This is a genomic window from uncultured Piscinibacter sp., assembly GCF_937952055.1.
GTDB lineage: Bacteria > Pseudomonadota > Gammaproteobacteria > Burkholderiales > Burkholderiaceae_C > Piscinibacter.
This window is the reverse complement of the sequence record NZ_CALFYO010000010.1, coordinates 166,315-210,369: the sequence shown is the minus strand read 5'-3', so window position 1 is coordinate 210,369 and position 44,055 is coordinate 166,315. Positions and strand designations below refer to the sequence as shown.

At 69.8% G+C, this 44,055-nt stretch carries 43 protein-coding genes and 3 tRNA genes (1 of these 46 only partly in view); 27 read left to right on the top strand and 19 right to left on the bottom strand.

All coding sequences use genetic code 11. The features are described 5' to 3' along the window. Nucleotides 1-92: 92 nt before the first annotated feature. From Q0599_RS03835 to trpE, 9 genes are all read right to left on the bottom strand, one after another. Nucleotides 93-167, bottom strand: a tRNA-Thr gene (locus Q0599_RS03835). A 61-nt stretch (nt 168-228) separates the two neighbouring features. After that, a tRNA-Gly gene (locus Q0599_RS03830) sits at nt 229-302 on the bottom strand. Between the two features lie 29 nt (nt 303-331). Continuing rightward, nucleotides 332-417 (bottom strand) — tRNA-Tyr (locus Q0599_RS03825). A gap of 15 nt (nt 418-432) precedes the next feature. Next, on the bottom strand, nt 433-1,110 hold the full coding sequence (locus tag Q0599_RS03820) for a uracil-DNA glycosylase (RefSeq protein WP_298825943.1): 678 nt from the start codon (nt 1,108-1,110) through the stop codon (nt 433-435). Further along, nucleotides 1,107-1,895, bottom strand: coding sequence for an indole-3-glycerol phosphate synthase TrpC (gene trpC, locus Q0599_RS03815; RefSeq protein ID WP_298825940.1), 789 nt, complete (start codon nt 1,893-1,895; stop codon nt 1,107-1,109). Before trpC ends, Q0599_RS03820 begins: the two co-directional genes overlap by 4 nt. After that, nucleotides 1,892-2,926, bottom strand: a complete 1,035-nt coding sequence (gene trpD, locus Q0599_RS03810) for an anthranilate phosphoribosyltransferase (protein WP_298825938.1) — start codon at nt 2,924-2,926, stop codon at nt 1,892-1,894. Before trpD ends, trpC begins: the two co-directional genes overlap by 4 nt. Before the next feature lie 26 nt (nt 2,927-2,952). Then, a complete protein-coding gene (gene ltaE / locus Q0599_RS03805; protein ID WP_298825936.1) occupies nt 2,953-3,969 on the bottom strand; it encodes a low-specificity L-threonine aldolase in 1,017 nt (338 codons plus the stop codon). Next, entirely contained in the window at nt 3,966-4,550 is a 585-nt protein-coding gene (locus Q0599_RS03800; protein ID WP_298825933.1) for an aminodeoxychorismate/anthranilate synthase component II, read from the bottom strand. Before Q0599_RS03800 ends, ltaE begins: the two co-directional genes overlap by 4 nt. Before the next feature lies 1 nt (nt 4,551). After that, complete coding sequence (gene trpE, locus Q0599_RS03795; RefSeq protein ID WP_298825930.1) at nt 4,552-6,036, bottom strand: anthranilate synthase component I; 1,485 nt, start codon at nt 6,034-6,036, stop codon at nt 4,552-4,554. 385 nt (nt 6,037-6,421) lie between these two features. On the opposite strand from trpE, the gene Q0599_RS03790 reads away from it, so the two are divergent. Further along, complete coding sequence (locus tag Q0599_RS03790) at nt 6,422-7,033, top strand: chalcone isomerase family protein (protein WP_298825966.1); 612 nt, start codon at nt 6,422-6,424, stop codon at nt 7,031-7,033. A 40-nt stretch (nt 7,034-7,073) separates the two neighbouring features. Here Q0599_RS03790 and argG read toward each other — a convergent pair whose 3' ends face one another. Further along, a complete protein-coding gene (gene argG, locus Q0599_RS03785; protein WP_298825927.1) occupies nt 7,074-8,411 on the bottom strand; it encodes an argininosuccinate synthase in 1,338 nt (445 codons plus the stop codon). Nucleotides 8,412-8,496: 85 nt separating this feature from the next. After that, the gene (locus Q0599_RS03780) at nt 8,497-10,314 is read right to left on the bottom strand and encodes a diguanylate cyclase (RefSeq protein WP_298825924.1); all 1,818 of its coding nucleotides are present in this window, start codon (nt 10,312-10,314) and stop codon (nt 8,497-8,499) included. Between the two features lie 134 nt (nt 10,315-10,448). Here Q0599_RS03780 and Q0599_RS03775 point away from each other — a divergent pair, with 134 nt between their 5' ends. The 21 genes from Q0599_RS03775 (at nt 10,449) to Q0599_RS03675 (ending at nt 32,505) form a co-directional block, all read left to right on the top strand. Further along, nucleotides 10,449-11,147 (top strand): GntR family transcriptional regulator, encoded by a 699-nt coding sequence (locus tag Q0599_RS03775; RefSeq protein WP_298825901.1) that lies wholly within the window; start codon nt 10,449-10,451, stop codon nt 11,145-11,147. Then, nucleotides 11,144-12,025, top strand: coding sequence for a phytanoyl-CoA dioxygenase family protein (locus Q0599_RS03770; protein WP_298825898.1), 882 nt, complete (start codon nt 11,144-11,146; stop codon nt 12,023-12,025). The genes Q0599_RS03775 and Q0599_RS03770 overlap by 4 nt, the downstream gene beginning before the upstream one ends. A gap of 1 nt (nt 12,026) precedes the next feature. Then, on the top strand, nt 12,027-13,385 hold the full coding sequence (locus Q0599_RS03765) for a Gfo/Idh/MocA family oxidoreductase (protein ID WP_298825895.1): 1,359 nt from the start codon (nt 12,027-12,029) through the stop codon (nt 13,383-13,385). A gap of 1 nt (nt 13,386) precedes the next feature. Next, nucleotides 13,387-15,084 (top strand): amidohydrolase family protein, encoded by a 1,698-nt coding sequence (locus tag Q0599_RS03760; RefSeq protein WP_298825892.1) that lies wholly within the window; start codon nt 13,387-13,389, stop codon nt 15,082-15,084. A 240-nt stretch (nt 15,085-15,324) separates the two neighbouring features. Beyond that, a complete protein-coding gene (locus Q0599_RS03755; RefSeq protein ID WP_298825889.1) occupies nt 15,325-16,344 on the top strand; it encodes an FAD:protein FMN transferase in 1,020 nt (339 codons plus the stop codon). A 26-nt stretch (nt 16,345-16,370) separates the two neighbouring features. Then, nucleotides 16,371-19,361, top strand: coding sequence for a hypothetical protein (locus tag Q0599_RS03750; RefSeq protein WP_298825886.1), 2,991 nt, complete (start codon nt 16,371-16,373; stop codon nt 19,359-19,361). After that, the gene (locus Q0599_RS03745) at nt 19,358-19,942 is read left to right on the top strand and encodes a hypothetical protein (RefSeq protein ID WP_298825884.1); all 585 of its coding nucleotides are present in this window, start codon (nt 19,358-19,360) and stop codon (nt 19,940-19,942) included. Before Q0599_RS03750 ends, Q0599_RS03745 begins: the two co-directional genes overlap by 4 nt. Nucleotides 19,943-19,977: 35 nt before the next feature. Continuing rightward, the gene (locus Q0599_RS03740) at nt 19,978-20,706 is read left to right on the top strand and encodes an SH3 domain-containing protein (protein WP_298825882.1); all 729 of its coding nucleotides are present in this window, start codon (nt 19,978-19,980) and stop codon (nt 20,704-20,706) included. Between the two features lie 24 nt (nt 20,707-20,730). Further along, on the top strand, nt 20,731-21,369 hold the full coding sequence (locus tag Q0599_RS03735; protein WP_298825867.1) for an outer membrane beta-barrel domain-containing protein: 639 nt from the start codon (nt 20,731-20,733) through the stop codon (nt 21,367-21,369). A gap of 8 nt (nt 21,370-21,377) precedes the next feature. Continuing rightward, nucleotides 21,378-21,908 (top strand): TlpA disulfide reductase family protein, encoded by a 531-nt coding sequence (locus Q0599_RS03730; RefSeq protein ID WP_298825864.1) that lies wholly within the window; start codon nt 21,378-21,380, stop codon nt 21,906-21,908. After that, nucleotides 21,905-22,156 carry a DUF4266 domain-containing protein gene (locus tag Q0599_RS03725; protein WP_298825861.1) on the top strand — a complete coding sequence of 84 codons (252 nt, stop codon included), beginning with the start codon at nt 21,905-21,907 and terminating at the stop codon, nt 22,154-22,156. Before Q0599_RS03730 ends, Q0599_RS03725 begins: the two co-directional genes overlap by 4 nt. Next, nucleotides 22,143-23,261, top strand: coding sequence for a DUF3570 domain-containing protein (locus Q0599_RS03720; protein ID WP_298825858.1), 1,119 nt, complete (start codon nt 22,143-22,145; stop codon nt 23,259-23,261). The genes Q0599_RS03725 and Q0599_RS03720 overlap by 14 nt, the downstream gene beginning before the upstream one ends. Before the next feature lie 20 nt (nt 23,262-23,281). Then, the gene (locus Q0599_RS03715; protein WP_298825855.1) at nt 23,282-23,842 is read left to right on the top strand and encodes an AraC family transcriptional regulator; all 561 of its coding nucleotides are present in this window, start codon (nt 23,282-23,284) and stop codon (nt 23,840-23,842) included. Nucleotides 23,843-23,850: 8 nt separating this feature from the next. Next, the gene (locus Q0599_RS03710; RefSeq protein ID WP_298825852.1) at nt 23,851-25,767 is read left to right on the top strand and encodes a tetratricopeptide repeat protein; all 1,917 of its coding nucleotides are present in this window, start codon (nt 23,851-23,853) and stop codon (nt 25,765-25,767) included. After that, nucleotides 25,751-28,588 (top strand): tetratricopeptide repeat protein, encoded by a 2,838-nt coding sequence (locus Q0599_RS03705; RefSeq protein ID WP_298825848.1) that lies wholly within the window; start codon nt 25,751-25,753, stop codon nt 28,586-28,588. Before Q0599_RS03710 ends, Q0599_RS03705 begins: the two co-directional genes overlap by 17 nt. Continuing rightward, nucleotides 28,575-29,303, top strand: coding sequence for a tetratricopeptide repeat protein (locus Q0599_RS03700; RefSeq protein WP_298825845.1), 729 nt, complete (start codon nt 28,575-28,577; stop codon nt 29,301-29,303). Before Q0599_RS03705 ends, Q0599_RS03700 begins: the two co-directional genes overlap by 14 nt. Further along, a complete protein-coding gene (locus tag Q0599_RS03695; RefSeq protein WP_298825840.1) occupies nt 29,300-29,626 on the top strand; it encodes a hypothetical protein in 327 nt (108 codons plus the stop codon). The genes Q0599_RS03700 and Q0599_RS03695 overlap by 4 nt, the downstream gene beginning before the upstream one ends. A 40-nt stretch (nt 29,627-29,666) precedes the next feature. Further along, complete coding sequence (locus Q0599_RS03690; RefSeq protein ID WP_298825837.1) at nt 29,667-30,326, top strand: MotA/TolQ/ExbB proton channel family protein; 660 nt, start codon at nt 29,667-29,669, stop codon at nt 30,324-30,326. Nucleotide 30,327: 1 nt separating this feature from the next. Next, entirely contained in the window at nt 30,328-30,858 is a 531-nt protein-coding gene (locus Q0599_RS03685; protein ID WP_298825834.1) for a biopolymer transporter ExbD, read from the top strand. Nucleotides 30,859-30,866: 8 nt separating this feature from the next. After that, nucleotides 30,867-31,361 (top strand): biopolymer transporter ExbD, encoded by a 495-nt coding sequence (locus tag Q0599_RS03680; protein WP_298825831.1) that lies wholly within the window; start codon nt 30,867-30,869, stop codon nt 31,359-31,361. A 58-nt stretch (nt 31,362-31,419) separates the two neighbouring features. Further along, entirely contained in the window at nt 31,420-32,505 is a 1,086-nt protein-coding gene (locus tag Q0599_RS03675) for a TonB family protein (protein WP_298825828.1), read from the top strand. A gap of 6 nt (nt 32,506-32,511) precedes the next feature. On the opposite strand, the gene Q0599_RS03670 is transcribed toward Q0599_RS03675, so the two are convergent. The 4 genes from Q0599_RS03670 to Q0599_RS03655 form a co-directional block, all read right to left on the bottom strand. Further along, complete coding sequence (locus tag Q0599_RS03670) at nt 32,512-32,712, bottom strand: hypothetical protein (RefSeq protein ID WP_298825825.1); 201 nt, start codon at nt 32,710-32,712, stop codon at nt 32,512-32,514. 93 nt (nt 32,713-32,805) lie between these two features. Then, a complete protein-coding gene (locus Q0599_RS03665) occupies nt 32,806-33,201 on the bottom strand; it encodes a YbaN family protein (protein WP_298825822.1) in 396 nt (131 codons plus the stop codon). Beyond that, nucleotides 33,198-33,749 (bottom strand): hemerythrin domain-containing protein, encoded by a 552-nt coding sequence (locus Q0599_RS03660; protein ID WP_298825819.1) that lies wholly within the window; start codon nt 33,747-33,749, stop codon nt 33,198-33,200. Before Q0599_RS03660 ends, Q0599_RS03665 begins: the two co-directional genes overlap by 4 nt. Further along, entirely contained in the window at nt 33,746-34,408 is a 663-nt protein-coding gene (locus Q0599_RS03655) for a CoA pyrophosphatase (protein WP_298825815.1), read from the bottom strand. Before Q0599_RS03655 ends, Q0599_RS03660 begins: the two co-directional genes overlap by 4 nt. 39 nt (nt 34,409-34,447) lie before the next feature. Here Q0599_RS03655 and Q0599_RS03650 point away from each other — a divergent pair, with 39 nt between their 5' ends. After that, entirely contained in the window at nt 34,448-34,795 is a 348-nt protein-coding gene (locus Q0599_RS03650; RefSeq protein ID WP_298825812.1) for a hypothetical protein, read from the top strand. A gap of 1 nt (nt 34,796) precedes the next feature. Here Q0599_RS03650 and Q0599_RS03645 read toward each other — a convergent pair whose 3' ends face one another. Next, nucleotides 34,797-35,597, bottom strand: a complete 801-nt coding sequence (locus Q0599_RS03645) for an alpha/beta fold hydrolase (protein ID WP_298825809.1) — start codon at nt 35,595-35,597, stop codon at nt 34,797-34,799. A 16-nt stretch (nt 35,598-35,613) separates the two neighbouring features. Then, nucleotides 35,614-36,624: a metal-dependent hydrolase gene (locus tag Q0599_RS03640; protein WP_298825806.1), complete on the bottom strand. Its 1,011-nt coding sequence runs from the start codon at nt 36,622-36,624 to the stop codon at nt 35,614-35,616. Between the two features lie 86 nt (nt 36,625-36,710). Between Q0599_RS03640 and Q0599_RS03635 the strand changes: the two genes are divergently transcribed. Further along, on the top strand, nt 36,711-37,751 hold the full coding sequence (locus Q0599_RS03635) for a phospholipase A (protein WP_298825803.1): 1,041 nt from the start codon (nt 36,711-36,713) through the stop codon (nt 37,749-37,751). Nucleotides 37,752-37,772: 21 nt separating this feature from the next. Here the strand turns inward: Q0599_RS03635 and Q0599_RS03630 are convergent, their stop codons facing one another. Further along, nucleotides 37,773-38,315 (bottom strand): phosphatase PAP2 family protein, encoded by a 543-nt coding sequence (locus Q0599_RS03630; protein ID WP_298825799.1) that lies wholly within the window; start codon nt 38,313-38,315, stop codon nt 37,773-37,775. Between the two features lie 43 nt (nt 38,316-38,358). Then, complete coding sequence (locus tag Q0599_RS03625; RefSeq protein WP_298825796.1) at nt 38,359-41,010, bottom strand: M1 family metallopeptidase; 2,652 nt, start codon at nt 41,008-41,010, stop codon at nt 38,359-38,361. A gap of 142 nt (nt 41,011-41,152) precedes the next feature. Here Q0599_RS03625 and Q0599_RS03620 point away from each other — a divergent pair, with 142 nt between their 5' ends. The 3 genes from Q0599_RS03620 to Q0599_RS03610 form a co-directional block, all read left to right on the top strand. Further along, complete coding sequence (locus Q0599_RS03620; protein WP_298825793.1) at nt 41,153-42,103, top strand: alpha/beta hydrolase; 951 nt, start codon at nt 41,153-41,155, stop codon at nt 42,101-42,103. Nucleotides 42,104-42,245: 142 nt separating this feature from the next. Beyond that, a complete protein-coding gene (locus Q0599_RS03615; RefSeq protein ID WP_298825790.1) occupies nt 42,246-43,163 on the top strand; it encodes a hypothetical protein in 918 nt (305 codons plus the stop codon). Nucleotides 43,164-43,254: 91 nt separating this feature from the next. After that, nucleotides 43,255-44,055 carry the 5' portion of a DUF3365 domain-containing protein gene (locus Q0599_RS03610; protein ID WP_298825787.1) on the top strand. The gene runs 72 nt beyond the window's last position, so 801 of the gene's 873 nt are visible here — the first part of the coding sequence; its start codon is at nt 43,255-43,257; its stop codon lies off the right edge, out of view.

The window sequence follows — 44,055 nt, the reverse complement described above, 5'->3', positions numbered from 1 at the left end:
AATCGTCCCCACGTTCACGTGCGGCTTGGTCCGCTCGAACTTGCCTTTTGCCATTGTTTCGCTCCTCGACAACGAGACTGGATATCAAGACTTGGTGCCCATGGCGCGGATCGAACGCGCGACCTCTCCCTTACCAAGGGAGTGCTCTACCACTGAGCCACATGGGCCGATCAACTGACCGTCGACACAGGCTTGAATCCGGGCAAGGACACCAAGCCTCTGGCGACGTGGAGCGGGAGACGGGAATCGAACCCGCGTCATCAGCTTGGAAGGCTGGGGTTCTACCATTGAACTACTCCCGCTCGGGAGACAACACGCCTTACTCAATCTTTGGTGGAGGAGGCTGGATTCGAACCAGCGTAGGCGTAAGCCAACAGATTTACAGTCTGCCCCCTTTAGCCACTCGGGCACCCCTCCACGCAGAGCCCGCGATCATAGCACAGGCGCTGGTGCCCACCAGTCGATCCGGTCGGCGGTCTGCAGGAAGTGACGTCCCTCCGCCATGAATCGGCGCTGGAAATCGTTGGAGGGGTGGCGCGTCACCAGGGTGCTGACCGAGGTTCCCGCTGGCTGCGCGTCGATGAAGAACTGACGCGCCTTGTCGCCCCACAGCATGAACACAGGAGGTTTTGGCAGCCTGCACAGAATCTTGACAATATCGGATGTGAGCGCCTGCCAACCGCAGTCGATGTGACTGCCGATGCGGCCCACCTCGATGGTCAGCGTCGGGTTGAGCAGCAGCGCGCCTTGGTGCGCCCAACCGTCGAGCTTCCACACCGGCGGCGGCCTGAAACCGGGTTTGTCCTCGGCCAGCACCTGAAAGATGCGGCGCAGCGAAGCCGGCTTGCCGTGGCCGGCGGAGAAGGCCAGCCCGTCGGCATGACCCGGTTTCGGGTAGGGGTCCTGCCCGAACACGACCACCTTGACGTCCTTGGGCGCCGCGAATCGCAGCGCCCGAAACGGATCGGCCGGGGCGATCTCGCGGGCATCCGACACCGCGCGCACGCGCTCGACGATCCCGGCGAAGCGTTCCGGCGTCCAGGCCGGCAACGCCGCTGCCCAGGGCGCCGGCAGGGTCGCGCAGGCTGCGGCCAGGTCGTCGGCAGTCATCCGAACAGGCTGGCCAGCGCCACGCCAGGGTCGGCGGCACGCATGAAGGCTTCGCCGACGAGGAAGGCGGGCACGCCCGCATCGCGCATGCGCTGCACGTCGTTCGGGGTCAGGATGCCGCTCTCGGTGACGAGCAGGCGGTCCCTGGGCACAAGCGGCAGCAGGCCCAACGTGGTGTCCAGCGTCACCTCGAAGGTGCGCAGGTTGCGGTTGTTGATGCCGACCAGCGGCGTCCTCAGGCGCAGTGCACGCTCAAGTTCCTCGCCGTCGTGCACCTCGACCAGCACCGCCATGCCCAGCGCCTGCGCCTGATCCTCGAGATCGGCCATCTGCGCGTCGTCCAGGCTGGCAGCGATCAGCAGGATGCAGTCCGCACCCATCGCCCGCGCCTCGAAGACCTGGTAGGCATCGACCATGAAGTCCTTGCGCAGCACCGGTAGTTCGCAGGCGGCGCGGGCCTGGCGCAGGTAATCGGCCGAGCCCTGGAAGAACTGACGGTCGGTCAGCACGCTCAGGCAGGCGGCGCCTGCACGCTCGTAGCTGGCGGCGATCTCGGCCGGCACGAAATGTTCGCGCAGCACGCCCTTGCTGGGACTCGCCTTCTTCACCTCGGCTATCACGCCGGCGCGGCCGGCAGTGATCTTCGCGCGCAAGGCACCGACGAAGTCGCGCTGGCCACCCCGCTCTTCCGCCTCGCGGCGCAGCGAGGCCTCGTCGCGCGCCTGCCTGGCCGCGGCGATCTCTTCGCGCTTGACTGCGACGATCTTGTCCAGGATGTCGCTCATGCCCCCGCCAATTCCTTGGTGCGTGCGACGAACTGATGCATCTTGGCCAGTGCCTTGCCCGAGGTCAGCGCCTCGCGCGCCATCGCCACGCCGTCGGCCATCGTGCCGACGGCGTTGGCCGCATACAGCGCCACGCCGGCATTGAGGATCACGATGTCGCGCGCCGGGCCCGCCTCGTCGTCGAGCACCGCGCGCAGCATCGCCTTGCTCTGCTCGGGCGTCTCGACCTTCAGCGTGCGGTTGCTCGCCATCGTGAGGCCGAAGTCCTCCGGGTGGATCTCGTACTCGCGGATGTCGCCGTCCTTGTACTCGCCGACCATGGTGGCGGCACCCAGCGACACCTCGTCCATGCCATCGCGTCCGTAGACCACCAGCGCATGCTCGGCACCGAGGCGCTGCAGCGCGCGCACCTGGATGCCGACCAGGTCGGGGTGGAACACGCCCATCAGGATGTTCGGCGCGCCGGCCGGGTTGGTCAGCGGCCCGAGGATGTTGAAGATGGTGCGCACGCCGAGTTCCTTGCGCACCGGTGCGACGTTCTTCATTGCCGGGTGGTGGTTGGGCGCGAACATGAAGCCGATGCCGGTGTCGGCGATGCACTTCGCAATGTCCGCCGGCTTGAGCGACAGGCTCACGCCGAGCGATTCCAGCACGTCCGCACTGCCCGACTTGCTCGACACGCTGCGGTTGCCGTGCTTGCTCACCCGCGCGCCGCAGGCCGCGGCGACGAACATGCTGCAGGTCGAGATGTTGAAGGTATGTGAGCCGTCGCCGCCGGTGCCGACGATGTCGACCAGGTGCGTGCGGTCGGTCACATCGACCTTGGTGGAGAACTCGCGCATCACCTGCGCGGCGGCCGTGATCTCGCCGATGGTCTCCTTCTTGACGCGCAGGCCGATCAGCAGCGCCGCCATCATGACGGGCGACATCTCGCCACCCATGATGCGGCGCATCAGCGCGAGCATCTCGTCGTGGAAGATCTCCCGGTGCTCGATGGTGCGGGTCAGCGCTTCGGTGTCGGTGATGGGCATGGCGGGCTCCTGGCGGGGGCGCGATTTCAGTGCAGCGCCTGGCGCAGCACGGCGATGGCCTGGTCGATGGCCTCGTCGTCGACGTCGAGGTGGGTGACCAGGCGAAGTTGGTACAGGCCGGTGGCGAGCACACCGTGCTCGCGCAGCGTGGCGACGACGGTGGCGGCGCGCTCTCGCGGCAGGTCGACGAAGACCATGTTGGTCAGCGGCACCTGCACGCTCACGCCGGGCAGACCGCGCAGGCCCTCGGCGAGGCGCCGGGCACGCGCATGGTCGTCGGCGAGGCGGTCGATGTGATGGTCCAGCGCGTGCAGCGCCGCCGCGGCCAGCACGCCGGCCTGGCGCATCGTGCCACCGGCCATCTTGCGCACGCGCTTCGCCTTCGCGATCAACTCGGCCGAGCCGACCAGGGCCGAGCCGACCGGCGCGCCCAGGCCCTTGCTGAAGCACACCGACACGCTGTCGAAGAGCTCGGCCATCGCGCGGGCGTTGGCGCGCGCATCGCCGCCCGTCGCCACCGCCGCGTTGAACAGCCGCGCGCCGTCGAGGTGGGTGGCCAGGCCGTGGCGGCGCGCCAGCTCGGTCGCCTCGCGCAGGTAGTCCGGCGGCATCGGCCTGCCGCCCAGCGTGTTCTCGAGGCACAGCAGACGCGTGCGCGCAAAGTGCGGGTCGTCGGGCTTGATGCTGGCTTCGATGTCGGAGAGCTGCAGCGTGCCGTCGGCCTGGTGCGCGATCGGCTGCGGCTGGATGCTGCCGAGCACGGCACCGCCGCCGGCCTCCCAGCGATAGGTGTGAGCCATCTGGCCGACGAGGTATTCGTCGCCGCGCTGGCAGTGACTCATCAACGCACAGAGGTTGCTCTGCGTGCCGCTGGGCATGAACAGCGCCGCTTCCTTGCCGAGCATGGCGGCGACGCGCTGCTGCAGCGCGTTGACGGTCGGATCGTCGCCGAACACGTCGTCGCCGACCTCGGCGCGCGCGATCGCCTCGCGCATCGCCGGCGTCGGGCGGGTGACCGTATCGCTTCGAAGGTCGACGATCACGGCCTGAGCTCCAGGAAGTTCTTCAACATCGCGTGTCCGTGCTCGGTGAGGATGGACTCCGGATGGAACTGCACGCCCTCCAGCGGCGTCTTCGTCCCGGCCAGCTCGCGGTGGCGCACGCCCATGATCTCGCCGTCCTGCGAAGTGGCGGTCACCAGAAGCAACTCCGGTTTCGTGGCCTGCTCGATCACCAGGGAGTGGTAGCGGATCACCGTGAACTGCTTGGGCAGCCCGGTGTAGACGCCGCGGCCATCGTGGGTGATGACGTCGGTCTTGCCGTGCATCTGCGTCTTTGCACGCACGATGCGGCCGCCCATGGCCGCGCCGATGGCCTGGTGTCCGAGGCAGACGCCGAGGATGGGCAATTTGCCGCTGAAGGCCTGGATCGCCTCGACGCAGATGCCGGCCTCGGCCGGCGAGCAGGGGCCGGGCGAGAGCACGAGGTGGTCGGGCTTCAGCGCGGCGATGCCGGCGACGTCGATCTCGTCGTTGCGGAAGACGCGCACCTCCTCGCCCAGCTCGCCGAAGTACTGCACCAGGTTGAAGGTGAACGAGTCGTAGTTGTCGATCATGAGCAGCATGTCAGAAGCCCTCCTCGACGAGTTCGGCCGCTCTGATCAGCGCTCGGGCCTTCGCCTCCGTCTCCCGCCACTCCATCTCCGGCACCGAATCCGCCACCACGCCCGCCGCCGCCTGCACGTACAGCGTCTGGTCCTTGACGATACCGGTGCGGATGGCGATGGCCACGTCCATGTCGCCGGCAAAGCTGAGGTAGCCACAGGCGCCGCCGTAGATGCCTCGCTTGCTCGGCTCGAGCTCGTCGATGATCTCCATCGCCCGGATCTTCGGCGCTCCGGTCAGCGTGCCGGCCGGGAAGGTGGCCTTGAGCACGTCGATGTTGGTCATGCCGTCCTTCAGCAGCCCCTCGACGTTGCTGACGATGTGCATCACGTGCGAGTAGCGCTCGACGACGAAGGCCTCGGTGACCTTCACGCTGCCGGTGCGCGCGATGCGCCCGATGTCGTTGCGCGCCAGGTCGATCAGCATGACGTGCTCGGCGCGCTCCTTCGGGTCGGCGAGCAGCTCGGCCTCCAGTGCCTTGTCCTGCTCGGGCGAGGCGCCGCGCGGCCGCGTTCCGGCCAGCGGCCGGATCGTCACCTTCTCGCCTTCGGGCACATGCTCGTGGCGCACCAGGATCTCGGGGCTGGCGCTGACGATCTGGAAGTCGCCCATGTCGTAGAAGAACATGTAGGGCGAGGGGTTCAGCGAGCGCAGCGCCCGGTACAGCGACAGCGGGCTCTCGGTGTAGCGCTTGCGCAGCCGCTGGCCGATCTGCACCTGCATCATGTCGCCGGCGGCGATGTATTCCTTGCTTTTCATCACCGCGGCAAGGTAGTCGTCCTTGGCGAACTCTCGCTCCACGCCGTGCGCCGCAACCCGCTTGACCTGTGGCGCGGTGACGCTGTAGCGGAGCTTGTCGCCCAGCTCGGCCAGGCGCCGCTTGGCCTTGAAATAGGCCTCGGGTTCGGCGGGGTTGGCATAGACGATCAGGTACAGCCGCCCGGAGAGGTTGTCGATGACGGCCAGTTCCTCGCATTGCAGCAGCAGGATGTCGGGCGTGTCGATGCCGCCTTCCTTCCACGTCTTCGCCAGCCTGGGCTCGATGTAGCGCACGGCGTCGTAGCCGAAGTAGCCGGCCAGCCCGCCGCAGAAACGCGGCAGCCCGGGGCGCAGTGCGACCTTGAAACGCGACTGGTACGCGGCGACGAAGTCCAGCGGGTTGCCCTCGTGCGTCTCGACCACCACGCCGTCGGTGACGACCTCGGTCTTGAAGCCGCGGGCGCGCAGCAGCGTGCGCGCCGGCAGGCCGATGAAGGAGTAGCGGCCGAAGCGCTCGCCGCCGACCACCGACTCCAGCAGGAAGCTGTGCCTTCCCCCGCCGTTGCCGTAGGCGAGCTTGAGGTACAGCGACAAGGGCGTCTCGAGGTCGGCGAAAGCCTCGGTCAACAGCGGGATGCGGTTGTAGCCCTGCGCGGCCAGGCTCTTGAATTCGAGTTCGGTGATCACGGGTCAGGGCCCTCCACGGCCCGGCGGACGGGTTGCTCGTCCGCATGACGGTTCGATTCGGTGGTGCCGGCGGGACGGACCAGCCGATGGAGCCGAAGGGCGCGCTTCATGGGGGAACGCGGCGCTCCGCGGCAGGCAAACGCGCCGGGTCAGCGCCCGGCGTGGCAGCAGGAGCGGCGCCAGGGCCAGGCTCCCCGGTCGTGCGACCTCTTGGTTTGCGTGCGCGTCGAAAACATGGGCGCCGAGTGTAGCAGCGGCCACGAAGTACCTGGGGAGCGCTCTCCACTCGTGCAATACGCCATGGACAAGCCCCGGCCCGCTTTGCCAAACTCGCGGGCTTTGCGGGCCTACCCGGCTGCAGCCAACCACTTCGGAGAGCGTCGTGATCCGTCGCACCATCGTCCTGGTCGCCACCTTGCTGGCGTGCCTGACCACCCCGATCGCGCAAGCGCAGGCCGTCGAGCTCGCCGGCGTCAAGTACGAACCGTCGCTGCAGATCGGCAGCAGCACGGTGCAGCTCAACGGGGCGGGCATCCGCTACAAGGCCGTGTTCAAGGTCTACACCGCCGGCCTGTACCTCGCCGCCAAGGCCGCCACCCCCGAGGCGGTGCTCGCCGCGCCGGGCGCCAAGCGCATTCACATCGTCATGCTGCGCGACATCGACGGCAACGAGCTCGGCAAGCTCTTCACCCGCGGCATGCAGGACAACGCATCGAGAGAGGACTTCTCCAAGTCGATCGCCGGCACGATCCGCATGAGCGAGATCTTCTCGCTGCGCAAGAAGCTGAACGCCGGCGAGAACTTCTCGGTCGACTGGGTGCCGGGCACCGGCACCGTCGTGATGCTCAACGGCAAGCCGGCGGGCGAGCCGATCAAGGAACCGGAGTTCTTCTCGTCGATGATGAAGATCTGGCTCGGCAAGTCACCGGCCGACGCGCAACTGAAGGACGCGCTGCTCGGCAAGGTGCCGCCGACGCGCGACCCCTTCGCCAACTAGGACCGCGCCAGTTCGTCGCGCCGGGCGTCGCGCCGGCGCATCACCGGGCGCGATCGTCCTTCAGCAGCGGCAGGAGTTCCGAGCCGCCCGAGGGCAGCAGCCCGACCTGCGAATAGGTCGCCAGCTTGTCGCGGGTGTCGACGATGTCGAGGTTGCGCATGGTCAGCTGGCCGATGCGGTCCTGCGGCGAGAACATCGACTCGCCCTTCTCCATCGTCAGCCGCTCCGGCTTGTAGGTCAGGTTGGGCGAGTCGGTGTTCAGCAGCGAGTAGTCGTTGCCGCGGCGCAGTTCCAGCGTGACCTCGCCGGTGATGGCGCGCGCCACCCAGCGCTGCGCCGTCTCGCGCAACATCAGCGCCTGCGGGTCGAACCAGCGGCCCTGGTAGAGCAGGCGGCCCAGACGGCGGCCGTTGTCGCGGTACTGCTCGATGGTGTCCTCGTTGTGGATGCCGGTGACCAGGCGCTCGTAGGCGATGTGCAGCAGCGCCATGCCGGGCGCCTCGTAGATGCCGCGGCTCTTGGCCTCGATGATGCGGTTCTCGATCTGGTCGCTCATGCCCAGGCCGTGCCGGCCGCCGATGCGGTTGGCTTCCATCAGCAGTTCCACCGGGCTCGCGAAGCTCTTGCCGTTCAACGCGACCGGCTGGCCCTCCTCGAAGCGCACCGTCACTTCCTCGCGCCTGACCTCGATGTCGTCGCGCCAGAAGGCCACGCCCATGATCGGCTGCACGATCCTCACGCCGCTGTTCAGGTGCTCCAGGTCCTTCGCCTCGTGGGTGGCACCGAGCATGTTGGAATCGGTCGAATAGGCCTTCTCGGCAGACATCTTGTAGGCGAATCCGGCCTTCGTCATGAAGGCCGACATCTCGGCGCGGCCGCCCAGCTCGTCGATGAAGGTCTGGTCCAGCCAAGGCTTGTAGATCTTCAGCGACGGGTTGGCGAGCAGGCCGTAGCGGTAGAAGCGCTCGATGTCGTTGCCCTTGAAGGTGCTGCCGTCGCCCCAGATGTTGACGTCGTCCTCCTTCATCGCGGTGACCAGCATCGTGCCGGTGACGGCGCGGCCGATCGGCGTGGTGTTGAAGTAGGTCACGCCGGCGGTGGAGATGTGGAAGGCGCCGCACTGCAGCGCGGCGATGCCCTCGGCCACCAGCTGCGCGCGGCAGTCGATCAGGCGTGCCTTCTCGGCACCGTACTGCATCGCGCGGCGCGGAATGTCGTCGTAGTCCGGCTCGTCGGGCTGCCCCAGGTTGGCGGTGTAGGCGTAGGGCACGGCGCCCTTGAGCTTCATCCAGTGCAGCGCGGCGCTGGTGTCCAGGCCGCCGGAGAAGGCGATGCCGACCTTCTGGCCGGTGGGAAGGTGTTGGAGGATGGTTGCCATGGTCTGGGGAGGTGCGGGGCCGGCCGGTGAGCAGGCTTGCCGAGGGCGGTATTTTCGACCCTTTTTGCGCGCCCGCTGCAGCAGCCTACTCGGCCATCACCGCGCGCCGCCGGCCGGCACGCTTGGCCGCGTACACCGCGGCGTCGGCGGCGGCGACCAGCGGCGACGCCGCGGCCGCGTCGGTGGCCACCATGCTGGCCACGCCGATGCTCAGGGTGACGTGCGGCGCCATCGGGGAGTCGGGGTGCGGCAGGGCAGCCGCCTCCACCGCCTCGATGCAGGTCAGCGCCAGGGCCATCGCCTCGGCGGCGCCGGTGTGCGGCAGCAGCAGCGCGAACTCCTCGCCGCCGTATCGCGCCACGAGGTCGCCGGCACGGCGCACGCAGTCGCGCAGGACCTGGGCGATCGCGCGCAGGCAGTCGTCGCCCATCGGGTGCCCGAGGCTGTCGTTGTAGCGCTTGAAGTAGTCGACATCGACGAGCAGCAGGGCCAGGGGCTGGCCATGGCGGCCGCTGCGCTGCCACTCCTCCTGCAGCACGCGGTCGAAGCGACGGCGGTTGGCGATGGCCGTCAGCGCGTCGGTCTCCGACAGCAGGGCGAGTTGCGCGCTGGCGTCGCGAAGCGCCTGCGCATAGGCCTCGCGCTCCGACAGGTCGGTGAACAGCGCGACGAAGCGCGCCGCGCCGGAGGTCTCCAGCCGCGAGAGCGCGAGCTGCACCACCACGGCATGGCCGTCGCGGTGGCGGGCGCGGATGTCCTGCGGCGCGCCGCGTGCCGCGCGAACGTCGGTTGCGCGAGTCGACAGCAGCGCCAAGGGGTCGGTGCTGTGGCCGACCAGGTCCGCGGGCACGAGCACGCGCAGGTCGCGGCCGACCAGCTCCTCCTCCGTCCAGCCGAAGATGGTGGCCGCTGCCGGGTTGGCCGACAGCACCACGCCGCGCTCGTCGAGCATGAGGATGGCCGACAGCGCCGTGCCGATCACCGCGTGCAGTTGCGCACGGCTGTCCGCGAGGCGCGCGTTGAGCTGCTTGAGCTGCTGCTCGCGCTGCACCAGCTCGGTGACGTCGACGCGCACGCCTGCGACGCCGCCCAGCCGGGTCGCGCGCTCCTCGATGCGCAGCCAGCGATTGCCGGGCAGCTCCTGCAGGAGGGGCTGGTCGGCATGACGGTGACGGTAGAGGCGCTCCTCGAGCCAGGTCAGCTCCTGACTCTCGGCCGCAGGGTACTGGCCGCGCGCGAGGCCGTAGCGCAGGATGGCCTCGAACGTGGTGCCGGGACGGATTGCCGGCGCGGAAAGCTGATAGAGGTCGCGGTAACGCTGATTGCACACCACCAGGCGGTCGTCTTCGTCGAACAGCGCGAAACCGTCGGGCAGTGCCTCGATGGCGTCCTCCAGCCGTTCGTGCGCCTGCTGGGCCTGGCCGCGAGCCTCGTCGAGCGCACGCTCCTTCTCGACCAGTTCGCTCACGTCGATGCTGAAGGCGAGCACGCTGCCGTCGGCCAGGCGCTGTTCGCTGATACGGCGCCAGCGGCCGTCGGCCATCTGACGCAGCAGGGGCGGGCCCGGGTGGAGGTGCTGCTGCACGCGGGCAGCGACGAAGGCTTCGACATGGCCCCGCGCCTGCGGGATCAGCCCGAGCGCGATGGCCTCGCGCACCAGCGCCTCGAAGCGCTGACCCGGCACGAGCCGGTGCGCCAGCCCAGGATAGAGCGCGCGGAAGTTGCGGTTGCACAGCACCAACCGGTCCTGCGTGTCGTACAGCACGATGCCAGCCTCCATGGCATCGAGCACTTCCTGGTAGGGCGGACCGCGGCGGCCGGTCAGCCAACGAGGCAGCCACCGCAGCAGCCGGGCAGACAGCGACGGAGACCGTTTGGCGGACGTGGCGGGCATGGCGGTCATGAACGGATCCAGCGACGCGAGGCGACGGGCGGTGACGAAGGAGCGGATGCGAAGGATAAGGCTTCGCTGATTTGCTTGATCTTGGGCAGGAACCGTGTATTCTGTATACAGAGTACACCAACCAGCCGCTGGCGATGACTGCCTCCCTGCTCAAGCTGAACGTCGCGCCCGACCTGGTCGATCAGGTCTATCGGGCGTTGCTCGGCGCGATCAGCGACGGCACGCTGGCGCCGGGCGCGCGCATCACGCAGGAAGAACTCGCGCAACAGTTCGCCGTGTCGCGCCAGCCCGTGCTGCAGGCGCTGCGCCTGCTCAAGCAGGATGGGCTGGTGCTCGATGCCCCCGGCCGCGGCGTGCAGGTCGCGCCGCTGGACGCGCCGGGCATCGCCGCCGTCTACCAGGTGCGCGGCGCACTCGACGGCCTCGCCGCCAGGCTGGCCGCCCGGCACCGTGAGCCACTGGACGGGAAGCTGATCGAGCGCGGCCGCAAGGCGGCGCGCGGGCGCAGCGTGCAGGCCATGATCGATGCCGACATCGCCTTCCACAACGCCGTCTATGCCGCTTCCCACAATGCGCTGATCCCGCGCAGCGCCCACCTGCACTGGGCGCACATCCGCCGTGCCATGGGCGCCTCGCTGCAGGCGGCGGCGCTGCGCGAGTCGGTGTGGGACGAGCACGAGGCCATCGCGCGGGCCATCGCCGAGGGCGACGCCGAACGCGCCGAACGCCTGATGCGCGAGCACGCCGATCGCGCCAGCGACCACATCACCCGCCACCTCGGCGCCGCCGCGGGTGGCCACGCGGTGCACATTGCCCAAGGAGACAAGCCATGAGACTCACCCCCGAGCAGATCGCCGAGTTCGACCGCGAGGGCTACCTGTTCTTCCCCGGGCTGTTCACGCCGGCGGAGACAAAGGTGCTGACCGACGCCGTACCCGATCTCTACGCCCGCCGGGAGGCCTACAACGTGCGCGAGAAAGACTCCGACGCGGTGCGCACGAACTTCGCCGCGCACCTGTACAGCGCGCCGTTCGCCAGGCTGGCGCGCCACCCGCGCATGGTCGAGCCAGTGCAGGACCTGTTCGGCGAGAAGCTGTACATGCACCAGTTCAAGATCAACGGCAAGATGGCCTTCGAGGGCGACGTCTGGCAGTGGCACCAGGACTACGGCACCTGGAAGAACGACGACCTGATGCCCACCGAGCGCGCGATGAACGTGGCCATCTTCCTCGACGACGTGAACGAGTTCAACGGCCCGCTGATGTTCATCCCGGGCAGCCACAAAAAGGGCGTGATCGACGCGAAGCACGACCTGACGACGACCAGCTACCCGCTGTGGACGGTCGACAACGACCTCATCCGCCAGCTGGTCGAGCGCGCCGGCGGCAAGAACGGCGGCATCGTCTCGCCCAAGGGCCCGGCCGGCTCGATGATCCTGTTCCATTCATGCCTGGTGCACGCCTCGACGAGCAACCTGTCGCCGTGGAACCGCGTCAGCGTCTACCTGAGCCTGTGCGCCGTCAGCAACCACATCCGCCGCTTCAAGCGGCCGGAATACATCGCACACCGCGACTTCACGCCGATCGACTGCCTGCCCGACGACTGCCTGCTCAAGCCCTACCCGGTCGCGCTGCCGTGGCAAGACGGCATGCCGGGCCGCGCGTTGGTGACCTCCCCCGAACCGATCGCCGAATCCAGAAAGGCCGCCTGACATGAATCTCCACCGCAAACTCCAGCAGCGCGAGGCCGAAGGCCGGCCGGTGCGCATCGGCCTGATCGGTGCCGGCAAGTTCGGCTCGATGTATCTCGCGCAGGTGCCGCGCACGCCCGGCGTGCACCTGGTCGGCATTGCCGACCTGTCGCCCGCTGCGGCACAGGCCAATCTTGCGCGCGTCGGCTGGGACGCGGCGCGCACGCAAGCCGGCTCGCTCGACGAGGCAGTGAAGACCGGCAGCACCCACGTCGGAGACGACTGGACGGCGCTGGTGCGCCATCCGGCGATCGACGTGATCGTCGAATGCACGGGCAACCCGATCGCCGCGGTGGACCACTGCCTCGAAGCCTTCAACCAGAAGAAGCACGTCGTCAACGTCACCGTCGAAGCCGATGCCTTCTGCGGAGCGCTGCTGGCGAAGAAGGCGGCCGATGCCGGCGTCGTCTACTCGATGGCCTTCGGCGACCAGCCGGCGCTGATCTGCGACCTGGTCGACTGGGCGCGCACCTGTGGCTTCCCGGTGGTGGCCGCGGGGCGCGGCCACAAGTGGCTGCCGCACTTCTGCGAGTCGACGCCGGACACGGTGTGGGGCTACTACGGCCTCACGCCGGAGCAGGCCGTGCGCGGCGGCCTGAACCCGAAGATGTTCAACAGCTTCCTCGACGGCTCCAAGCCCTCGATCGAGTCGACCGCCGTGTCCAACGCCACCGGCCTGGCCGTGCCGAGCAACGGCCTGCTCTACCCGCCGGCGAGCGTGGAGGACATTCCCTACGTCACCCGTCCGAAGAGCGAGGGCGGCGTGCTCGAGCGCAAGGGCATGGTCGAGGTGATCTCGTCCCTCGAAGCCGACGGCCGACGGATCCCCTACGACATCCGCATGGGCGTGTGGGTCACCGTGGAGGCCGAGACCGAGTACATCAAGAACTGCTTCGAGGAGTACAACGCCCACACCGACCCGAGCGGGCGCTACTTCACGCTCTACAAGCGCTGGCACCTGATCGGCCTGGAGGTCGGTGTGTCCGTGGCCAGCGTGGCGTTGCGCGGCGAGCCCACCGGCGTGGCCACTGGCTGGAACGCCGACGTGGTCGCCACCGCCAAGCGCGACCTGGCGCCGGGCGACATGCTCGACGGCGAGGGTGGCTACACCGTCTGGGGCAAGCTGCTGCCGGCGGCGACGTCGACGGCGATGGGCGGCGTGCCGCTCGGCCTGGCACACAACGTGAAGGTGGTGCGCCCCGTGAAGAAGGGGCAGAGCCTGAGCTGGGCCGACGTGGCGATGGACACCGGCACGCACGCCTACCGCACGCGCAAGGCCATGGAGGACCTGTTCGCGCCCGCTGCCCGCAGGAGCGCCTGACATGGCCTCGGACGACCTGCTCATCCGCGGCGCGCAGATCTTCGACGGCAGCGGTGCCGATGCGGTGAGCGGCGATCTCGCCGTTCGTGACGGGCGCATCCGGGCCATCGCCACCGGCGGCCGCTCGCTGCCGGTCGACGCCGCGCAGGTGATCGACGCCAGCGGCCTGGCGCTGATGCCCGGCATCATCGACAGCCACACGCACTTCGACGCCCAGGTCACCTGGGACCCGTACGTGCGGCCGTCCCCTGCGCTGGGCGTGACCACCGCGGTGATCGGCAACTGCGGATTCACCATCGCACCGTGCCGCCCCGCCGACAGGGAGCGCACGATGCGCAACCTCACGCAGGTGGAAGGCATGTCGCTGGACGTGCTGCGCCAGGGCATCCGCTGGGAGTTCGAGACCTTCGCCGAGTACCTCGCGCAGCTGCGGCTCAGCCGCAGCGCGGTCAATCTCGCCTGCTACGTCGGTCACTCGTCGGTGCGCACCTGGGTGATGGGCGACGCCGCCACGCAGCGCGAGGCCACACCGGAAGAGATCGCCGCGATGGCGGCAGTGATCCGCGAGGCCATGGACGCCGGCGCGGTCGGCTTCGCCAGCTCCACCAGTCCGGCGCACAACGGCGAAGGCGGCATTCCCATGCCTTCGCGGCTGGCCGGCGACGCCGAGCATCTCGCGCTGATCCAGGCGATGGCGCATCGCGGCGGCGGCGTCTACATGATCACCAAGGGCGGGCAGATGCCGGTGGCGCTGCTGGAGGAGATGGCAGCGCGCGCCGGCCGGCCGGTGATGATCGCCGCGCTGCTGCACAACGGCACCAACCCCGGCGCGGTGTTCGCCGACCTCGACGCCATCAGCGCCGCCAATTCGCGCGGCCGTCAGCTGATCGGACAGGTGTCGTGCTGCCCGCTGACGATGGAGTTCACGCTCGCCTCGCCCTACCCGGTGGAAGGCCTGCACAGTTGGCAGCCGGCGCTGGCCTTGAAGGGCGCGGCGCTGGAGGCGTTGCTGGCCGACCCGCAGTTCCGCGCCCGCGTGCGGGCCGAACTCGCCGCGCCGGCCACCTTCCGGCTGTTCAACGGTGAGTGGGAGAAGGTGCACGTGGTGCAGGTCGCGCAGGAACGCCACCGCGCACTCGAGCAGAAGAGCATCGCCGAACTGGCGCACCGCGCCGGCAAGGACCCGCTGGACTTCATGATCGACCTCGCGCTCGACGAGGACCTCACCACCATCTTCACCGCACAGCTGCTCAACAGCGACGAAGAGGCGGTGGCCCGGCTGCTCACGCACCCGCACAGCCTGGTGTCGCTGTCGGACGCCGGCGCGCACCTCACCTTCTTCAACGACGCCGGCTTCGGCCTGCACCTGATGGGCCATTGGTCGCGCGAGCTCGGCGTGATGAGCCTGAGCGAGGCGGTGCGCCGCCTGACGCTGCAGAGCGCGCAGATCTTCGGGCTGCAGGACCGCGGCCTGCTGCGCGAGGGCTTCGCCGCCGACCTGCTGCTGTTCGACCCGGCCACGGTGGGCCGCGCGCCGACGCGACGCGTGCACGACCTGCCCGGCGGCGCGCCGCGGCTGACCACCGATGCGCTCGGCGTGCACGGCGTGTGGGTCAACGGCCGCCAGGTGGCGAACAACCAGGGGCTGCTCGACGGGGCGCCGCTGGCCGGCGAACTGCTCACCGATTTCGTGCGCTGACGGGCGCCTCGCCCGCGCAGAGGTTCTGCGGCCTGCGTCGCGGAAGGATCCTGCCTGCCGCCCCGTCAAGCAGCCGCATCGTCTGCACGCACCTGATACATCTGCTCTCACTCCCCGCAAGGGCTAACCGGTTTCTTGTGCGTCAGGTTGTAAGGTCATCGCCGTTTGCCAAGTTTTGACGCAAATTGGGTGTGGCAAGGCTGGAAGATGTACCCGCACTACTAAAAAAGGGAGCGGGTCTTGTCATTCTTCGGCCTGTCGTTCGGCAGACGTGCCGCGGCGCGTACGGCGTCGTCCATGGTGGTGAACGAGCCGCGCGGCGGCTGGTTCCACCGCGAAGAGGCCATCATGGGCACGGCGATCCGCGTCGAGCTGTGGTGCGACGAGGAGCGCGCGGCGCAGTCGGCCATCACCGCGGTGATGGACGAGATGCACCGCATCGACCACGCGATGAGCCCGCACAAGCCGGCGTCGGAGTTGTCGATCATCAACCGCGACGCGGCGCGCGAGGCCGTACCGCTGAGCGGGGAGATGTACCGGCTGCTCGAACGCGCACTGGATTTCTCCCGCTTCTCCGATGGCGCCTTCGACATCACCTTCGCCAGCGTCGGACAGCTCTATGACTACCGCTGCGGCATCGCCCCCACGCCCGAGGCGCTCGAGCGGGCCCGCGCCGCGATCGGCTGGCGCAACCTGATCCTCGAGCCGAAGGCACGCACGGTGCGCTTCGCCCGCGAAGGCATGCGCATCGACCTCGGCGGCTTCGCCAAGGGCCACGCGGTGGACAACGGCGCGGCCATCCTCGCCGCACTGGGCATCGAGCACGCCATCGTCACCGCCGGCGGTGACAGCCGCGTGCTCGGCGACCGGCGAGGCCGGCCCTGGACGATCGCCATCCGCGATCCGCGCCGCGAGGGCGGCGTGGTCGCCGTGCTGCCGCTGGAAGACACGGCGATCTCCACCTCGGGCGACTACGAGCGCTACTTCGAGCGCGACGGGGTGCGTTGCCACCACCTGATCGACCCACGCACCGGCCGCTCGCCGGACCGCGTGCGCAGCGTCACCATCCTGGCGCCTGAAGGCCTCACCACCGAGGGCCTGTCCAAGACCGTGTTCGTGCTCGGCGTCGAGCGCGGCATGGAACTCGTCGAATCGCTCTCGGGTGTCGATGCCGTCGTCGTCGACGCGGCCGGGGCCCTGCACTACTCGTCCGGGCTGCTTTCGGGCAGTCCTTCAGCGGTCGACGGTGCCCGGCAATGACCGGGCCGGCATCAGAGGAGGCGAAGATGAAGAAACTGTCATGTCCCCGGGGCCGCATCGCGGCATTCGGCCTGGCGGCCGTGGCCGCCGCCATCGCGGCGGGCTGCTCCGGCGGCAGCACCGGCGAAGGCACCGTCACGGTGTCGGGCGAGGTGCCGATTGCCTACGTCAAGCGCTCCACCGCGATGACGATCAATCCGACCAACGGCTCGCCGAGCGCGCCCGGCGGCGACCTCATGCTGCGCGAGAAGTCCAGCCCCAGCGCGCCGGAGCACAACCTGACCGCGCGCTTCACGCAGGGTGTGGGCGACGCCTCCGACCCCGAGGTGTCCTACGACGGCAAGAAGATCGTCTTCTCGATGAAGTGCCCGACCTCGAACAGCGCCGAGATCGAGGGCGTTCCCGCCTGCACCGGGCGCTGGAACATCTGGGAATACGACATGACCGACGGCGGCATGACCGGCGGCACGTTCCGCCGCCTCACCGCCTCGACGACCGACGACGACGTCGACCCGGCCTACCTGCCCGGCGGCCGCGGTTTCGTGTTCACCTCCAACCGCCAGGGCCGCACGAGGACCGTGCAGGGCGGCCGGACCTTCTACGCGCTCGACGAGTACGAGCGCGAACGCGTGCTGCAGCTGCACACGATGGACAAGGACGGCGGCGCGATCACGCAGATCTCCGTCAACGCCAGCCACGACCGCAACCCGGTGGTGCGACCGAACGGCGAGATCATGTTCTCGCGCTGGGAGCACGTCGGCCCGCGCAACCGCTTCGCGGTATTCCGCGTCAAGCCCGACGGCACCGACATGTTCGTGCTGTACGGCGCGCACAGCCCGGGCAACAGCTTCCTGCATCCGCGCGACATGGACCCGAAGGGCAAGTACGCCGGCTATGTGTCTTCCGACCTGATGGCGCTGTCGCGCACCCAGGAGGGCGGCTCGCTGATGCTCATCGACGCCGCCAACTATTCGGAGCAGAACACGCCGTCGACCAAGACGGTGGCGGCGGTGGGTGGCCAGGTCGAGGTGACCGACAAGCCGCTGAACCAGAGCCGCGGCCTCTCGCCCTATGGCCGCATCTCCACGCCCTACCCGCTGTGGGACGGCACCGACCGCGTGCTGCTCGCCTATCGCCCCTGCGAGGTGACACGCAACGGCACGGTCATCCCGTGCGCCAACCTCACCGACGCCGAGCGCGCCATGCTGGAGGACGAGACGATGTCGCGCGCGGAGCGCGCTGCCGCGCCGGTGCAGGACAACGCGCCGGCGGCCTACGGCATCTACATGTACGACCCGGTCAAGCAGACCTTCCTGCCGATCGCCTCGCCGCCGGCCGGCTTCATGTACGTCGACCCGGTGGCCATCGAGGTGCGGCCCGAGCCGAACGCCACCGACCCGACCAGCGTCGACGCCACTCTGGCGGCGCAGAACCTCGGCGAGATCGAGGTGCGCAGCGTCTACGACACCGACGGCCTCGACCGCAACGGCGAGTCGATGATCGCCGCCGCCGACCTCGCCAACGGCTGCAGCGCCGGCATTGCCAAGGCCGCACCGCTGAACGCCTCGGACACGCGCGCCCTGGTGGCCGACCTCTCGCGCATCAAGGACCCGGCCGACCCGGCCTACCACTGCTCGCCGATGCGCTTCATCCGCGCCACGCGCGTCGTGCCGCCTCAGGCCGGCAGCACCGGCATGCGCGAGGCGATCGGCGAGACCGACTTCGAGCCGCAGCAGATCCTCGGCTACGCGCCGATCGAGCCCGACGGCTCGTTCAAGCTGCGCGTGCCGGCCGACACGCCGCTGGCGCTGACCGTCATCGACGCCAAGGGCCGCGGCATCCAGACGCACCTGAACTGGATCCAGGTGCGACCCGGCGAGCGCCGCACCTGTCTGGGCTGCCACAGCCCGCGCCGCGGCGCGTCGATCAACGCCGGCACGGTGGTGGACACGCTGCCGGCCGCACTGAACCCGGCTCTGGCCAGCCAGCACCAGTCCGGCGAGACCATGGCCTCCCTGCGCACGCGCCTGGACAACTCGCGCTTCGCGCTGAGCGCCGACATGGAGTTCGCCGACGTCTGGGCCGACACGACGAAGACGGGCGTGACGGCACGTGCGCCGATCAGCATCCGCTACACCAACAACACCAGCCCGGCGGACGACCTCGCCACCCCGGCACCGACCAACGGATTCATCAACTACCCCGATCACATCCAGCCGTTGTGGACGCGCGATCGCGGCGCGAACACCTGCACCGGCTGCCACGCCGACACCGCCAGGCTCGACCTGCGCGGCACGATTTCGGGCACTGGCCGGGTGACCTCGTACGAGGAGTTGGTGGTCGGCGACCCGGTGATCGACCAGACCACCGGCCTGCCGCTGACGCGCCTGCGCGAGGGCGAGCCCGAGATCGTTCGTGGCGCGGCGCTCGTCGAGACCATGGCCGGCAACGCCGCCGGCATGGCGCGCTCGAGCCGGCTCGCCGAGATCATGTTCGGCGAGGCCCTGAAGGCCAGCGCCGACGCACGCACCACTCACCCCAACCCGCCCGCCACGGCGCCTGACCACTCCGCCATGCTCAACCTGGCGGAGAAGCGCCTGATCAGCGAGTGGATGGACCTCGGCGGTCTGTACTACAACGACCTCGTCGCCAACGGCAGCCCGGTGCGGCTGACCACGCTCAGCGAGGCGACGTTCGAGTCGCAGATCTTCCCGATCCTGCAGTCCGACTGCGCGAGCTGTCACCAGCCGGAGGGCAGTTCGGGGGCGGCGCAGACGGCGGCGTCGTTCGCCAACAACCGCTTCGTGCTCGCCGGCAGCGTCGAGGGCGACTACAACGTCACGCTGACGATGATCTCCGACGTGTGCAACGGGCCGTCGAATGCACTGCTGAGCCGGCCATCGACGGTGCCGCATCCCTCGGGCGCGACCGGCCAGGCCACGGCGCTGCTGCCCGCCGGCAGCGCCAACTACAACACCATCGCCGCCTGGATCGCCAGCGGCTGTCCGACGCAATGACGAAGCGACTCGCCGCGATCTTTGCCGCCGCGCTGGTGGCCAGCTGTGGCGGCGGCAACCCGCTGTCCAATCCCGACTCGGTGCAGAACCCGCCGGGCACCACGGGCCAGAAGCTGTCGTTCGTCTACTTCCAGAGGTGCATCAACGTCATCTACGACACGCCCCTGCAGGTCGACCAGAACGGCGTGATCTCCACCAACACCTGCGGCAGCGGCGGCTGCCATGACACCCGCACCGGCACCGGCGGCGCGCTGCGCGTCGTGCCGCAGGCGAACCTGGTCGACCTCGCGGCCAGCACGGTCGACGAGGTGCGCGCCACCGACATGTACAAGAACTTCTACTCCTCGCAGGGCGCGACGGTGATCGGCTCGCCGACGCAGAGCCGGCTGCTGGCCAAGCCGTTGCTCACCGTGCTGCACGGCGGCGGGCAGATCTTCGCCGACATGCAGGACGAGAACGCCCGGCGCATCGCCTACTGGATCAGCCGCCCGGTGCCTCAGGGGCAGGACGAGTTCAGCGTGGCCGGCAACAGCATGTTCACACCCGCCGATCCCGAGACCGGCACGTGCAACACCCAATGAGGCCGCCGACGTCCCCGTTCGTCCGCGGCCTGAGCGTGCTGACCCTGGCCCTGGCCGCCGCGCTGCCCGTGCACGCAGCCGACGAGGCGCCGCCCGTCGAGCGGCTGCAGGTCACCGACCCCTACCTCGAGATGCGCACCGGGCCGGGCCGCGGCTACCCCATCCACCACGTCGCCGCGCGCGCCGAGTGGGTCGAGATCCAGCTGCGCTACACCGACTGGTACAAGGTGCGCACCGAGAACGGCAAGGAAGGCTGGGTGCACCGCCGCCAGCTCGTCAGCACGCTGACCGAGGCGGGTGTGGCGCGCTCGTTCCGGGACATCGCCTTCGACGACTTCCTGCAGCGCCGTGCCGAGTTCGGTGCGGCCTGGGGCCACTTCAAGTCGGAGCCGATGCTCAAATTCTGGGCCGGCTACAAGCTGTCGGAGGCCATCGGCATCGAGGCCACGCTCGGCCAGGTGCAGGGCGTGTTCTCCGGCACCAACTTCTGGCACGTCAACCTGCAGCTCGAGCCGTTCTCCGACCAGCGCATCTCGCCCTTCTTCGCCGCCGGCGTGGGCAATTTCAGGAACATCCCCAATCTCAGCCTCGTGGCAGCCACGCCCACCGACGCCAAGCTCGCCAACGCGTCGATCGGCGTGCGCTACTACCTGACTGAGCGATTCGTGCTGCGCGCCGACTACTCGATCTACACCGCCTTCCTCAACGACGTCCGCTCCGGCGAGTACCGCGCGCTGACCGGCGGTCTGTCCTTCTTCTTCTGAGCCAGGCCCTACACAAGAACCACCATGCGACTGCCCGCCCTTCTCCTGCCCGCGCTGTTCGCCGCACCCGTGCTCGCGCAGACGCCGCCTGAATCACAGCCCGCCAACGAGCAGGTGATCGTGCCCGAGGTGCAGCGCCGCGACGTGCGCATCCCGAAATTCCCGTCCAAGGACTTCGAGGTCGGCGCGCTGGTGGGCACCTATGCGACGCAAAGCTTCGGCGCCAGCGCGATCGCCGGCCTGCGCCTCGGCTACCACCTCAGCGAGGACTTCTTCGTCGAGACCGTGTTCGCGCAGACCAAGGTCACCGACAAGACCTTCACCGAGATCTTCCCCGGTTCCGGCCCGCTGGCCGACACCGACAAGAAGCTGAGCTACTACAACGTCTCGGCCGGCTACAACATTTTCCCCGGCGAGATCTTCCTCGGCGGCAAGCTCGCCAAAGCCTCGTCGATCTACCTGATCGGCGGCGTCGGCAGCACCAAGTTCGCCAATCAGCGCAAGCAGACCTTCAACGTCGGCTTCGGCTTCCGCGTGCTGTTCAGCGACCGCTGGGCCGTTCGCGTGGACATGCGCGACCACATCTTCAGCTACGACCTGCTCGGTGTTCGCCAGAACACGCAGAACCTCGAGCTGACCACCGGCATCGCCTACTACTTCTGATCCCGCCCATGGACCACGCAGCGACTCCCCCGTTCTCGCCGAAGCGCCGCCGCCTGCTGGGCGCGGCCATGACCGCCGCCGGCGCCTGTGCACTCGGCAGCGCACGCGCTGCGATCGGCGGCGGCGCTGCCCCCGACTTCACCCTGCGCACCACCGCAGGCTCGAACATGCGGCTGCAGGAGCAGCGCGGCCAGGTGGTGATGGTGAACTTCTGGGCCACCTGGTGCGGCCCCTGCAAGATCGAGATGCCGCACCTGAACCGCCTGTACGAGAAGTACCGCAGCTCGGGCTTCGTGCTGATGGGCGTGAACATCGACGACGACCCGCGCAATGCGGTGGCCACGGCGACCAAGCTGGGCGTGACCTTCCCGGTGCTGCTCGACGGCGACAAGCGCGTCAGCAGGCTCTACGACCTGAGCACCATGCCGACCACGCTGATCATCGACCGCGACGGCCGCCTGCGCCACCTGCACCGCGGCTACCGCGAGGGCTACGAGCTGACCTACGACCAGCAGGTCCGCGAGCTGCTGAAATCATGAGCACGCGTCGCCTCACCCTCGGCACCTTGCTGGCCGGTGCCGCCCTGTCCGCTGGCTGCTCCTCGCTGTCGCTGCCGTCGATGCCCGAGCCCTGGGTCAAGCCCTACGAGCGCGAGCGACTGGCCGATCCGATCATGCGCGTCGGCGGCGATCCGCTGGCCGCACGGCACCGCGAGCACGTGCTCGTCGTGCGCGAGGCCTCGCGCGGTGCCAACACGGCACAAGGAGGCGGCTGTGGCTGCAACTGAAGGCCGACTCTCGCGCCTGCCCGGGCTGCTGCAGCGCCTGGTCGGTCTGCTCGGCAGCCTGCTGGCCGTCGGTGGCGCCAAGGCCATCGAGCTGCCGGAGAACCGCGCCGAGGCGCTCTACCACCTCTACAAGGGCGGCGGCGTCACCGCCGACGGCCCGGCGCTGCTGGTGCGCAAGAGCCTCGCCGACAAGGTGTCGCTGTCGGGCTCGTACTACGTCGACGCGGTGAGCAATGCCTCGATCGACGTGGTCACCACCGCCAGCCCGTTCAAGGAGAAGCGCACTGCCTACGACCTCGGCGTGGACTACGCGCACCGCGATTCGCTGATGTCGCTGTCGGTGTACCGCAGCAAGGAGCCGGACTACGTCGCCGAAAGCTTCAGTGTCGACGTGGCGCAGGAGGTGTTCGGCAACATGACCACCGTCGCACTGGGCTACACGCGCTCGGTTGACGAAGTGTCCAGGAATGGCGATCCGACCTTCGCCGACACGGCCAAGCACTGGCAGTACCGGCTCGGCCTCACGCAGGTGCTCACGCCGAGCATGCTCGCCAGCGCCAACCTCGAAGTCGTCTCCGACTCCGGCTACCTCGGCAACCCGTACCGGGCGGCGGTCGTGTTCGGCGCCACGGTGCCCGAGCGCATGCCGCGCACGCGTACCAGCCGCGCGCTGAAGCTGCGCGTCGTCGGCGACCTGGGTGACCGCAACGCCGCACGCGCCGAGTACCGCTACTTCTGGGACACCTGGGACATCAAGGCGCATACGCTGGAGGCGGGCTACAGCCGCTACGTCGGCAGCGACTGGCTGGCGGACGGTTTCACGCGCTTCTACTCGCAGAGCGAAGCACTGTTCTACAGCGACAACGCCACCACCGAGACCACCTACGTGTCTCGCAATCGCCAGCTCAGCGCCTTCCGCAGCCTCGGCCTGGGCGGCAAGCTGAGCTACGTGGCCAAGCGCGTTCCCGGCCAGTACGAGCTGAAGATCGTCGGCTCGTACGAGCGCATCCGCTTCAACTACAAGAACTTCACCGACATCCGCAACGGGCAGGCGTACGACTTCGACGCCAACCTGCTGCAGCTGTACGTGACCGCCACCTTCTGAATCCCGAAAGCATCGGCGCCATGTCGTTCCACCATCGCCTTCCCCGGTCGTTCGCCGCAGGCCTCGTGCTCGCACTGGCGGCCCTGAACTCGCTCGCCCAGACGGCGATCCCGGCCGCGGCCAGCGCCCCCGGTCCGGGCACGCTGGACGGGCGCATCCAGGCCGTCAAGGGCGACGTGATCCGCCTCAACCGCGACCTGCTGGTGCTCGAGGAGGAACTGCTCTTCCCGGCGAACACCCAGGTGGCGCTGTTCGTCTCGATGGACGTGGGCAAGCTGTTCCAACTCGACTCGGTGCAGATCAAGCTGGACGACAAGATCGTCACCAACTACCTCTACACGCCGCTGGAGGTGCAGGCGCTGCACCGTGGCGGCGTGCAACGCGTCTACCTCGGCAACCTGCGTGCCGGCAGTCACGAGCTGGTGGCGTTCTTCACCGGCCAGGGCCCCCACGAGCGCGACTACAAGCGCGGCACCACCATCAAGTTCGACAAGGGCACCGAACCGAAGTACATCGAGCTGCAGATCAAGGATTCCGCCGGCAAGCTGCAGCCGGAGTTCGACATCAAGGTCTGGCAGTAGGCGTGCGCATGTCCGTGAAGATCTCGCTGCGCCCGGTGCGGCGACTGGCTGCAGCCGCTGCGCTGCTGGCCTGCGCCGGCGTCGGCGCTGCGCCGCCCAAGCCGTGGCCCGTACCGCCCAACGAGAAGGCGCGCCCGGTCGAGGCACCGCACTACGGCGACGCGCTGTTCCACTTCTTCCAGGACCGCTACTTCACCTCCATCACCACGCTGATGGCCTCGCAGCACTTCGGCCGCGTCGCGGCGCATGGCGACGAGGCCGAGATCCTGCGCGGCGGCATGCTGCTGTCCTACGGCCTGCACCAGGAGGCCGGCGAGATCTTCGCGCAGCTGATCGAGAAGGGCGCGACCCCCGCGGTGCGCGACCGCGCCTGGTTCTACCTCGCCAAGATCCGCTACCAGCGCGGCTTCCTCGCCGAGGCCGAGGACGCGATGGCGCGCATCGAGAAGAACCTGCCCGCGGCGCTCGAGGAGGACCGGCTGCTGCTGCAGTCCAACCTGCTGATGGCGCGCGGCGACTACGCCGGCGCCGCCGCACTGCTCGAGGGCGTCGCCACGGACAGCCCGATCGGCCAGTACGCGCGCTTCAACCTCGGCGTGGCGCTGGTCAAGAGCGGCGAGGAGGAGCGTGGTGTCAAGCTGCTCGACGGCCTCGGCATGGCGCCCGCCGCCGACGAGGAGATGCGCTCCCTGCGCGACAAGGCGAACGTGGCGCTGGGCTTCTCGGCACTGCAGAGCGGCAAGCCGGACGTGGCGCGCCACTCGCTGCAGCGCGTGCGCCTGGAGAGCCTGCACGCCAACAAGGCGCTGCTCGGCTTCGGCTGGGCGGCCGCCGAGATGAAGGAGCCGAAGCTTGCCCTGGTCCCGTGGATCGAGCTCGCCAGCCGCGATGCCAGCGACGCCGCGGTGCTGGAAGCGCGCATCGCCGTGCCCTACGCCTACGCCGAACTTGGCGCCTTCGGCGAGGCCACCGAGCAGTACAACGCCGCCATCGCCGCCTACGACAGCGAGGGAGGCAAGCTCGACGAGTCGATCGCCGCGATCCGCGCCGGCAAGCTGCTCGACGGACTCATCGAACGCAACCCCGGCGAGGAAATGGGCTGGTTCTGGAACATCCGCGAACTGCCCGAGATGCCCTACGCCAGTCACTTGACGCAGGTGCTTGCCGGCCATGAGTTCCAGGAGGCCTTCAAGAACTGGCGCGACCTGCGCTTCCTGGCGAAGAACCTGCAGGACTGGGAAGACAGCCTCGGCGTGTTCGGCGACATGCTCGACAACCGCCGGCAGGCCTACGCGCAGCGACTGCCGCAAGTGCAGGCCGGCGCGCGCGCGGTCGACCTCTCCGCGTTGCGGCAGCGGCGGGACGCGGTCAGCGGCGAGGTCGAGCGCGCGCTGCGCGAGCAGGATGCCCCAGCGCTCGCCGACGCCAAGGACCGCGAGCTGCTCGAGATGATCAAGGGGGTGCAGCAGGGCCTGCAGTCGCTCGGCAACGATGCCGATGCCGAACGCGCGCGCCAGCGCGCGCGGCTGGCTTCGGGGGCGCTGACCTGGCGGCTCGCGCAGGAGTACCCGGCACGCGCGTGGGACGCGCAGAAGAACATGAAGATCATCGATGCCGAACTGGCGCAGGCTCGCGAGCGCGAGGCGGCGGTGGCGAAGGCGCAGATCGAGGAGCCGGCACGGCACGAGGCCTTTGCCCGGCGCATCGCCGAGCTGTCGCAGCGCATCAAGGCGCTGATCCCGCGCGTGGCGGCCCTGTCGCGCGACCAGCAGCAGGAGGTGCAGGAACTCGCCGTGGCTGAACTGACACGGCAGAAGGAACGCCTGGCGGTCTATTCGCAGCAGGCTCGCTTCGCCGTCGCGCAGATGTACGACCGCGCGGCCTCCGAGTCGCCCCGGAAGGAAGACGATGCATCGAAGCAGTGAGTTCGTGCTGCGCCCGCTCGTCGTGCTGATGCTCGTCGGCCTGGCCGGCTGCGCCGGCCAGAAGAAGGCACTGCCGGGTGACGACCAGCCGACGCTGGCCAGCTTGGCGGGCCGAACCGTGGAAGTGTCGAAGGACAAGCGCGTCGACTCGAACGAAACGCAGACGATCGCCGCCTACCGCAAGTTTCTCGAGGTGGCCCCCAAGGCACCGCAGCGCGCCGAGGCGATGCGCCGCCTCGGCGACCTGGAAATGGACCTGGCCGACGCGCGCTCGGCCGCCGGCAGCGGCGCGGCCACCGGCCCCGACTACGGCGCCGCGGTGAAGCGCTACCAGGACTTCCTCAAGGACTATCCGGACGACCGGGGAAACGACCGCGTGCTCTACCAGCTCGCCCGCGCGCAGGAACAGGCCGGCGACTTGGAAACCGCGCTGAAGACACTCGACCGGCTTGTCGCCAGCTACCCGAACACGCTGTACCGCGACGAGGCCAACTTCCGCCGCGGCGAGCTGCTCTTCACCACGCAGGACTATGCGCGCGCCGAGAAGGCCTACGCCACCGTCCTGGCCAGCTCACCACGCACGCAGTTCCACGAACGCTCGCTGTACATGCAGGGCTGGTCGCGCTTCAAGCAGGGCAAGCTGGACGACGGCCTGCAGTCATTCTTCGGTGTGCTCGACCTGAAGGTCGCCGGCAGCGACGGCGACGGCGGGCTCGACACCATCGTCGGCCTGTCGCGCGCCGACCGCGAGCTGGTCGAGGACACCTTCCGAGTCAGCAGCATCAGCCTGGCGAACCTGCAGGGCGCCGAGAGCATCCCGGCCTACATCACCGACGCGAAGCGGCGCTCTTACGAGTACCGCGTCTACGAGCAGCTCGGCGAGCTGTACCTGAAGCAGGAGCGCGTCAAGGACGCCGCCGATGCCTTCGGCGCCTTCGCCCGCCGCGACCCGCTGCACGCGCAGGCGCCGCAGCTGCAGGCACGCGTCGTCGAGATCTACCAGTCCAATGGCTTCCCGGCACTGGCGCTGGACGCAAAAAAGGACTACGTGTCGCGCTATGGCGTCGGCAGCGAGTTCCGCCGCGCCAACCCGCAAGGCTGGGAGAAGGCGCAGCCGCTGGTGAAGACGCACCTCACCGAGCTGGCACGCCACTACCACGCCAGCGCACAGAAGAGCAAGGCCAGCGCCGACTACCAGGAGGCGGTGAAGTGGTACCGCGCCTACATCGCCAGCTACCCGAACGACCCGCAGACGGCGCAGAACAACTTCCTGCTCGCCGAACTGCTCTACGAGGACGGCCGCTTCGCCGAAGCCGCGGTGGAGTACGAGAAGGTCGCCTACCAGTACCCCAACCACGCCAGGGCGGCGGACGCCGGCTACGCCGCGCTGCTCAGCTACGGCGGCCAGGAGAAGCGCGTGCAGGGCGCCGAGGCCGCGGCGCTGCAGCGCGCGGGCGTCGAGAGTGCACTGCGCTTCGCCAAGGCCTTCCCGAAGGACGGCCGCACCGGCACGGTGTTGACCAACGCCTCGGAGAAGCTGTTCGCGCTGCGCGACGGCGAGCGCGCTGCCGAGGTGGCGCAGCAGGTGCTGCGGCTCGACCCGCCCGCCGCCGCGGCGCAGCGCCGTGTCGCCTGGACGGTGATCGCACACGACGCCTTCGAGAGGAACCGCTTCGACCAGTCGGAGAAAGCCTACGGCGAGGTGCTCGCGCTCACGCCGGAAAAGGATGCGGCCCGCGGCGACCTCGTCGAACGCCTCGCTGCCTCGGTCTACAAGCAAGGTGAACTGGCCCGCGCGGCCGGCGACAGCAAGGCGGCGGTGGGCCACTTCAACCGCGTCGCTGCCGTCGCGCCGGCCTCGGCGGTGCGCGCGACTGCGCAGTACGACGCCGCCGCCGCGATGCTCGCGATGAAGGACTGGGACGGTGCCTCGCGCGCGCTGGAGGACTTCCGCCGGCGCTACCCCGATCATCCCCTGCAGGCGGACGTCGGCAGCAAGCTCGCGCTGGCCTACCTGGAGAAGCAGCAGTGGTCGCAGGCGGCCGGCGAATTCGAGCGCGTTGCCGCCACGCAGAAGGACCCGCAGCTCGCGCGCGAGGCGCTGTGGCAGGCCGCCGAGCTGCACGAGAAGGCCGCCGACGCGAAGTCCGGCCCGCGCGCCGCCGCGGCGAAGACCTACGAACGCTATCTCAAGCAGTACCCGCTGCCGCTGGAGCGCGGCCTCGAGGCGCGCCACCGCATCGCGCGCATCGCCAGGGCCGAGGGCGACGTGAAGCGCGAGGCCGCGCTGATGAAGGAGATCTACCAGGGCGACCAAGCCGGCGGCAGTGCGCGCACCGATCGCACACGCTACCTCGGCGCGACTGCGGCGCTGGTGATGGCCGAGCCTGCCGTGGCCGAGTACCGCAAGGTGCGGCTGGTCGAACCGCTGGCGCGCAACCTCAAGCTGAAGAAGGCGAAGATGGAGAGTGCGCTGAAGGCCTACGCGGTGGCGGCCAACTACGGCGTGGCCGACGTGACCACCGCGGCCACCTTCCACATCGCCTCGCTCTACCAGGACTTCGGCCAATCCATGCTCAAGTCGGAGCGGCCGAAACGGCTGTCCAAGCTGGAACGGGAGCAGTACGACGTGCTGCTCGAGGAACAGGCCTTCCCCTTCGAGGAGAAGGCCATCGAACTGCACGAGGCCAATGCGAAGCGTGCTTCGGAAGGCATCTACGACAAGTGGGTGAAGGACAGTTTCGAAGCGCTGGCGCGGTTGCGCCCGGTGCGCTACGGCAAGGCCGAACGGGCCGAGGGGGTGATCGATGCGATCCGCTGACACCCTGCGAAGGCTGGTCGGTTCGAGCGCGCTGGCTGCGCTGGCCGGCTGCTCGACGCTGTCCGATGGCGTGAAGACGATGCAGGAGACGGTGGTCGCGCCGGTGGCCAAGGCGATCACGCCGGGCGCCGCGCCGGCAGCGGCCTCCGCCGCCTCGGCGCCGAGCGGCCTGCCCGCAGCCCACCCGGTGCGCGTCGAGGCCCCGGTGCCGGAGGACGCGCAGCGCGCTTTCGACGACGCACTGCGCGCCATGCGCGCCGGCCGCACCGACGATGCGGAGCGCGGCTTCAAGGCGCTGACGAAGAGCCACCCCGAGCTGGGCGGTCCGCACGCCAACCTCGGCATCCTCCACCGCCATGCCGGCAGGCTCGATGAATCGGCCGCCGCGCTGGAACACGCGACCCAGGCCAGTCCCGAGCAGCCGTTGTACTTCAACCAGCTCGGCGTCACCTACCGCCACCTGGGCCAGTTCGCCAAGGCGCGCGCCGCCTACGAGCGCGCGCTCGAGCTCGACCCGAACCATGCCGCCGCGCAGCTCAACCTCGGCATCCTGTTCGACCTTTACCTGCGCGACGGCGTGCGTGCGCTCGAGGCCTACGAGCGCTACGCCGCGCTCTCCGGCGGCAAGGATGCCGCCGTGGCCAAGTGGGTCATCGACCTGAAGAACCGCAGGCCGGCGCGGAACGACGCGCCGGCGAAGAAGGAGCAGTCATGAAGAAGCGGACCGGCTCGATCGCCCTGCTGCTCGCGGCCTGTACGGCCGCGCAGGCTCAGGCGCCTGCCGCGCCGGCGCAGGACCGCGCCGCCATCGACCGCACGCAGATCATCGGCAACCGCGAGCTGCCCAAGGTGCTGTACATCGTGCCGTGGAAGAAGCCGCTGCCCGGCGACCTCGCCGGCCGGCCGGGCGCGAGCATCCTCGACGAGGCGCTCGCGCCGGTGGACCGCGACGTGTTCCGCCGCCAGGTGCAGTACGGCGCGCAACTGCAGGCGCCGAAGGCCGGCCCCGACACCCCCGCGGCGCCCGCGCGCCCCTGATCCCCCTCCACCCCCATACCGTCGTCACAGGAGATAGCCCATGAGCGTCGTTGAGTTTGCCGTCAAGTTCTTCCAGGACAGCGGCGTCGCCATCTACTTCAGCATCGCCATCATGGCGGTCGGCCTGGCCATCGCCATCGAGCGCTTCGTGTTCCTGCGCCGCGCGCGCGCGGAGAACCGCAAGCTGTGGGCGAAGGTGCTGCCACTGCTGCAGAGCGGCAGGTTCAAGGAGGTGCTGAACGTCGCCGCCGGCTCCGATGCTGCCATCGGCAAGATCGTCGCCAATGGCCTGGAACGCATGCAGAGCCCGGCGCGCCGCGAGGACATCGACAACGCGATGGAGGAAGGCATGATGGAGATCGTGCCGCGCCTGGAGAAGCGCACGCACTACATCGCCACGCTGGCCAACGTGATCACGCTGGTCGGTCTGCTGGGCACCATCATCGGCCTGATCAAGGGCTTCACCGCCGTGGCGGCGGTCAATCCGGCCGAGAAGGCCGAGCTGCTGTCGGCCTCGATCTCGATCGCGATGAACAACACCGCCTTCGCGCTGTCGGTAGCGATCCCGTTCCTGCTCATCCACGCCTTCCTGCAGGCGCGCACCGGCGAAATCGTCGACGGCCTCGAAGCCGCCAAGATCAGCTTCCTGAACGTCGTGCAGCGCGTGCGCGCCGAGGCGGCCCCGACGGGAACTCGCTGAGATGCGCATCCGTCGCCCGCGCAAGCCGGTTGCGCATCTCGAAGTCACCGCGTTCATCAACGTGATCGTGGTGCTGGTGCCGTTCCTGCTGTCGACGGCGGTGTTCTCTCGCCTGTCGGTGATCGAGGTATCGCTGCCGGCGCAGAACTCGGGGGTCGAGCAGCTCAAGGTGGAGGACCTCAAGCTCGAGGTCGTGATCCGGCCGGACGCGCTGGACGTGGGTGACCGCATCGGCGGCCTGATCCAGCACATCCCGAACAACGCCCAGGGCTACGACCTGACCTCGCTGTCCACGCTCATGCAGCAGGTCAAGGCCAAGTTCCCCGAGACGAAGACGGCCACCGTGCTGGCGCAGCCGAACACCTCTTACGAAGTGCTGGTGCAGGTGATGGACACGGTGCGCGAAGGTGCGCCGGCGCTCGACGTGGCGCAGGCTGCTTCTGCGCCGGCCAAGGCCGCCGCCGCAGCGCGCGTCGAGTTGTTCCCCGACATCTCGATCGGCGACGCGCCGATCAGCGTCGCCAAGAAATAGAGGCCCGCATGAAACTGACGCCGATCGAAAAGCGTGCCGCACGCAAGGCGCGCAACCAGTCCGGGCTCGACATGAACCTGGTGGCGCTGATCGACATCTTCACCATCCTGATCTTCTTCCTGATGTCGAGCACCGGCGTGGAGATCCTGTCCACCGCCCAGGCGATCAAGCTGCCGCAGTCGACCGCCGAGAAGACGCCTCGGGAGATGCTGGTGGTGACCGTCAGCGCCACCGACATCCTCGTCGACGGTCGCAAGGTGGCCACGGTCGCCGAGGCCATGGGCAGCGAGGGCGACCTGATAGCGCCGCTGAAGGCCGAGCTCGACCTGCATGCCGGCCGCACCGTGCTGGCCAAAGTCAATGAGGCGCAGAGCAAGTCGGTGACGATCATGGGCGACAAGAGCATCCCCTACAGCCTGCTGCGCAAGGTGATGTACACGGCCGCACGGGCCAACTACAGCGACGTGTCCTTCGCGGTGTCGCAGAAGGCGGGCAAAGCATGAGCGCACCGGGCCGTTTCCAGGCGCGCATCCCGCAGCGATTTGCGTGGAGGGCCTCCCAATGAGCGCCGCCACCATCTCCTTTCGCGGCACGGTGCTGCCGTGGGCGGTCTCGCCCGAGGATGAGGCGCGCTTCAAGCGCATCCTGAACACCGTGCTGGCCGTCTGCGTCATCCTGTGCATCGTGCTGCTGCTGCTGCCCAAGCCCGAGGTCGACCGCGCCGCGCCGCCCGAGGTGCCGCAGCGCCTGGCCAAGCTGGTGCTCGAGCAGCGCGAGCCGGTGGTGCCGAAGGCGCCCGCCAAGCCCGTCGTCGCTCCCGAGACGCAGGCCCCCTCCGCCGCCAAACCGGAAGTGGCCAAGCCGCTGCCCGATGCCAAGCCGCTGCCCAAGGCCGTCGCGCCGGAGGCGCGCAAGCCCATCGCCGGCAAGCCGCCGGGCGAGATCGAGGGCGCACGGCGCAAGGCCGCCGGCGTGGGCCTGCTGGCGATGAGCAACGAGCTTGCCCAACTTCGCGGCGCGCCGGTCGCGGTGCAGCTCAACCAGAACATCAAGGCCGGGCCTGGCGTGGGCGCCGGCGTGGGCGCGGGCGTCGGTGCCGGCACCGAACCCGGCCTGCCGGCCCGCAACCTCATCACCTCCAATGCCACCGGAGGCTCGGGTGGCATCAACACCGCCGCCTACAGCCGCAACACCGGCGGCGGCGGGCTCGCGGGACGCGCCACGACGCTGGTGGAGGGCGTGGCCGGCGGCGGTGGTGGCGGCGGCCCGGGTGGAGGCGGCAGCTCCGGCAAGGGCGGCACGGGCACCGGTGTGGGCGGCGGGGGCGGCACGCTCGCCAAGGGTGGCGGCGGCAAGGCGTCGCGCTCGCTGGAAGAGATTCGCCTGGTGTTCGACCGCAACAAGGGCGCGATCTACGCGATCTACAACCGCGCGCTGCGCGACGACCCGTCGCTGCAGGGCAAGGTGGTGCTCAAGCTGACGATCGCGCCATCGGGCCAGGTGATGGACATCCGCGTGGAGTCCAGTGAGCTGAAGGCCGCCGAGCTGGAATCGAAGCTCCTGGCGCGCATCCGCCAGTTCGACTTCGGCGCCAAGGACGTCAACCAGATGGTGGTGACCTACCCGCTGGACTTCCTGCCCTCTTAGCGAGGTTCAGGCGCGCAGGAACACCACCTGTGCGCTGCGCCGCGCGGTCGGCGCCTGGCGGCGAGCCACGAGCCAGGCGGCGATCTGCGCAGCAAGCCCCGGCTTGGCCAGCGTGGGCAGCGGCGTCGGCGCCGGCATGCGGCGCATCGCCGGCAGTTCCGAAATGACGACGGATGCGTGCAGGGTGTCGGTGTGACGGGACAGCATGGTGTTGGCCTGTAAAGCAGTGCCCTGACAGTAACCACAGGTTACCGTCTCGCCCATCCCCTGAAACGGGGAGGGGGCAACAACCGGAGCGCATCAGCGTGGGTCGGCGTCCGGCAATTGCCACAGCCAGGCGGCAACGGCGAGGCAGACGAGCGTCGGCAGCCATCGCCACGGCTCGGGCATCACCCACCAGGCCCAGGCACTGCCTGCCGCCATCATCGCCCAGGCGAGCTGCTTGGCGCGGCGCGGCACCGCACGGCGCGCCCGCCAGTCGGCCACCATCGGCCCGAAGCGCGGGTGCGCGAGCAGCCAGGCCTCGACACGCTCGCTGCCGCGCGAGAAGCAGAATGCCGCCAGCAGCACGAACGGCGTGGTGGGCAACAGCGGCAGGAAGATGCCGGCCACGCCCAGCGCCAGGCAGACCGCTCCGGCGACCGTCCAGCCGGCGCGTTGCCAGAACGGGCGCGAGGGGGCGGGCGGCAGCGTCATTGCGGCATTGTGGTGCCGTCGCGACGGCGCGACTGCATCTCCCCGCCCATTGCGGCGAGCGCCGTCTCGTCGCACATCGATCGCGCGGCCGGGAACACGAGCCTCTCTTCGAGCGGGATGTGCTCGTCGTAGAGCGCCTGGAAGGCGCGTGCATCGTCACGGAACGCCGCCCCGGCCGCGCCGGCTGCCGTGTCCCCCGCCCAGGCCTGCAGCACCGGCCTGAGCCTCGCCCACAGCGCCGCCAGGCGCTCGTGGTCGGCGCGCAGCCGCCGCACCGCCTGCACCAGCGCCGCGTCGCCGCCGGCCAGCAGACGCGGGAACACGTGACGCTCCTCGTCCTCGTGGTGGTGCGGCGCAGCGAGCTCGAAGTAGCGCAGCACGTCGCGCGCGGCCGAGCGGCTCTTCGCGTCGTGGCCGTGGCGCTCGACGTGATCGAGCAGCCTGCCGAGCAGCGCGAGGCTGCGGCGCACGCGGTCGTGGCAGGCGACGAGCATCTCGAAGGGTTGCTCGAAGCCGACTCCGGGCGACGGGTGCAGCAGGTTCTTCATCGCCAGGCGAATGCGGGCTGATCGAAATGTGCGGTGCGTGTCGCGCGTCCGAGCAGGCAGCACTCGCGGAACTGGTAGAGAAAGGCCGCGGTTGGCGCGGCGATCCAGCTGTCGCCGACCGGCATGCGCAGCAACGGGTGCTCGGCGCCGCGCACCTGGTTCAGCATCGGCGCGTCATTGCGCAGCAGTTCGGCGGCCGGGATGCGGTGGACGGACGCCACCTCGGCGGCGTTGGGCAGCAGTTCGCGCGCCGCGCCGGCCCACACCACCACCGGCGTGATCAGGTAGCCCGAGCGGGTGGCGTAGTCGTCGAGACGGCCGAGCACGGCCGACGCATCGAGATTCAGGCCGACCTCCTCGGCGAGTTCGCGCAGCGCCGCCTGCTCGGGGGTCTCGCCCTCGTCGAGGCGGCCGCCGGGCAGCGCCCATTGGCCGGCGTGGCTGCGCAGGCTTTCGGCGCGCCGCGTGAGCAGCAGTGCGGGCGCGTCGCTCCATTGCGCATGCGCGGGCAGGCCCGCCACGCCGGCACCGTGACCGGCCTCGGTGACGGGCACGGCCACGGCGGCGTGGCGGCGCCCTTCGGCATCGAGCGCGCGCACCTCGAACGCCTGCAGCCGCGCGCACAGCAGCGCGCGCAGTGTCTCTCCTCGCAGCTTCATGCGCATAGCATAGGCGCTGCCGGTGCCCGGCACGTGACCATGGCCGCCAAGACCCCGAAGCGCAGCACGCGACATCACCACCACGTCTACGTCGTCGAGCTCGACGCGCGGGTGTGGAACGAGCCGGGCTTCCGCCGCGCCAACCCGGAGCACGACATCACCAAGCCCTGCGTCTACGTCGGCATGACCGGGCTCGACCCCGACCTGCGCTTCGACAAGCACAAGGCGGGCATCCAGGCCAACCGCTTCGTGTTCGCCTACGGCCTGCGCCTGCTGCCCTCGCTCTACGCGGTCTACAACCCGATGCCCTACGAGGCGGCGCGCGAGATGGAGGTGGAGCTCGCCATCGGCCTGCGCGAGGCGGGCTACGCGGTGTGGCAGGCCTGATTCACGCCGCGTTCCCGAGGTGCGCGGCGAGCAGCTCGGCGCAAACCTCGGCATGGCTGCTGACGAGGAAGTGCCCCGCGCCCTCGACCACCTCATGGCGCACGTCGCGCAGATGCGCGGCGAGTTGATCGGTGATCGCGACCATCGCCGCGTTGGCCAGGCCGCCACGTACCAGCAGCACGGGCACGTCCAGCCGCGCCACGTCGGCCCCGCTCACCTCGAAGCCGAAGCAGGTGTGCCAGTCCAGCACGTTCGCGGCGGCGGTCTGCCGGCAGTAGTCCTGCACGGCCGCCGGCATGGCGGCGAAGACGCCCTCGCCGCCCCAATAGTCGATGATGCGCCGCGGCGCATCGCGTTCGCCCTCGCGCACCGCCTGCTCGAAGCCCCTGCTCATGAGACGAGCGGCCTGGTGCAGCGCGGCATGGCCATGCCGCTGCAGCAGATCGATCGGATTGGCCTCGAACAGCGCCATGCTCTTCACCTCGACGCGCCCGGACAGCGCGGCCGCCAGCGCCACCGTGCCGCCGAAGGAATGCCCGACCAGGTGCACCGGGCCGCCGGCGGCGCGCGCCGCGGCCTCGACGACGTGCACTTCGTGCTGCATGCCGTGGTCGTCGGGCGAGCGGGTCTCGGCTGTGCCGCCGTAGCCGCACAAGCTGGTCGACACGAATCGCCAGCGTGGCGGCAGTAGCCTGTGCATCGGCCGCCAAGCGGCGGGCGTGCTGTAGGACCCGGGCACGAACAGCACGGTCGGTCCATGGCCGGATTCGATGAAGTCGATGCCCGGGCGCGGACGGTTCATGGGCCGCTAGTGTGCCTCAGCGCGGCGGAGCCAGCGGCTCGCCCAGCGAGCGCCGCCACAGCCACGGCAGACCGCGTGCGAGATCCGGCCGCGAGCCGACCTGCTCGGGCACCGCCAGCGGCACCGGCGGGCTCTCCCGCCGCGCAATCACGAAGGTGAAGATGTAGTTCGGCTCCTGGCCCATGCGCAGGTCGGTCAGCAGCACGCGGTCACCCTCCTGCTGCAGCTTGTAGAAACCCTTGCTGAAGGCGGCGATGCGCCGCACGCCGTCCAGCGCCTCCAGTTCGGCAGCCAGCATTTGGCCGCGCGGGAAGCGGTCGAAGTGCATCGTCGGCGTCTCGTCGAGCAGTGATCGGAAGCCCTCGACATAACTGTCGTCCGCCATCGCGACCACGCGCCACAGCACCGAGTTGAAGACGGTGGGCGAGACCAGGACGCGCTCGGCGTCGATGCCCTGGGCGGCGAGCGACGCCCTCGCCACGCGCTCCACCTGTTGCTGCGCCAGCACGCCCCAGCCGAGGTAGGCCGTGCTGAGCAGCAGGCCTGCGGCGTTGACCGCGATGGCCCGCCCGCCGCCGCGCGCGGCCAGCGCCCAGCCGGTGCCGACGAGCAGCGGCAGCGTGTACAGCGGGTCGATGATGAACACGCTGCCGACGGCGAAGGGATGGTCGGTGAACGGCAGGCCGAGTTGCGTGCCATAGACCGTCATGGCGTCGAGCATCGGGTGGGTGACGAGGGCGAGCCACATCGCCAGCCACCAGCGCCGCCAGTGCGGCCACTCGCCGTGCAGCCGCGCGATGGCTGCGGCAAAAGGCAGCGAGCACAGCGTCAGCCAGAACGGTGCGTGCGTCTCGGCGCGGTGCAACACCATGTTGCGGATCGGGTCGCCATGGTCGATCAGCACGTCGAGGTCGGGCAGCGTGCCAGCCACCGCGCCCCACAGCGCCGCCTTCCACACCGCCGTGCGCCGGCCCATGGTGGCCACGCCGACAGCGGCACCGAGGGCAATCTGCGAGAGGGAATCCATGGGGAGACATTCTCGGTGGCCGGGCAAAGCCTGCGGGTGGTGCCGGATACTGCGCACTCTGTCCGCATGACCAGGAGCTCGCCGCGATGTCCCGTCCCCTCCGTGCCGCACGCTGGCTCGCCCCGCTGGCGCTCGCGTTGCCGACGGTGGCCATGGCCCAGGCCGCTGCCGCCGACTGCGTCGCGATGCAGGACGCGGCGGCGCGCCTGGCCTGCTACGACCGCCTGCACGGTCGTGCCGCGCCCGAGACACCCGCCGCAGCGCCGGCTGCAGAGCCGGCCGCGCCGTCGGCGCCCCCGACGAGCAACGATGATCGCGACTCCAAGCTCGGCACGCGCTGGGACCTCGACGGCCAGCGCAGCGTGCTGTTCGCGCCGCGCGCCTACAAGCCGGTCTACCTGCTGCCGGCGACCTGGACCGACCGCGTGAACCGGCTGCCGAGTTCGCCGGCGCCCGATCACTCGGCGCCGTCCGAACTGATCCTGAAGTCCGTCGAGGCCAAGTACCAGATCAGCTTCAAGGCCAAGTTCGCGCACTCGCTGTTCGGCGCGCCCGTCAGCCTGTGGGGCGGCTACACCCAGTCGTCGCGCTGGCAGGTCTACAACGGCGCCGACTCGCGGCCCTTCCGCGAGACCAACTACGAGCCGGAGCTGATGCTGGTGGCGCCGCTGGAGGCGAGCCTGCTGGGCTGGCGGCTGCGCATGGCCTCGCTGTCGCTGAACCACCAGTCCAACGGCCGCGCGCTGCCGCTGTCGCGCAGCTGGAACCGCGTCATCGCCGGCCTCGCTCTGGAGCGCGGGGACTGGGTGGCGGAGCTGCGCCCGTGGGCGCGCATCCGCGAGGAGGCGAGCGACGACGACAACCCGGACATCGCGGATCACGTCGGCCGCGCCGAGATGCGACTCGCGCGCTACTGGGGCGACCACACGGTGTCGCTGCAGCTGCGCCACTCGCTGCGCGGCGGCGATCGCTCGCGCGGCTCGGCGCAGCTGGACTACGTGTTCCCGCTGGCCGACGCGATGCACGGCTACTTTCAGCTGTTCGGCGGCTACGGCGAGAGCCTGATCGACTACAACCTGCGTCAGACCAAGGCGGGGCTGGGCATCACGATCGCAGGCTGGCGCTGAAGCGCCCGCCTCGCGTGCGCCTCACCAGCGTGCGTGCAGTTCGACGGCCAGGCGGCCCGCAGCGAGTGTCGGCGTCAGCGCGACGGCATTCTGCTGCGCTGGCGCGACCAGCCACCAGCTCGAGAGGCCCGCCAGCGCAAGGCTGCCGGCCACGTCGCGCCAGCGGTGCCGGTCGGCGTGCACGCGCGTCCAGCCGACATAGGTGGCCGCGGCGTACCAAGGCCAGGCTGACTCCCAGCCGTGGCGGCGGTGCATGTAGGTGGCCGCGACGAATGCTCTCGAGGCATGGCCGGAGGGAAAGGCGTCATCGCTGCTGCCGTCGGGGCGCTCGACGCGCACGGCGCCCTTCAGCGCCTTGGTGGCCAGCACGGTCACGGCGAACGAGGCGCCGAGCTGCCAGACGCCCTGGTGGTCGCCGCGCCAGAGCTCGACGGCCGCGACGCCCGCCGGCAATGCGTTCTGCAGCAGGTCACCGGCGCGTTCGTGGTCGAAGGCCTGCGCCGGTGCCACGCCGCACAGCGCCCAGCCCACGGATACCACCAGGTCGCGAACCGTCTTGCGCATGGCGGCACTGTAGTCGCCCGCGGCCGCCAGCGGCGACGCACGCTCAGGGCGCCTGGCCGGAAGCACGCGACTTCAACTCGACCAGCTGCCGGATGCGCGCGGCGGCACGCGCCGCCAGCATGGTGCCGTCCGGGCCGACGAGCCGGGCCTGATCCTCGACGACGGAGCGGGCACGCGCCGGGTCGTTGGAATGCTTCGCCACCTCCGGCAACAGCCAGCGCTGCCCGATGGGGCCGGCGAGCTTGGCCCACGCCTGCCAGTGATCGACGAGGTGGCGGTAGGCCAGCTCGCCAAACGGAGACCGCTCGGCCACCATGCCGGGCATCATCATCGCGACGTTGGGTGGAAGGTCGCCCTGCAGCATGCGGTCGAGCAGCTCGCCCGCGCGAGCCGGATCACGGCCGCTGGCCAGCGCGCTGGCCAGCGTGCGCCGCTCCTGCTCGCTCGGCGCCGCGGGCAGCGCGGCGAGCATGCGCTGGAAACGTGCGCGGTCGGCCGACGTGCCGGCCGCGACGCGCACCGCCTCGCGCATCGAGGCGTGCAGCGGCTGCGCACCCGACTCGTCGCGACTGAGCCGCTCCAGCGCCTCGGTCAGCGTGGCCGCATCGTCCATGTGCGCCAGCTGCCGCACGAGCTGCGCGCGGATGGCGAGCGTCTCGGGGTCGTCCGAGGGCGCCGGGTCCCAGCCCAGGCGTGCCAGCTCGGGCGCCAGCAGGGCGCGCGCAGTCCCCCGCAGCGCCGACTGCTGCGGCGTGCCGGCAAGGGATTTGTCGAGCAGGCCGAAGGCCGCGATCGCCTGCTTGAACAACGGCACGCGTCCGGCGTCGCGGACCTCGGCGATCCGCTCCAGCCAGCTCAGCCCCTCGTCCAGCGGCAGCGCGCCCGCCTGCGACAGCGCGAGCATGTCGGCCAGCAGCGCCACGCGGTCGGCCGCGGGCAACGCCGCGAAGCGATCGCGCAGCGCCATCTGCACGTCCGGCGCATAGGCGACCCGGTAGAAGCCCAGCCCCCCGGCGTTGGCGCGCACCGGCTCGTCGCTGCAGCCCGGCAGCACGGCGACCGACTGCGCGTTGGCGAGCAGCACGTCGGCGCGCTGCCCGCCGCGCGCCAGCTGCACGGGGATCTGCCAATGCGTCCCGCCCCCGCGCGGCGTCGATGCCGAGCCGGCGCGGAAGCGCTGCTGCGTGAGCGTCACCTGCGTCGCGCCGCCCTTGCAGCGCTGCGCGACGGCGACCAGCGGGAAGCCCGGCTGGTCGGTCCAGCTCGCGGCCATTGCCGCCACGTCGCGGCCGGCGGCGCGGCCGATGTGGAACCAGAGATCGCCGGCGGTCGCATTCGACAGCCGCCGCTCGCGCATGTAGGCCGACAGTCCGCGCCGGAAACTTTCCTCGCCGAGCCATTGTTCGATCATCGTCAGCACGGCCCCGCCCTTCACGTAGGTGATGTCGTCGAACACGTCGAACACCGCCGTCTCGCGCACCGGGCCGGAGCGGATCGCGCGTGTGGCGTCGCTGCTGTCGGTGGACATCGTCTCGTCGATCGCGCTGCGGTAGTTCAGCGGCACCTGCCAGCCAGGGTTGAAACGGTCCGACGCCTTGCGCGCCATCCAGGTGGCGAACGCCTCGTTCAGCCAGATCTCGTTCCATGATGCGGCGGTGACGAGGTTGCCGAACCACTGGTGCGCGATCTCGTGCGCGACCAGGCCGAACACCTGCCGCTGCTGCGCCGGACTGGTGGTGGCCGGATCGACGAGCAGGCCGTTCTCGGCGTAGGAGATCAGGCCCCAGTCCTCCATCGCGCCCCAGCGCGTCGACGGCACGGCGAGCTGGTCGAGCCGCGGCAAGGCGTAGGGCACGCCGAAGTAGCGCGTGTAGTACGGCAGCAGCAACTTCGTGGCCTCCAGCGCGTAGCGGCCCTGCTCACGCTTGCCGGCGGCGGTGAGGATGCGCAGCGGCACGCCGGCGGCACGCCCCTCGAGCATTTCGTAGCGTCCGACGGACACCGCGAACAGGTAGCTCGGCATCGGCGGCGTGACCTGGAACTCGTGCGTGGCGCGGCCCCCGTCCACCCGCTTGTGCCGGCGCGGCATGTTGGCCAACACCTCGAGCGCGGCGGGCGCCCGCACGGCCAGCGCATAGCGGGACCGGAACGCCGGCTCGTCGAACACCGGAAACACGCGCCGCGCGTGGATCGGCTCGAGCTGCGTGGCCAGCGATGCCTCCGGCCTGCCGTCGATCATCGCCGTGGCGCGGAACAGCCCGGAGCCCTGGCGCTGCACCTTGCCCGCGTAGGCGATGGCGATGCGGTGAGTGCCCGCGGCGATGCGCCGGCCGTCGCGCGGCACGAGGCGCCAGAGCTGGGCGCCCGTGTCCGGCACGATCTCCAGTGGCCGGCGCGCCCTGCCCGTGCCGAGCCAGGCGTCGCCGGCGGTCAGCTCGTGGGCGTGCAGCTCGATTGCATCGACGGGCTTGGCCACGCGCAGGTCGATCTCGACGCGGCCGTCGAAGGTCTCGCGCGCCGGATCGAGGTCGAGCGCAAGTCTCACCAGGGAGGGCACCACGTCCTTGGACAGCCGGCCCGGCGTCTGGTCGAAGCGGAAGCGGGCTTGCGCAGAAGCCGCCACCGGCACCGCGAGGAAGACAAACACGGCGACTGGCAGTGCCAGCAGGGCAGTGATGGATCGGACGGCGACCATGACCCCTCCTTCGCGAGACTGCGCCGAAGCTTAGGGCGCGGTCCGAGGGGCAGCCATCCCCTTCTTTCGCAGCGCGGCATCGCGCCTCGCACCGGTTCGGCGCGATGCGGCGAGCCGCCGCGCGTACCATCGGGCCGCTGTCATGGAGCCGCGCCCCACCCGACGCCCGACCCGACACATCGTCGGACTGGCCGGTCTGCTGACCGTGATGCGCAACTTCGGGCTGCTCGGGCGCAGCCCGGCCGACGCCAGGCTGCTGCACTTCACCGCCGACGACGGTCAGCCCATCCCGGTGAGCGTGCTCGGCAGCGGCGTGCCGGTCGTGCTGGTGCACGGCCTCGGTTGTTCGCACCGGCACTGGATGCCGGTCGCCCGCCGCCTGGCCCGCCACGTGCGCGTCTTCGCCTGGGATGCCCGCTGCCACGGCGGCTGCGCCGCCCTGCCCGGCAGCGTCACCACGCTGCAGCGGCTGGCAGCCGATCTGCAGCAGCTGCTCGACCACTTCCAGCTCGAGCGCGTCGTGCTCGTCGGCCATTCGATGGGCGCACTGACCGTGCTGCAGTACGTGCAGGACCACGGCCGTGGACGCGTCATGGCGCTCGCGCTGGTCGACCAATCTCCGCGCGTCGTCACCGATGACGCATGGCGGCTCGGCCTGTTCGGAGGCTGCAGCCGCGACATGCTGCTGGGCGCGATCGCCAGCGCAAGGCACGATCTCGCCGATGTCATCGCCCGCGAGGTGGAGGCCGCCGCCGGCGATTGGTTGCGCCGCCGCGTCGGCGCCAAGGCGGCGCTCGCGCGCCTGCTGCGCCGCTGGCTCGGAGGCTTCGACGCGAGGCCTCTGCTCGACCTCGCCGAGTCGCTGGCGCTGGCCGACTACCGCACGCTGCTGCCGACGCTGGACCTTCCGGTCTGGATCGTGCTCGGCGGTCGCAGCGCGCACTACGGCGGCGTCCCGCTCGAGGGCTACTTCCGCGCGGCGGTGCGCCATGCGGAGGTCAGCGTCTACGAGCACTCCGGTCACTCGCCGCACGTCGCCGAACCAGGACGCTTCGCCCGCGACTTGCTGCGCTTCCTCGCCGACCACGCCTGAGAGTCCCAAGCACTCGTACGGTCCGGCCGTCAAGCCTCGCTTGAGGGAGGGCGCGCGCCCGCGAGGTAGGGAGTGAAGGCGATTGACGCGACCGGATCGCAAGTCCACTATCAATCGGTAAGAAGTGTCAAGGGGTGTGCTGGTGCATTCACGCCAACTGCGACTGCATGCGCTGCGCTGGATGGGCCTCGTCCTGTCCGTCGTGGGGTCGCCGGCGCATGCCGCGCCGGAGGCGCTGATCGGCATCCTGCAGGGTCAGGCGGTGCTGCTGCGGGAGTCGACTCGGTATGCCCTGGTCGAGGGGGCCGCACTGTCCGCGGGCGACATCGTCGAGACCGCCAAGGGCGCCTTCGTGCAGATCGAGTTCGCCGACGGGGTGCTGGTCGGCGTCGGCGAGGCGAGCCGGCTGATCCTGCGGCCGCGCCTGACGCCCAGCCGCAAAGTGGTGTCGCCGCGCCTGTACCAGCTCGTGGGCTGGACCAAGCTGCGCCTGCCGGCCGACCCCCAGGTCGAGTTCGGCCTGTGGACACCGTCGCTCGAACTCGACGGCAAGTCCGGATCGGCGGTCGTGCGGGTGCAGGACAGCAGCTGGGCGGTGTTCGCCGAGACGGGATCGGTGCGCGTGCTGCAGCGCGACGGCGCGAAGGAAACGCTCGCGCTGCGCAGGGGCGAGTTCGTCTCCTGGCGTGAGGGCGGCGGCAAGCCCGTCAAGTCCGCCCAGCTGTCATCCGACTTCGTCCAGCAGCTGCCACGCGACTTCCGCGACGCGCTGCCCGCGCGCAGCGAGCTGTACGCCAAGCGCAACGTCCCGCTGCAGTCGCTCGGGCCGGTCAGCTACGAGGACGTCTCGGCGTGGCTGCACACCGAACCGAAGATCCGTCTTGCGCTGTCGCGGCAATGGCGCGGCCGGGCCGCCGACCGCGACTTTCGCAGCGCTGCAGCAGCCAATCTTTCCGCACACATGGAGTGGGAGCGCGTGCTGTTCCCGGAACGCTTCCTGCCGAAGAAACCGCCGCCGCCGGCCAGCGCTGTGCTGCCGGCGAGCGCTTCACCGAACTGACCGGACTACCAGGCCCGCGACAGCGTGCCCCCTTGTTGTTGTTCCCCGGGGCCTGCACTGCGGGACCCCGGCCCTCCCGAAGGAGACTGCGATGCGTCTGCTCCTGAAGTTCAACCTGATCTTCCTGCTCGTCTTTCTCGCCGGACTGGCCGCCAGCGCCTACGTATCGCGCAATCTGCTGCGAGACAACGCGCAGCAGGAAATTGTCCAGCACGCACGGCTGACGATGGAGAAGGCGCTCGCCGTTCGTACCTACACCGTCGAGCAGATCAAGCCGCTGCTCGACACCCAGATGATCTACACCTTCCTGCCGCAGACCGTCCCGGCCTACTCGGCCACCGAGGTGCTGAACCAGCTGTCCAAGGCCTTCCCGGAATACAGCTACAAGGAGGCCACGCTGAATCCGACGAATCCGCGCGACCGCGCGGTCGACTGGGAGGCCGACATCGTGGCGCGCTTCCGCACCTCGGCGGACCAGAAGGAACTGATCGGCGAGCGCGACACGCCGCTCGGCCGCGCGCTGTACATCGCGAGGCCGTTGCGCATCACCAACCCGGCCTGCCTCGTCTGCCACGACACGGTCGAGCGTGCGCCGAAGACCCTGATCGAGAAGTACGGCCAGGCCAACGGCTTCGGCTGGAAGCTCAACGAGGTGGTCGGCGCGCAGGTCGTGTCGGTGCCGATGGCGGTGCCGCTGGCGCGTGCCGAGAAGACCTTCAAGGTCTTCATGGCATCGCTGGTCGGCATCTTCGTCGCGATCGGGATCGTGCTGAATCTGATGCTCTGGGCACTCGTGATCCGGCCGGTCACGCAACTGTCCCGGCTCGCCGACCGGGTCAGCATGGGCGAGGCCGGCGCACCGGAGTTCAAGAAGCGCGGGCGCGACGAGATC

Excerpts from the sequence above, each read along its gene's own strand:
- Q0599_RS03645 (WP_298825809.1), bottom strand. The coding sequence starts at position 35,597 with ATGAACCGTCCGCGCCCGGGCATCGACTTCATCGAATCCGGCCATGGA.
- Q0599_RS03675 (WP_298825828.1), top strand. The coding sequence starts at position 31,420 with ATGAGCGCCGCCACCATCTCCTTTCGCGGCACGGTGCTGCCGTGGGCG.
- Q0599_RS03800 (WP_298825933.1), bottom strand. The coding sequence starts at position 4,550 with ATGCTGCTCATGATCGACAACTACGACTCGTTCACCTTCAACCTGGTG.
- Q0599_RS03725 (WP_298825861.1), top strand. The coding sequence starts at position 21,905 with ATGAGCACGCGTCGCCTCACCCTCGGCACCTTGCTGGCCGGTGCCGCC.
- Q0599_RS03780 (WP_298825924.1), bottom strand. The coding sequence starts at position 10,314 with ATGACCGCCATGCCCGCCACGTCCGCCAAACGGTCTCCGTCGCTGTCT.
- Q0599_RS03735 (WP_298825867.1), top strand. The coding sequence starts at position 20,731 with ATGCGACTGCCCGCCCTTCTCCTGCCCGCGCTGTTCGCCGCACCCGTG.
- trpC (WP_298825940.1), bottom strand. The coding sequence starts at position 1,895 with ATGAGCGACATCCTGGACAAGATCGTCGCAGTCAAGCGCGAAGAGATC.
- Q0599_RS03655 (WP_298825815.1), bottom strand. The coding sequence starts at position 34,408 with ATGAAGCTGCGAGGAGAGACACTGCGCGCGCTGCTGTGCGCGCGGCTG.
- Q0599_RS03660 (WP_298825819.1), bottom strand. The coding sequence starts at position 33,749 with ATGAAGAACCTGCTGCACCCGTCGCCCGGAGTCGGCTTCGAGCAACCC.
- Q0599_RS03730 (WP_298825864.1), top strand. The coding sequence starts at position 21,378 with ATGGACCACGCAGCGACTCCCCCGTTCTCGCCGAAGCGCCGCCGCCTG.
- Q0599_RS03640 (WP_298825806.1), bottom strand. The coding sequence starts at position 36,624 with ATGGATTCCCTCTCGCAGATTGCCCTCGGTGCCGCTGTCGGCGTGGCC.
- Q0599_RS03685 (WP_298825834.1), top strand. The coding sequence starts at position 30,328 with ATGCGCATCCGTCGCCCGCGCAAGCCGGTTGCGCATCTCGAAGTCACC.
- Q0599_RS03705 (WP_298825848.1), top strand. The coding sequence starts at position 25,751 with ATGCATCGAAGCAGTGAGTTCGTGCTGCGCCCGCTCGTCGTGCTGATG.
- Q0599_RS03715 (WP_298825855.1), top strand. The coding sequence starts at position 23,282 with ATGTCGTTCCACCATCGCCTTCCCCGGTCGTTCGCCGCAGGCCTCGTG.
- Q0599_RS03670 (WP_298825825.1), bottom strand. The coding sequence starts at position 32,712 with ATGCTGTCCCGTCACACCGACACCCTGCACGCATCCGTCGTCATTTCG.
- Q0599_RS03770 (WP_298825898.1), top strand. The coding sequence starts at position 11,144 with ATGAGACTCACCCCCGAGCAGATCGCCGAGTTCGACCGCGAGGGCTAC.
- Q0599_RS03665 (WP_298825822.1), bottom strand. The coding sequence starts at position 33,201 with ATGACGCTGCCGCCCGCCCCCTCGCGCCCGTTCTGGCAACGCGCCGGC.
- Q0599_RS03680 (WP_298825831.1), top strand. The coding sequence starts at position 30,867 with ATGAAACTGACGCCGATCGAAAAGCGTGCCGCACGCAAGGCGCGCAAC.
- Q0599_RS03775 (WP_298825901.1), top strand. The coding sequence starts at position 10,449 with ATGACTGCCTCCCTGCTCAAGCTGAACGTCGCGCCCGACCTGGTCGAT.
- Q0599_RS03620 (WP_298825793.1), top strand. The coding sequence starts at position 41,153 with ATGGAGCCGCGCCCCACCCGACGCCCGACCCGACACATCGTCGGACTG.
- Q0599_RS03650 (WP_298825812.1), top strand. The coding sequence starts at position 34,448 with ATGGCCGCCAAGACCCCGAAGCGCAGCACGCGACATCACCACCACGTC.
- Q0599_RS03750 (WP_298825886.1), top strand. The coding sequence starts at position 16,371 with ATGAAGAAACTGTCATGTCCCCGGGGCCGCATCGCGGCATTCGGCCTG.
- argG (WP_298825927.1), bottom strand. The coding sequence starts at position 8,411 with ATGGCAACCATCCTCCAACACCTTCCCACCGGCCAGAAGGTCGGCATC.
- trpD (WP_298825938.1), bottom strand. The coding sequence starts at position 2,926 with ATGCCCATCACCGACACCGAAGCGCTGACCCGCACCATCGAGCACCGG.
- Q0599_RS03700 (WP_298825845.1), top strand. The coding sequence starts at position 28,575 with ATGCGATCCGCTGACACCCTGCGAAGGCTGGTCGGTTCGAGCGCGCTG.
- Q0599_RS03635 (WP_298825803.1), top strand. The coding sequence starts at position 36,711 with ATGTCCCGTCCCCTCCGTGCCGCACGCTGGCTCGCCCCGCTGGCGCTC.
- Q0599_RS03760 (WP_298825892.1), top strand. The coding sequence starts at position 13,387 with ATGGCCTCGGACGACCTGCTCATCCGCGGCGCGCAGATCTTCGACGGC.
- Q0599_RS03820 (WP_298825943.1), bottom strand. The coding sequence starts at position 1,110 with ATGACTGCCGACGACCTGGCCGCAGCCTGCGCGACCCTGCCGGCGCCC.
- Q0599_RS03765 (WP_298825895.1), top strand. The coding sequence starts at position 12,027 with ATGAATCTCCACCGCAAACTCCAGCAGCGCGAGGCCGAAGGCCGGCCG.
- Q0599_RS03745 (WP_298825884.1), top strand. The coding sequence starts at position 19,358 with ATGACGAAGCGACTCGCCGCGATCTTTGCCGCCGCGCTGGTGGCCAGC.
- Q0599_RS03710 (WP_298825852.1), top strand. The coding sequence starts at position 23,851 with ATGTCCGTGAAGATCTCGCTGCGCCCGGTGCGGCGACTGGCTGCAGCC.
- Q0599_RS03625 (WP_298825796.1), bottom strand. The coding sequence starts at position 41,010 with ATGGTCGCCGTCCGATCCATCACTGCCCTGCTGGCACTGCCAGTCGCC.
- Q0599_RS03695 (WP_298825840.1), top strand. The coding sequence starts at position 29,300 with ATGAAGAAGCGGACCGGCTCGATCGCCCTGCTGCTCGCGGCCTGTACG.
- Q0599_RS03690 (WP_298825837.1), top strand. The coding sequence starts at position 29,667 with ATGAGCGTCGTTGAGTTTGCCGTCAAGTTCTTCCAGGACAGCGGCGTC.
- Q0599_RS03630 (WP_298825799.1), bottom strand. The coding sequence starts at position 38,315 with ATGCGCAAGACGGTTCGCGACCTGGTGGTATCCGTGGGCTGGGCGCTG.